Annotated in this window: 57 protein-coding genes (2 of these 57 running past the window's edge); 20 read left to right on the top strand and 37 right to left on the bottom strand. The window is 68.2% G+C overall.

The window, feature by feature from the left end:
• From ACTWJ5_RS02230 to ACTWJ5_RS02245, 4 genes are all read right to left on the bottom strand, one after another.
• Positions 1-1,731: the 5' portion of a tetratricopeptide repeat protein gene (locus ACTWJ5_RS02230; protein ID WP_444437385.1), read on the bottom strand. It extends 639 nt beyond the left edge of the window; only the first 1,731 of its 2,370 coding nucleotides appear in the window; it begins with the start codon at positions 1,729-1,731; the stop codon falls past the left edge of the window.
• 120 nt (positions 1,732-1,851) lie between these two features.
• On the bottom strand, positions 1,852-3,132 hold the full coding sequence (locus ACTWJ5_RS02235) for a c-type cytochrome (RefSeq protein ID WP_444437386.1): 1,281 nt from the start codon (positions 3,130-3,132) through the stop codon (positions 1,852-1,854).
• Between the two features lie 2 nt (positions 3,133-3,134).
• Positions 3,135-4,718 carry a GMC family oxidoreductase gene (locus ACTWJ5_RS02240; RefSeq protein ID WP_444437387.1) on the bottom strand — a complete coding sequence of 528 codons (1,584 nt, stop codon included), beginning with the start codon at positions 4,716-4,718 and terminating at the stop codon, positions 3,135-3,137.
• Positions 4,719-4,720: 2 nt separating this feature from the next.
• Complete coding sequence (locus tag ACTWJ5_RS02245) at positions 4,721-5,221, bottom strand: sugar dehydrogenase complex small subunit (protein WP_444437388.1); 501 nt, start codon at positions 5,219-5,221, stop codon at positions 4,721-4,723.
• 230 nt (positions 5,222-5,451) lie between these two features.
• On the opposite strand from ACTWJ5_RS02245, the gene ACTWJ5_RS02250 reads away from it, so the two are divergent.
• Positions 5,452-6,246, top strand: coding sequence for a thymidylate synthase (locus ACTWJ5_RS02250; protein WP_249918082.1), 795 nt, complete (start codon positions 5,452-5,454; stop codon positions 6,244-6,246).
• 63 nt (positions 6,247-6,309) lie between these two features.
• On the opposite strand, the gene ACTWJ5_RS02255 is transcribed toward ACTWJ5_RS02250, so the two are convergent.
• The gene (locus ACTWJ5_RS02255; protein ID WP_083426723.1) at positions 6,310-7,131 is read right to left on the bottom strand and encodes a class I SAM-dependent methyltransferase; all 822 of its coding nucleotides are present in this window, start codon (positions 7,129-7,131) and stop codon (positions 6,310-6,312) included.
• Between the two features lie 310 nt (positions 7,132-7,441).
• On the opposite strand from ACTWJ5_RS02255, the gene ACTWJ5_RS02260 reads away from it, so the two are divergent.
• Positions 7,442-8,605, top strand: coding sequence for an iron-containing alcohol dehydrogenase (locus tag ACTWJ5_RS02260; RefSeq protein WP_444437389.1), 1,164 nt, complete (start codon positions 7,442-7,444; stop codon positions 8,603-8,605).
• 7 nt (positions 8,606-8,612) lie between these two features.
• Positions 8,613-9,044, top strand: a complete 432-nt coding sequence (locus ACTWJ5_RS02265) for an acyl-CoA thioesterase (protein ID WP_074977929.1) — start codon at positions 8,613-8,615, stop codon at positions 9,042-9,044.
• 402 nt (positions 9,045-9,446) lie between these two features.
• Here the strand turns inward: ACTWJ5_RS02265 and ACTWJ5_RS02270 are convergent, their stop codons facing one another.
• From ACTWJ5_RS02270 to fdhD, 5 genes are all read right to left on the bottom strand, one after another.
• Complete coding sequence (locus ACTWJ5_RS02270) at positions 9,447-9,815, bottom strand: hypothetical protein (RefSeq protein WP_444437390.1); 369 nt, start codon at positions 9,813-9,815, stop codon at positions 9,447-9,449.
• Between the two features lie 208 nt (positions 9,816-10,023).
• Positions 10,024-10,443: a glycine zipper domain-containing protein gene (locus tag ACTWJ5_RS02275; protein ID WP_043314000.1), complete on the bottom strand. Its 420-nt coding sequence runs from the start codon at positions 10,441-10,443 to the stop codon at positions 10,024-10,026.
• 111 nt (positions 10,444-10,554) lie between these two features.
• Complete coding sequence (locus tag ACTWJ5_RS02280) at positions 10,555-11,043, bottom strand: hypothetical protein (RefSeq protein WP_074977927.1); 489 nt, start codon at positions 11,041-11,043, stop codon at positions 10,555-10,557.
• Between the two features lie 333 nt (positions 11,044-11,376).
• Entirely contained in the window at positions 11,377-13,698 is a 2,322-nt protein-coding gene (locus ACTWJ5_RS02285; RefSeq protein WP_444437391.1) for an FdhF/YdeP family oxidoreductase, read from the bottom strand.
• On the bottom strand, positions 13,695-14,537 hold the full coding sequence (fdhD, locus tag ACTWJ5_RS02290; RefSeq protein WP_261747125.1) for a formate dehydrogenase accessory sulfurtransferase FdhD: 843 nt from the start codon (positions 14,535-14,537) through the stop codon (positions 13,695-13,697). The genes ACTWJ5_RS02285 and fdhD overlap by 4 nt, the downstream gene beginning before the upstream one ends.
• A 242-nt stretch (positions 14,538-14,779) precedes the next feature.
• Here fdhD and lysM point away from each other — a divergent pair, with 242 nt between their 5' ends.
• Positions 14,780-15,217, top strand: coding sequence for a peptidoglycan-binding protein LysM (lysM, locus tag ACTWJ5_RS02295; RefSeq protein ID WP_043269560.1), 438 nt, complete (start codon positions 14,780-14,782; stop codon positions 15,215-15,217).
• Between the two features lie 187 nt (positions 15,218-15,404).
• Here lysM and yrfG read toward each other — a convergent pair whose 3' ends face one another.
• Positions 15,405-16,067: a GMP/IMP nucleotidase gene (gene yrfG / locus ACTWJ5_RS02300; RefSeq protein ID WP_444437392.1), complete on the bottom strand. Its 663-nt coding sequence runs from the start codon at positions 16,065-16,067 to the stop codon at positions 15,405-15,407.
• A 114-nt stretch (positions 16,068-16,181) separates the two neighbouring features.
• On the opposite strand from yrfG, the gene nudE reads away from it, so the two are divergent.
• From nudE to ACTWJ5_RS02330, 6 genes are all read left to right on the top strand, one after another.
• A complete protein-coding gene (gene nudE / locus ACTWJ5_RS02305; RefSeq protein WP_009615159.1) occupies positions 16,182-16,748 on the top strand; it encodes an ADP compounds hydrolase NudE in 567 nt (188 codons plus the stop codon).
• On the top strand, positions 16,748-17,566 hold the full coding sequence (gene cysQ / locus ACTWJ5_RS02310) for a 3'(2'),5'-bisphosphate nucleotidase CysQ (protein WP_116424734.1): 819 nt from the start codon (positions 16,748-16,750) through the stop codon (positions 17,564-17,566). The genes nudE and cysQ overlap by 1 nt, the downstream gene beginning before the upstream one ends.
• A 403-nt stretch (positions 17,567-17,969) precedes the next feature.
• A complete protein-coding gene (gene mutM / locus ACTWJ5_RS02315) occupies positions 17,970-18,782 on the top strand; it encodes a bifunctional DNA-formamidopyrimidine glycosylase/DNA-(apurinic or apyrimidinic site) lyase (protein ID WP_043313994.1) in 813 nt (270 codons plus the stop codon).
• A gap of 144 nt (positions 18,783-18,926) precedes the next feature.
• A complete protein-coding gene (locus tag ACTWJ5_RS02320) occupies positions 18,927-19,505 on the top strand; it encodes a lysophospholipid acyltransferase family protein (RefSeq protein ID WP_444437393.1) in 579 nt (192 codons plus the stop codon).
• 85 nt (positions 19,506-19,590) lie between these two features.
• Positions 19,591-19,932 (top strand): hypothetical protein, encoded by a 342-nt coding sequence (locus ACTWJ5_RS02325; protein ID WP_043269552.1) that lies wholly within the window; start codon positions 19,591-19,593, stop codon positions 19,930-19,932.
• A gap of 45 nt (positions 19,933-19,977) precedes the next feature.
• A complete protein-coding gene (locus ACTWJ5_RS02330) occupies positions 19,978-21,843 on the top strand; it encodes a Na/Pi cotransporter family protein (protein ID WP_074977913.1) in 1,866 nt (621 codons plus the stop codon).
• 1 nt (position 21,844) lies between these two features.
• Here the strand turns inward: ACTWJ5_RS02330 and ggt are convergent, their stop codons facing one another.
• The 6 genes from ggt to ACTWJ5_RS02360 all read right to left on the bottom strand — a co-directional run bounded on the left by ggt (position 21,845) and on the right by ACTWJ5_RS02360 (position 28,380).
• Positions 21,845-23,548 carry a gamma-glutamyltransferase gene (ggt, locus tag ACTWJ5_RS02335; protein WP_074977909.1) on the bottom strand — a complete coding sequence of 568 codons (1,704 nt, stop codon included), beginning with the start codon at positions 23,546-23,548 and terminating at the stop codon, positions 21,845-21,847.
• Positions 23,549-23,692: 144 nt separating this feature from the next.
• Positions 23,693-23,944, bottom strand: a complete 252-nt coding sequence (locus ACTWJ5_RS02340) for a YfhL family 4Fe-4S dicluster ferredoxin (RefSeq protein ID WP_043269546.1) — start codon at positions 23,942-23,944, stop codon at positions 23,693-23,695.
• A 123-nt stretch (positions 23,945-24,067) separates the two neighbouring features.
• Entirely contained in the window at positions 24,068-24,547 is a 480-nt protein-coding gene (coaD, locus tag ACTWJ5_RS02345) for a pantetheine-phosphate adenylyltransferase (protein ID WP_009615178.1), read from the bottom strand.
• 185 nt (positions 24,548-24,732) lie between these two features.
• A complete protein-coding gene (locus tag ACTWJ5_RS02350; RefSeq protein ID WP_444437394.1) occupies positions 24,733-26,328 on the bottom strand; it encodes a GMC family oxidoreductase N-terminal domain-containing protein in 1,596 nt (531 codons plus the stop codon).
• Positions 26,329-26,370: 42 nt separating this feature from the next.
• On the bottom strand, positions 26,371-26,916 hold the full coding sequence (locus ACTWJ5_RS02355) for a twin-arginine translocation pathway signal protein (RefSeq protein ID WP_043269542.1): 546 nt from the start codon (positions 26,914-26,916) through the stop codon (positions 26,371-26,373).
• A gap of 33 nt (positions 26,917-26,949) precedes the next feature.
• On the bottom strand, positions 26,950-28,380 hold the full coding sequence (locus ACTWJ5_RS02360; protein WP_444437395.1) for a coniferyl aldehyde dehydrogenase: 1,431 nt from the start codon (positions 28,378-28,380) through the stop codon (positions 26,950-26,952).
• A 242-nt stretch (positions 28,381-28,622) separates the two neighbouring features.
• On the opposite strand from ACTWJ5_RS02360, the gene ACTWJ5_RS02365 reads away from it, so the two are divergent.
• Positions 28,623-29,285, top strand: coding sequence for a TetR/AcrR family transcriptional regulator (locus ACTWJ5_RS02365; RefSeq protein ID WP_116424740.1), 663 nt, complete (start codon positions 28,623-28,625; stop codon positions 29,283-29,285).
• 109 nt (positions 29,286-29,394) lie between these two features.
• On the opposite strand, the gene ACTWJ5_RS02370 is transcribed toward ACTWJ5_RS02365, so the two are convergent.
• The 6 genes from ACTWJ5_RS02370 to ACTWJ5_RS02395 form a co-directional block, all read right to left on the bottom strand.
• On the bottom strand, positions 29,395-29,805 hold the full coding sequence (locus ACTWJ5_RS02370) for a GNAT family N-acetyltransferase (RefSeq protein WP_074977896.1): 411 nt from the start codon (positions 29,803-29,805) through the stop codon (positions 29,395-29,397).
• A gap of 79 nt (positions 29,806-29,884) precedes the next feature.
• Positions 29,885-30,880, bottom strand: coding sequence for a hydrolase (locus tag ACTWJ5_RS02375; protein ID WP_116424742.1), 996 nt, complete (start codon positions 30,878-30,880; stop codon positions 29,885-29,887).
• Between the two features lie 11 nt (positions 30,881-30,891).
• On the bottom strand, positions 30,892-31,896 hold the full coding sequence (rhuM, locus tag ACTWJ5_RS02380; RefSeq protein ID WP_074977890.1) for a virulence protein RhuM/Fic/DOC family protein: 1,005 nt from the start codon (positions 31,894-31,896) through the stop codon (positions 30,892-30,894).
• Between the two features lie 29 nt (positions 31,897-31,925).
• Positions 31,926-32,537 (bottom strand): 16S rRNA (guanine(966)-N(2))-methyltransferase RsmD, encoded by a 612-nt coding sequence (rsmD, locus tag ACTWJ5_RS02385; RefSeq protein WP_253391856.1) that lies wholly within the window; start codon positions 32,535-32,537, stop codon positions 31,926-31,928.
• Entirely contained in the window at positions 32,537-34,030 is a 1,494-nt protein-coding gene (locus ACTWJ5_RS02390) for a M16 family metallopeptidase (RefSeq protein WP_444437396.1), read from the bottom strand. The genes rsmD and ACTWJ5_RS02390 overlap by 1 nt, the downstream gene beginning before the upstream one ends.
• Positions 34,027-35,436 carry a M16 family metallopeptidase gene (locus tag ACTWJ5_RS02395; protein WP_253408001.1) on the bottom strand — a complete coding sequence of 470 codons (1,410 nt, stop codon included), beginning with the start codon at positions 35,434-35,436 and terminating at the stop codon, positions 34,027-34,029. Before ACTWJ5_RS02395 ends, ACTWJ5_RS02390 begins: the two co-directional genes overlap by 4 nt.
• Before the next feature lie 107 nt (positions 35,437-35,543).
• Between ACTWJ5_RS02395 and ftsY the strand changes: the two genes are divergently transcribed.
• From ftsY to ACTWJ5_RS02420, 5 genes are all read left to right on the top strand, one after another.
• A complete protein-coding gene (ftsY, locus tag ACTWJ5_RS02400; protein ID WP_444437397.1) occupies positions 35,544-36,992 on the top strand; it encodes a signal recognition particle-docking protein FtsY in 1,449 nt (482 codons plus the stop codon).
• Positions 36,989-37,660, top strand: coding sequence for a cell division ATP-binding protein FtsE (ftsE, locus tag ACTWJ5_RS02405; protein WP_009615202.1), 672 nt, complete (start codon positions 36,989-36,991; stop codon positions 37,658-37,660). The genes ftsY and ftsE overlap by 4 nt, the downstream gene beginning before the upstream one ends.
• The gene (gene ftsX, locus ACTWJ5_RS02410; protein ID WP_009615204.1) at positions 37,660-38,667 is read left to right on the top strand and encodes a permease-like cell division protein FtsX; all 1,008 of its coding nucleotides are present in this window, start codon (positions 37,660-37,662) and stop codon (positions 38,665-38,667) included. Before ftsE ends, ftsX begins: the two co-directional genes overlap by 1 nt.
• Before the next feature lie 113 nt (positions 38,668-38,780).
• Positions 38,781-39,635 carry an RNA polymerase sigma factor RpoH gene (rpoH, locus tag ACTWJ5_RS02415; RefSeq protein ID WP_074977877.1) on the top strand — a complete coding sequence of 285 codons (855 nt, stop codon included), beginning with the start codon at positions 38,781-38,783 and terminating at the stop codon, positions 39,633-39,635.
• 79 nt (positions 39,636-39,714) lie between these two features.
• On the top strand, positions 39,715-40,317 hold the full coding sequence (locus tag ACTWJ5_RS02420; protein ID WP_043313979.1) for a hypothetical protein: 603 nt from the start codon (positions 39,715-39,717) through the stop codon (positions 40,315-40,317).
• Between the two features lie 7 nt (positions 40,318-40,324).
• On the opposite strand, the gene mtgA is transcribed toward ACTWJ5_RS02420, so the two are convergent.
• Positions 40,325-41,050, bottom strand: coding sequence for a monofunctional biosynthetic peptidoglycan transglycosylase (mtgA, locus tag ACTWJ5_RS02425; RefSeq protein WP_074977874.1), 726 nt, complete (start codon positions 41,048-41,050; stop codon positions 40,325-40,327).
• Between the two features lie 32 nt (positions 41,051-41,082).
• Between mtgA and ACTWJ5_RS02430 the strand changes: the two genes are divergently transcribed.
• From ACTWJ5_RS02430 to trmB, 4 genes are all read left to right on the top strand, one after another.
• Positions 41,083-41,457, top strand: coding sequence for a DUF423 domain-containing protein (locus ACTWJ5_RS02430; RefSeq protein ID WP_074977872.1), 375 nt, complete (start codon positions 41,083-41,085; stop codon positions 41,455-41,457).
• A gap of 101 nt (positions 41,458-41,558) precedes the next feature.
• The gene (gene thiS, locus ACTWJ5_RS02435; RefSeq protein WP_074977870.1) at positions 41,559-41,759 is read left to right on the top strand and encodes a sulfur carrier protein ThiS; all 201 of its coding nucleotides are present in this window, start codon (positions 41,559-41,561) and stop codon (positions 41,757-41,759) included.
• 57 nt (positions 41,760-41,816) lie between these two features.
• Positions 41,817-42,623 carry a thiazole synthase gene (locus ACTWJ5_RS02440; RefSeq protein WP_009615215.1) on the top strand — a complete coding sequence of 269 codons (807 nt, stop codon included), beginning with the start codon at positions 41,817-41,819 and terminating at the stop codon, positions 42,621-42,623.
• A gap of 138 nt (positions 42,624-42,761) precedes the next feature.
• Positions 42,762-43,433 (top strand): tRNA (guanosine(46)-N7)-methyltransferase TrmB, encoded by a 672-nt coding sequence (trmB, locus tag ACTWJ5_RS02445; protein WP_301502876.1) that lies wholly within the window; start codon positions 42,762-42,764, stop codon positions 43,431-43,433.
• Between the two features lie 469 nt (positions 43,434-43,902).
• Here trmB and ACTWJ5_RS02450 read toward each other — a convergent pair whose 3' ends face one another.
• The 13 genes from ACTWJ5_RS02450 to ACTWJ5_RS02510 form a co-directional block, all read right to left on the bottom strand.
• The gene (locus ACTWJ5_RS02450) at positions 43,903-44,157 is read right to left on the bottom strand and encodes a hypothetical protein (protein ID WP_074977863.1); all 255 of its coding nucleotides are present in this window, start codon (positions 44,155-44,157) and stop codon (positions 43,903-43,905) included.
• A gap of 50 nt (positions 44,158-44,207) precedes the next feature.
• Positions 44,208-44,531, bottom strand: a complete 324-nt coding sequence (locus ACTWJ5_RS02455) for a DUF3392 domain-containing protein (protein ID WP_009615221.1) — start codon at positions 44,529-44,531, stop codon at positions 44,208-44,210.
• Between the two features lie 61 nt (positions 44,532-44,592).
• Positions 44,593-45,432, bottom strand: coding sequence for a glycosyltransferase (locus tag ACTWJ5_RS02460; RefSeq protein WP_444437398.1), 840 nt, complete (start codon positions 45,430-45,432; stop codon positions 44,593-44,595).
• Positions 45,433-45,446: 14 nt separating this feature from the next.
• On the bottom strand, positions 45,447-46,643 hold the full coding sequence (gene hemW / locus ACTWJ5_RS02465; RefSeq protein WP_444437399.1) for a radical SAM family heme chaperone HemW: 1,197 nt from the start codon (positions 46,641-46,643) through the stop codon (positions 45,447-45,449).
• Entirely contained in the window at positions 46,640-47,233 is a 594-nt protein-coding gene (rdgB, locus tag ACTWJ5_RS02470; protein WP_444437400.1) for an RdgB/HAM1 family non-canonical purine NTP pyrophosphatase, read from the bottom strand. Before rdgB ends, hemW begins: the two co-directional genes overlap by 4 nt.
• Complete coding sequence (locus tag ACTWJ5_RS02475) at positions 47,230-47,652, bottom strand: DUF4426 domain-containing protein (RefSeq protein WP_074977854.1); 423 nt, start codon at positions 47,650-47,652, stop codon at positions 47,230-47,232. The genes rdgB and ACTWJ5_RS02475 overlap by 4 nt, the downstream gene beginning before the upstream one ends.
• A gap of 35 nt (positions 47,653-47,687) precedes the next feature.
• Positions 47,688-48,308: a methionine biosynthesis protein MetW gene (gene metW, locus ACTWJ5_RS02480; protein WP_009615228.1), complete on the bottom strand. Its 621-nt coding sequence runs from the start codon at positions 48,306-48,308 to the stop codon at positions 47,688-47,690.
• 9 nt (positions 48,309-48,317) lie between these two features.
• On the bottom strand, positions 48,318-49,457 hold the full coding sequence (gene metX / locus ACTWJ5_RS02485) for a homoserine O-succinyltransferase MetX (protein ID WP_444437401.1): 1,140 nt from the start codon (positions 49,455-49,457) through the stop codon (positions 48,318-48,320).
• A gap of 81 nt (positions 49,458-49,538) precedes the next feature.
• Positions 49,539-51,506, bottom strand: a complete 1,968-nt coding sequence (locus ACTWJ5_RS02490; RefSeq protein ID WP_116424751.1) for a dynamin-like GTPase family protein — start codon at positions 51,504-51,506, stop codon at positions 49,539-49,541.
• 111 nt (positions 51,507-51,617) lie between these two features.
• Positions 51,618-51,914, bottom strand: coding sequence for a DUF167 domain-containing protein (locus ACTWJ5_RS02495; RefSeq protein ID WP_249918056.1), 297 nt, complete (start codon positions 51,912-51,914; stop codon positions 51,618-51,620).
• A complete protein-coding gene (locus ACTWJ5_RS02500; protein ID WP_009615234.1) occupies positions 51,914-52,507 on the bottom strand; it encodes a YggT family protein in 594 nt (197 codons plus the stop codon). Before ACTWJ5_RS02500 ends, ACTWJ5_RS02495 begins: the two co-directional genes overlap by 1 nt.
• 10 nt (positions 52,508-52,517) lie before the next feature.
• A complete protein-coding gene (proC, locus tag ACTWJ5_RS02505; RefSeq protein WP_256513974.1) occupies positions 52,518-53,336 on the bottom strand; it encodes a pyrroline-5-carboxylate reductase in 819 nt (272 codons plus the stop codon).
• A gap of 16 nt (positions 53,337-53,352) precedes the next feature.
• On the bottom strand, positions 53,353-53,730 hold the 3' portion of the coding sequence (locus ACTWJ5_RS02510; protein ID WP_444437402.1) for a YggS family pyridoxal phosphate-dependent enzyme. Its footprint extends 312 nt past the window's final position; only the last 378 of its 690 coding nucleotides appear in the window; its start codon lies beyond the right edge, outside the window — the gene reads right to left on this strand; its stop codon occupies positions 53,353-53,355.

Raw genomic sequence — 53,730 nt, forward strand, 5'->3', positions numbered from 1 at the left:
GGCGGAGAGGCGCACGGCGCGCAGCGGGTCGTCCAGCAGCGGGGCCAGCAGCAGCGCCTGGCGCGGCGGGCTGGCCAGGGCGGCGACCGCGCCTATGGCGGCGTTGCGCACCAGCGGGTCGTTGTCCTTCAGGCCCTGGGCGGCCAGTTCCAGGGAGCGCGGGCTGGGATAGGCGGGCAGTTCGGCGAGCAGGGTGGCGCGGCGGATCGCCGGCAGGTCGCTGCTGGCCAGCAGCAGGTGCAGCGCCCGCGAGGCGCCGGGCTGGCCGTTGCGGGCCTTCCACAGGGTGTCGTCGTAGCGCGGCACGGCGCCGGCCGGCTTGGCGTCGCTGGCGTACCATAGGCGGAACTGCTCGCTGACCTTGGAGGCGCTGTCGCGGTGGCAACCCATGCAGGCGTCCGGCGCGCCTATCTTCTGCGCGTGCTGCGGGTCGGGGATGCTGAAGCTGTGGTCATGCCGGTAGTGGTTGACCATGTAGTACTTGCCCGGCATGTGGCAGGACGTGCACTGCGCGCCAGGCGTGCCGCTCTGGTGGTGGTGATGTTCGGGCGAGTCGTAGTTCTTCGCCAGCAGGCCCTTGCCGTCGATGCCCGGGCGCACCGGCTTGCCGGCCGGGTTGTGGCACTGCAGGCAGAGGCCGTTGCCGGCGATCTTCACCTGGCCGCTGTGGGGGTTGTGGCAGTCGGTGCACTTCACGCCCTTCTCGAACATCTTGCTCTGGGTGAAGGAGCCCCACTCGAAGACCTCGTCCTTGATCTTGCCGTCGATCTGGTACAGCTCGCGGGTCAGCAGGCTGGGCAGGTAGTCGTCCATGAACCGGTGGCGGTGCTGGAAGCCGTCGCCCAGGGGCGCGCGGCGGGCGTGGCAGCGTGCGCAGTTCTCCACCAGCTCGCTGGCGGCGGTGCTGGCGCCCAGCGGCTTGTCGAAGCCGCGGCTGGCGTCGCCGTCGGGTTTCTGCGCCCATTCCAGGTGGCGCGAGGCCGGGCCGTGGCAGGCCTGGCAGCCGACGCCCAGGCTCTGCCAGTGGCTGGCGAAGGCGTTCTTGTCGGCGTCGAAGTTGCGCTTGAACTCGGTGGTGTGGCACTCGATGCACATGAAGTTGGCGTTCTGCGTCGGGCGCGTCCAGTGCAGCTCGTCCTTGAAGTCGATGCGTTGCCCGGGGTTGAGTTCGAACCAGCGCTGCTTCTGGGTATCCCAGGCGACACCGAGGGCCTGCAGGCGGCCGCCGGGGTATTCCAGCAGGTACTGCTGCAGCGGCGCCACGCCGAAGGTGTAGGCCACCTTGAAGTCCGCCGGCTTGCCGTCGGCGCCCGGGGTGTTCACCCAGAATTCCTCGCCCTTGCGGAAAAAGCGGGTGCTTTCGGCCTCGCCCTTGAACCTGGCGTCGGCGAAGTCGCCCAGCACGTTGGCTTCGTTGGCCACCTGCATCGCCTTGTGGTGATGCGAGCCCTGCCAGTCCTGGAACTGGCCCTGGTGGCAGCCCTGGCATTGCTGCTCGTCGACGAAGCCGGCCTTCGGCGCCTCGGCCACCACGGGTTTCGCCGGGGGCGCGGGCGGGCTCGCGACGGGCAGCGACGGGGCGCTGTGCTCGACGTACCACCAGGCGCCCGCGCTGGCCAGCAACAGCACGGCCACCAGCGCGGCAGCCAGGCGCCGCGCCAGGCGGGGAGGGGAAGTGGGTCGGGCCGGTGCGGCCCCTTTGCGGTCTTTCTTATGGGCAGGCTTCTGCATGCGACGTCCGTTGTTCGGGCAGCCATGTATCACGGTGGCAGCAGCTTCAGTGACTGCCGGGGGTATGTCAAACCCGGTTCCGCCGCAGTGGCGGCGGCCCCTCGAAAGGATGAGGCGCGTTCAGGGCTGGCGGATGGCGGCGACCCGGGCGCTGTCCACCTTCACCGCCGGGTTGCCGAACTGCGCCGTGAGGTAGTTGACCAGGGTGGCGATCTGCTGGTCGTCGAGCGCGCCGGCGAAGCCGGGCATGAACACTTTCTGCCCGGCGCTTTCGCGGTGCACGCCGGTGAGCACGACCTGCACCAGGTTGTCCGGCTGCCACGCGCCCACCGTGGTGTTGCGGCTGAGCATGGGGTAGTAGGCGTCCTGCGTGCCCTGGCCGTTCCAGCCGTGGCAACTGGCGCAGTTGCCGAGGAACAGCCGGGCGCCGTCGTCGCGGGTCTGGGCATCGAAGTCCTCGCCGCGCAGCGACACCACGTCGTCGGCGGGGCCGCCCCAGGCGAAGCGCGGCTTGCGCTCGCCGTCGCCGACCGCCCTGACGCTGCGCAGGTAGTTGGCGATGGCCTGCAGGTCGTCGGACCGCAGGTACTGGAAGCTGTGCTCCACGGCCTCGGCCATGGGCCCGGCGGCCTGGGCCTTGCCGGGCAGGCGGCCGCTGCGCAGGTACTGCGCCAGTTCGGCGTCGCTCCAGCCGCCGATGCCGGCGTGGGTGTCGCTGGTGATGTTGTAGGCGTACCAGCCGCCTAGGGCGGCGCCGGCGAGGTAGCCGCTGCCCTTCTCGTCCAGAGCCTTCTCCTGGAAGGCCAGGCCGCGCGGGGTATGGCAGGTGCCGCAGTGGGCCAGGCCCTGCACCAGGTAGGCGCCGCGGTTCCAGGCCGCGCTCTGTTTCGGGTTGGGCTGGAAGGGCCGGTCGTCGTGGAACAGCGCGTTCCAGACGGCCAGCGGCCAGCGCATGTTCAGCGGCCAGGGGATGTCGCTGTCGCGGTTGGCCTGGGCCACGGCCTCGACGCCGCCGCGCAGGAAATAGGCGTAGAGGGCCTGCATGTCCGCGTCGCCGATCTTGGCGTAGGCGGTGTAGGGCATCGCCGGGTAGAGGTGCAGGCCGCCCCTGGCCACGCCTTCGCGCAGGGCGCGGGCGAAGTCTTCATAGCTGTAGCTGCCGATGCCGGTGCGTGGATCGGGGGTGATATTGGTGGAGTAGACCGCGCCCAGCGGGGTGGTCAGCGCCAGGCCGCCGGCGAAGGGCTGGCCGCCGGGCGCGGTGTGGCAGGCGGCGCAGTCGCCGGCGCGGGCCAGGTATTCGCCGCGCTGCAGCAGCTCGGGCGGCGCTGGGTCCAGGGCCGGGGCGGCCTGGGCCAGGCAGGGCAGCAGGAGGAGGGTGGCCAGCAGGCGGGCGGGCATGCTCAGGCCTCCCCTTTCAGACGCTCGGCCAAGCGCAAGGCGAGGGCGGCGAGGCTCAGGGTGCAGTTCACCGAGCCCACCGTGGGCATCACCGCGCTGCCGGCGATGAACAGGTTGGGATGGTCGTGGCTGCGGCAGTCGTGGTCCACCACCGAGTCGCCGGGATCGTCGCCCATCAGCGTGGTGCCGGCGATGTGGTTGTTGTTGGCGAAGCTGTCCTCGAACTGCACCTCGCTGCCGCCGAGCAGCCTGGCGGCATGGGCGTAGACCTCGCGGGTATGCGCCGCGCTGCGGCGCACGTAGTCGTCCATGGCGTAGGTGAATTCCGGCTTGGGGATGCCCAGGGCGTCGCGCTCGCTGGCGCTGGGCACGATGCGGTTCTGCGGGCGCGGGAGGATTTCGTGGAAGCTGTCGAAACGCACGAAGCGCGCGGCGCGGTCGCGGATCTGCGCCTCCAGTTCGCGGCCGAGCAGCAGAGGGCCCTGGCGGATCAGTTCGGCAGCCACCTGGTCCACCCGCGAGAGGTTCGACAGGTGGATCTTCTTCGCCGCGTACTGGCTGCGGAAGGCGCCGTCGCGGAAGCCGACCATCGAGGTCATCTCCTGCGGCCCGCGCCCGGGCCAGAGCTTCTCGCTGGCGTAGAAGCGCACCGCGGTGCCGGGGTGGTCCATGAGGTTGCGGCCGACCATGCCGGAGGCGTTGCCGACCTCGGACATCAGCATCAGCTTGGGCGTTTCCACGCCATTGGCGGCGAGCACGAAGACCTTGCCCTCCACCCGCGTCTCCTCGCCCTGCGGGTCCTTGCAGAGGGCGGCGACTATGCGTCCGCCATCGCCCTTCTCCAGCTTGAACACCACGCTGTTGTCCAGCAGCCGGGCGCCGGCGGCCTCGGCCTTCTCGACGTGGACGATACCGTTGTACATGGCGCCCACCGGGCAGATCGGCATGCAGTTGTTGTTGCCGCAGCAGGTTGGCCGGCCGTCGAAGGGGCGGCTGTTGCGCGCCACCGGCTCGGTGACCACGCGGTAGCCGTTGGCGTTGAGCACGTCCTTCACCCGCTGCTCGTTCCACGACAGCGGCAGCGGCGCCATGGGGTAGGCCTGGCTGCGCGGCGAGCCCAGCTCCTCGTCGGCCGGGCCCCAGACGCCGAGGGCCTCTTCCGCGCGCTGGTACCAGGGCTCCAGCTCCGCGTACTCGAACGGCCAGTCGCGGCCGACGCCGTACAGGCTCTGGAGCTTGAAGTCGCTGGGCAGGAAGCGCCAGGCCGAGGCCGCCCAGTGCCAGGTGGTGCCGCCGACCACCCGCAGGTACTGCACGTCGTAGGGGTGTTCGCCCTTCTGCACCAGGTAGTGGTTGTCCGGGTGGTACTGCGGGTGCGGCGCGTGGGCCATGGACGGGTAGGGCGCCTGGTTGTCGGACTTGTCGGCCTGGTTGCGGAAGCGCTCGACGATCTCCCAACGTGACAGCCGCGGGCCGGCCTCGAGGATCAGCACGTCCTTGCCGGCCAGGGCCAACTGGTGGGCGACCAGGGCGCCGGCGACGCCGGAGCCGACCACCACGTAGTCGGCGCTTTGCGTGTCGGCCATGCTCAGGCCCCCCGCTCGACCGGTTGCGCGGCCCAGAAGCCCGGCTGGTTGCTGCAGTAGCTGCGCGGCAGCAGCGCGTCGTCCACCGCGCGGAACATCAGCGCGCTTTCGTAGGCGACCACGCTGGGGTGGTCGTCCTCGCCCACGTAGCCCAGGTACCAGGCGGCGAGTATCTGCCGCGCCAGCCACTGCTGGCGCTCGCTCCAGCGCTGCGGGCCGTCGCCCAGGCGCGCCTGCAGCTCGCCCAGGCTCTGGGCGAGGGCGGTGTCGCGCTGCGCCAGGGCCAGGTACAGGCGCTGGCCGATGCGTGGGTCGAGGTTGCTGCGCCCGGTCAGGCGCTGCGACAGCGTCATGAAGATCGCCAGTTCCGCCTCGGCCTGGGGCGTCAGCGCGGCCCAGGCCATGGCCGCCGGGCCCAGCAGCAGGCCACCGGCCACGGCGCCGCCGCAGGCCATGGCCAGCAGGCGCCGGCGGGACAGGAAAAAGCGTGGCTGGTCTGGCATGCGGACCTCTCGTTCAACAGGCAGCGGCGGCCCGGGGCCGCGGCGGGATCACGGTGTCGTGGGGCGGGTCATGCCCGGCCTTCTGGCTTATCGTCGGCCCGCTCCAACCAAGGGTGGCGGTACGCGGGCCTGCCCCTTAGTATTGCGGCATCTCGCGATTCTGCAGGGCGAATGCGCCCGCGCCGAACCTCCGGCGTGCCTCGCGGACCTCTCTACGACACGGGTTTTCCATGAAACAGTACCTCGACCTGATGCGCCACGTGCGCGAGCACGGCACCTTCAAGAGCGACCGTACCGGCACCGGCACCTACAGCGTATTCGGCCACCAGATGCGCTTCGACCTGGGCGAAGGCTTCCCCCTGGTGACCACCAAGAAGTGCCACCTGAAGTCGATCATCCACGAGCTGCTGTGGTTCCTCAAAGGTTCGACCAACATCGCCTACCTGAAGGAAAACGGCGTCTCCATCTGGGACGAATGGGCCGACGAGAACGGCGACCTGGGCCCGGTCTACGGCTACCAGTGGCGCTCCTGGCCGGCGCCGGACGGCCGCCACATCGACCAGATCGCCAATCTGATGGACATGCTCAAGCGCAATCCGGACTCGCGCCGCCTGATCGTCTCGGCCTGGAACCCCGCGCTGATCGACGAGATGGCCCTGCCGCCGTGCCACGCGCTGTTCCAGTTCTACGTCGCCGACGGCAAGCTCAGCTGCCAGCTGTACCAGCGCTCGGCGGACATCTTCCTCGGCGTGCCCTTCAACATCGCCAGCTACGCCCTGCTGACGCTGATGGTCGCCCAGGTCGCCGGCCTGCAGCCGGGCGACTTCATCTGGACCGGCGGCGACTGCCACCTGTACGCCAACCACCTGGAGCAGGCCGACCTGCAGCTGAGCCGCGAGCCGCTGGCGCTGCCGACCATGAAGCTCAACCCCGAAGTGAAGGACCTGTTCGACTTCCGCTTCGAGGACTTCGAGCTGGTCGGCTACGAATCCCATCCGCACATCAAGGCGCCCGTCGCCGTCTAGGAAATCGACCGCAGGCTATTTCATTCGTAGCCTGCGGAATTCCTGTCGGAACTCTTCGCGAAACTAGACCGTTCTGAGCCAGAACGCTGCTCCGTGCCTTTCCACGCCTTCCATTCGCTCGTCGGTCCAGAGGTCGTTCAGCAACTGCATGCTCTCAGTGCAGTAGTAGAGGTAAACCAGGGGCAGTTCGATTTCCAGTCCTTTCATCCCACCCAGTAAGTAGCAGCACAGTAGATACTGTTCGTTGTAGAAGCGGTCCGCCCATTCGTTGGGATAGTCGAAGGGTAGGTAGATGTCATGTATGCCAATAGTTATGCCAGCACGCAGGGTGGGAAGTATCTCTGTGAAGAAGACCGTCACATCGGAGTTCTGGAATGACCGATGACTATTGTCGATGAAGAAGACGTCACCCTCTTCGAGTATCGAAAAGAAGTCGGTCTCCAGGTCCTCCAGTGGGGCCCTGACGACCTCGTCGCAAATGGCATCTATCTCGGCTCGCGGGCATGGATCGATCGAAATTATCCTGGTTTGCAGGTCATGATCCTTGATGGCCTGGCGGACGAACTTCGTCGAGTTGCCTGAACCGATCTCGACATAGTGGCGAGGGTTCTTCATGGCTGTATAGCCATATAGCGAAAGGGCATCGGCGCCTGGTAGCCAACCATTTATCCAGTTGGGGGCTTGCGGTCGGTTGGGCATGCAATCCCTTCTTATCTGGCAGAGTTGTTCCTTGAATTCTAGGAAGCCCTGCAGAGTGCTCTCTATCTTCAGTTGGTTTTCAAGGTGGTAGTTGTCAAGCAACTCTCTGATCCGAGAGCTTGCGAGGCTTTCTCTTCTCTTGGGGGTGTAATTCGAGTAATCGTTTATTATGACTTTATGTTCCATGGTTCTTATATATTCCAAGTGACTGGGTTGTTTTAAAGTTTCTGATCTTACAAGTGGTCCATGTAGGAGATTTCTATTTTTCCCTGTTCATAAGTTGATTATCGATCTTGGATTCGATGGGGCTTCGCCTTGCTGATGCGGAGTCGAACCTCCCTAATCACTCTGCAACTCCATTCACTAGGTGAATAAGTGTTTCGCCTGGCGGTATAGTATTTCGTGTTGATGAGGAGCGTTGCTATGCTGCAACGGCTGGCCGTCGCTTGGTGGCCTACGGATTTTCCGCAGTACAACGACAAGATCGGGGACCGTCATGCAGCCTTTCAGCTTCGCCACCACCGCGCAGATTCTTTGCGAGAGCGGTTCCGCCGCCCGCCTCGGCGCGCTTTGCCGGGAGCGCGGCGCCACCCGCGTGCTCATCGTCACTGACCCCGGCATCACCCGCCTGGGCCTGCTCGACGGGGTGCTGCCGGGCTTCGCCGCCGCCGGGGTGGCGGTGCAGGTGTTCGACCAGGTGCTGGCCGACCCGCCGGAAGCGGTGGTTCTGCAGGCCGCCATGCAGGCGCTGGAGATGGGGGCGCAGCTGGTGGTCGGCTTTGGCGGCGGCAGCTCCATGGACGTGGCCAAGCTGGTCGCCCTGCTGGCCCACCCGCAGGCCAGCCAGGCGCTGCCGGAGCTGTTCGGCGTGGGCAATGCCCGCGGCCCGCGGCTGCCGCTGATCCAGGTGCCGACCACCACCGGCACCGGCTCGGAAGTCACCCCCATCGCCATCGTCACCACTGGCGCCACCACCAAGAGCGGCGTGGTCAGCCCGCACCTGCTGCCGGACCTGGCCTTGCTCGACGCCGACCTGACCCTCGGCCTGCCGCCGGCGGTGACCGCGGCCACCGGCATCGACGCCATGGTCCACGCCATCGAGGCCTACACCAGCAAGCTGAAGAAGAACCCGCTGTCCGACCTGCTGGCCCGTGAGGCCCTGCGCCTGCTGGCGCGGAACCTCGATGCGGTGGTGCACGACGGCGCCAACCGCGAGGCGCGCCAGGCCATGCTGCTGGGCGCCTGCCTGGCCGGCCAGGCCTTCGCCAACGCACCGGTGGCGGCGGTGCACGCCCTGGCCTACCCGCTGGGCGGGCATTTCCACATTCCCCACGGCCTGTCCAACGCGCTGGTGCTGCCGGAGGTGATGCGCTTCAATGCGCCGGCCGCCGCCGCGCTGTACGCGGAACTGGCGCCGCTGCTGCTCGGCGAGCGCCTGCGCCCCGGCGACCGCGACGGCCTGGCCGGGCAGTTCATCGACGAGCTGGCGGACCTCAGCCCGCGCTGCGGCCTGCCTTCGCGCCTGCGCGACGCCGGGGTGCCGGAGCACATGCTGGTGCTGCTGGCCAGCGACGCCATGCAGCAGCAGCGCCTGCTGGTCAACAACCCGCGCGAGGTCGGCGAGGCCGACGCCCTGGCGATCTACCGCGCCGCCTACTGAGGACGACATGAGCGAACACCCCAGCCGCGCCGACTACCGGCACTTCCAGCCGATCACCACGCGCTGGCACGACAACGACATCTATGGCCACGTGAACAACGTGACCTACTACGGCTTCTTCGACACAGCGGTGAACACCTACCTGATCGAGCAGGGCGGGCTGGACATCCACGACGGTGAGGTGGTCGGCTTCGTGGTCAGCTCCAGCTGCGACTACTTCGCCCCGGTGGCCTTCCCCGAGCGTATCGAGGTCGGCCTGCGCGTCGGCAAGCTGGGCAACAGCTCGGTGCAGTACGAGCTGGCGGTGTTCCGCCAGGGCGAGGACCTGGCCTGCGCCGCCGGGCGTTTCGTGCACGTCTTCGTCGAACGCGCGGGCAACCGCCCGGTGCCGATTCCTGACGGCCTGCGCGAGGCGATGCAGGCGTTGCTGGTCGGTTGAGCTCGGGCCCACCGGGAACATTGTAGGAGCGCGCCCTACGCGCGAAATCGCGGACGGAGTCCGCTCCTACGTTGTTTTCTGGGTTATTCCCCTTCGGGCCAGCGCAAGCGCTGTTCGCGATGGAGCCGCGTCCCGCATTCGCGGGAGTGACGGGGTAAGAATCGTATTTTCCGACGTCATTCCCGCGAACGCGGGAACCCAATAGACAGCTGCTCCTACCGCACCGGCAGGCACGGCTTTTCGTAGGAGCGAGCTTGCTCGCGAACAGATTCCGCAGCGGGGGCTCATTCGCGAGCAAGCTCGCTCCTACGAAGAGCATTCCGGCGCGGCCTGCAAGGAGCACCCCGTAGGATGGGTTGAGCGAAGCGATACCCATCACCACGATGCCGGTGGGCCGAGGCCCTACCAACCCAGCGGGTAGTGGCGGATGCGGCAGGGTTTGGGGTTGCCGTCGTTCTTGCACGTGCCGTCCAGGTACTGGTAGCGCATGCGGATGCGCTGCCCCGGCTTCGGCCATTGCTTGCGCGGCACCATGCTCTGGTAGTCGGGGCTCTCCGGTTCAAACTCGATCAACTGGCCTGGGGGCGGGCACTCGGCATTGGCCGGCTGCGCCCGGGTCTGCAGCACGCGGGCGCGCAGCCCGGGGTAGGGCTGTGTGCGTATGCCGCTGATTTCCACCTCCAGGCGGCAGACCTGCCAATTGGCCGCCTGGGCGGAGGGCAGGGCCAGCAGACAGAGGGCGGGGCAGAGCAGGGCGGCGATGGCTTTCACGGGATATTCCTTGGCGCCGGTGAGCCAGGAAGCCTATACCAGCCGGGCGCTGTGCAGGGGCTTGTTCGGCATCTCTTCCTGCGGGATGACGGGAGCGGGGCGGGTTCGCGAGCAAGCTCGCTCCTACGGGCGTGTTCGCCCTGTGCCATGAAAAACGCCGTTTCCTCTAGGGGGAAACGGCGTTTTGTCTTGCTGTGCGACCGAAGGCTCAGTCGCGATGTTTGTGCCGGCGCTTGTGTTTGTGCTTGTGGCCGCTGTCGTGATGATCCTTGTCATCGGCCAGCGAGCTGCCCACCGCGCCGCCGGCAGCGCCGCCCAGGCCGGCGCCGATGGCTGCGCCGGTGGAGCCGCCGACCTTGTTGCCCAGCACCGAGCCGCCGGCCGCGCCCAGGCCACCGCCGATGGCGGCCTCGGTCTTCTTGCCGTCCTTGGCGCCCATGGCGCCGCCGGCCGCACCGCCGACGCCGGCGCCGATGGCCGCGCCGGTGCTGCCGCCCAGAGCGCCGCCGACGACGTTGCCCAGGGCGCCGCCCAGGCCGCTACCGACCGCCGCGTTGGTGTTGTCGCCGGCCAGGGCGTACTGGCTGGCGACCAGGCCGAGGGCCAGGGCCGAGAGAGTCTTGCGCATGTTCGAACCTTTGAGAGGGGAGAGAGTTGGAAGCATTGTTCCGAACGCAAAACAGCCGGACAAGCGTGTCCGGCTGAGCTGCGGGGTTTATCGTGGGGCGCCTGCCCTGGGTCAATCCCAGTGCTTGTGGCGGCGATGGTGCTTGTACCAGCCGCGATGACGGCCATTGTCATGCCAGTGGCGACGGTCGTCGTAGCGGGCGCGGCGGTAGCCGCGGTAGTCGTCGTCATCGTCGTGGCGGTTGCTGTCGGCATAGTGGTTGCCCAGGGCGCCACCGCCGCCGCCGCCCAGGGCCGCGCCGATCAGGCCGCCGGTGCTGCCGCCGATCTTGTTGCCGATGACCTGGCCGCCGGCCGCGCCGAGGCCGCCGCCGATGGCCGCTTCGGTCTTGTTGCCGCGGCGGGCGCCGACCGCGCCGCCGGCCGCGCCACCGACACCGGCGCCAATGGCTGCGCCGGTGCTGCCGCCGACCGCCTGGCCGACGACGGTACCCAATACCCCGCCCAGGGCGCCACCGACGCCGGCACGGGTGTCGCCGTCCGCGAAGGCGGAACCACCGACCAGCGCAAGAGACAACAGGAGCATCGAGGAGTACTTCATAGAGAGGTTCTCTGTGTGGATGTTGGCGCCGATGCTGCTGTTGTACGAAGGCGCTTACAAGCCTCTGCCGACGAGTGACGCGACTTTCATCAAAAAACGCAAGTATATGATTTAAGAACAGAACTTTTTCTATTTCGGGCTGTCAGAATGACATTCCGAGGGTATGAAATTCGCGTGTTTTTCTCACAAAATGCTGTTGCAATGATGGCATTTCACACGATGAGGAAAAAGGCGAAAGCCGATTCCTTGGACCGGCCTCGGCCCTTTCCCGTTGAATTTTCCGGATGAATGACCCGAGCGTACAACCATTCGAGGTCGTACGCCCGAGCAGCCTCAGAAGATGCGGCCGTCGTCCCGGGCGTTTTCCAGGCGCACCGCGACGAACTTCGAGGTTGGGGTGAAGCTGCCTTCGCCGTGGCTTTCCAGCGGCACCAGCGGGTTGGTCTCCGGGTAGTAGGCGGCCGCCTGGCCCTCCGGGACGTCGAACGCCAGCAGGGTGAAGCCGCTGACCCGCCGTTCCACGCCATCGTCCCACAGGGAAACCATGTCCACCTTCTGCCCGGGCTCGAAGCCCAGCCGGCGGATGTCCGCCTCGTTGGCGAAGACCACCTCGCGCTGGCCGCGCACGCCGCGGTAGCGGTCGTCCAGGCCGTAGATGGTGGTGTTGTACTGGTCGTGGGAGCGCAGTGTCTGGAGGATCAGGTGCGGGCGCTCGCCGGTGCGCCGCACCTGCTCCGGCAGCAGGTCCTCGGGCAGCGGCGCGGCGCTGAAGTTGGCCAGGCCGCTGGCGGTGTTCCAGCGCCGCTCCCGGGCTGCGTTGCCCAGGTAGAAGCCGCCCGGGTGCTTGACCCGCTGGTTGAAGCCGGCGAAGCCGGGGATGGTGTCGGCGATCAGCTCGCGGATGCGGTCGTAGTCGGCGATCAGCGCGTCCCAGTCCACCGGGTGGTTGCCCAGGGTGGCCTTGGCCATGCCGGCGATGATCGCCGGTTCCGAGCGCATCTGCGCCGAAAGCGGCTCCAACTGGCCAAAGGAGGCGTGGAGCATGCTGAAGGAGTCTTCCACGGTCACCGCCTGCGGGCCGCCGGCCTGGCGGTCGATGTCGGTGCGGCCGAGGCAGGGCAGGATCAGAGCGTCTTCGCCGCAGGTCAGGTGGCTGCGGTTGAGCTTGGTGCTGATGTGCACGGTCAGCGCGCAGCTCGCCAGGGCGCGGTGGGTGCGCGGGCTGTCCGGGGTGGCCTGGGCGAAGTTGCCGCCCAGGCCGATGAACGCCCGCGCCTTGCCTTCGAGCATGGCGTTGATGGCTTCCACGGTGTTGTGGCCGTTGTGCCGCGGCACCTGGAAGGCGAAGCGTTTCTCCAGGGCATCGAGCAGCGCCGCCGGCGGCCGGTCGTTGATGCCCATGGTGCGGTCGCCCTGCACGTTGCTGTGGCCACGCACCGGGCACAGGCCGGCGCCGGGCCGGCCGATGTTGCCGCGCAGCAGCTGCAGGTTGACCACTTCCTGGAGGGTCGGCACCGAATGGCGGTGCTGCGTCAGGCCCATGGCCCAGCACATGATCACGCGCTCGGCGCGGCGGTACATGGTCGCCGCCGTCTCGATCTCGGCCAGGCTCAGGCCCGACTGGCGCTCGATGGCGTCCCAGGCGGTGGCGTCCAGCTCGGCCAGGTAGGCCTCGACGCCATGGGTGTGTTCGGCGATGAAGGCGTGGTCGAACACCGCCGGCTCGCCCTTGGCCTGGGCCTCGCGCTCCCACTGCAGGAGGAACTTGGCCATGCCGCGCACGGCGGCCATGTCGCCGCCCAGGGCGGGGCGGAAGAACGCGGTGTTCAGCGGCTCGGAGCCGTTGGTCAGCATCTCCAGGGCGTGCTGCGGGTGCTGGAAGCGCTCCAGGCCGCGCTCCTTGAGCGGGTTGAAGGCCACCACCTGGGCGCCGCGCTTCACCGCCTCGCGCAGTGGTTCGAGCATGCGCGGGTGGTTGGTGCCGGGGTTCTGGCCGAACACGAAGATGGCGTCGGCGTGCTCGAAGTCGTCGAAGGTGACGGTGCCCTTGCCGACCCCGACGCTTTGCCCCAGGGCCACGCCGCTGGCCTCGTGGCACATGTTCGAGCAGTCGGGGAAGTTGTTGGTGCCGAAGGCGCGGACGAACAGCTGGTAGAGGAAGGCCGCCTCGTTGCTGGCCCGGCCGGAGGTGTAGAACTCGGCCTGGTCGGGGCTTTCCAGGCTGTTCAGGTGCTTGGCCACCAGGGCGAAGGCCTCGTCCCAGCTCACCGGCACGTAGCGGTCGCTGGCGCGGTCGTAGCGCATCGGCTCGGTCAGCCGGCCCTGGTACTCCAGCCAGTAGTCGCTCTGCTCGCGCAGCGCGCTGACGCTGTGGCGGGCGAAGAAGGCGGCGTCCACGCGGCGCTTGGTGGCTTCCCAGTTCACCGCCTTGGCGCCGTTCTCGCAGAACTTCACCCGGCCGTCCTCGGGGGAGTCGCCCCAGGCGCAGCCGGGGCAGTCGAAGCCGCCGTTCTGGTTGGTCTTGAGCAGCGCGCGCAGGTTCTTGAACGGCTGCTTGCTGTCCAGCCAGAAGCGCGTGACGCTGATCAGAGCGCCCCAGCCGGCTGCCGGGCCCTTGTAGGGTTGGTAACGGGGGTTGATCGGTTGCAGGCTCATCGGGATGTCGGGTGTCGGTGGGAGGCCGGCGCCGGGCTGTAGACCCGCGGCGCGTTGTGGTGGGGGAGGTGGACCAGGTTCAGCCGGTGCCCGCGCGCCCACTCGACGGTGAGCGCGCTGGGCGCGGACAGGCTGACCAGGGTGGCGATGCCGGCGCGCACGGCCTTTTGGATCAGCTCCAGGCTGCAGCGGCTGGTGACCACCGCGAAGCCCTCGCGGCAGTCCAGGCGTTGCTGCTTGAGCGCGCCTATCAGTTTGTCCAGGGCGTTGTGCCGGCCGATGTCCTCGCGGCACAGGACGATGCTGCCGGTGCCGTCGACATAGAGCGCCGCGTGCAGCGCGCCGCTGCGCTGCGCCAGGCTCTGCGCCTGGTCGATACGCTGGCGCAGGCCCTGCAGGTGGGCCGCCGGCGGCAGCGGCGCCGGCTCCAGCGGGCGCAGTTCGGGCAGCGCCTGTTCCAGCGCCTCCACGCCGCACAGGCCGCAGCCGCTGGTGCCGGCCAGGCGCCGGCGCAGGCGCTTGAGCGCCCAGAAGGCGCGGTTGGTGATCTGCACGTCGACGCTGATGGCATCGGCGAGGCGCTTCAGGCGGATGTCATAGATGTCGTCGATGGACTCGACCAGGCCGGCGCTCAGGCTGAAGCCGCGGACGAAATCCTCGAGGTCGCCGGGCGAGGCCATCATTACGGCCTGGCTCAGGCCGTTGTAGGCGATGGCCAGGGCCACTTCCTCGGCCAGTACGGCGCTGCCGGAAGCGGGCCCGCTGCCCAGTTCGGCATAGGCGTAGGCGCCCTCGGCTGCGGCATCCGCGGGCGCCGGGCGATCTGGCTGGCAAGGCATGGGGTGGGCACTGTATTCGAATAATGGCCCCAGCCTAAGCCTGGGGGCCGAGGGTGTCTAATCGGCTGCGCCTATGCCTTGATCGATGGCGTCTATCACGAGGCTGGGCGGGGCGTTCCGTCGGTTGCCGCCGGCTTTCGGACAACTCCTATCGTTGTCTCCCCGGGTGGCGTCTAGACTTCCTGGCGGCGCGGGCGGCCTGGAGCCGGCCGCTGGAAACCGTAACCGCAAGGAGAAAGGACATGGGCATTCTGTCATTCGTTAAGGAAGCCGGTGAGAAACTGCTGGGCGGCCTGCTGGGCGACAAGGCGCAGGCCGCCGATTCGCTGAAGGAGCACGTGGCCAAGGTCGGCCTGGGCAACCCGAACATCCAGGTCAGCGTCGAGGGCGACAAGGTGATCGTCAGCGGCGAGGCGGCCAGCCAGGAAGAGAAGGAGAAGATTCTCCTGGCCCTGGGCAACGTCGAGGGCGTGGCCGGCGTCGAGGACAGCATCAGCGTGCCCCAGGCGGCGCCGGCGGCGCGCTTCGTGACGGTGAAGAAGGGCGACACCCTGAGCGCCATCGCCAAGGCCGAGTACGGCAACGCCAATGCCTACATGAAGATTTTCGAGGCCAACAAGCCGATGCTCAGCCACCCGGACAAGATCTACCCGGGGCAGGTGCTGCGGATTCCGGAGTAAGGCTACAGCACCCGTAGGAGCGGATTTATCCGCGATAGCCTCTGGGCTCCCGCGTTCGCGGGAGTGACGGGATCAAGATTCGTATTTTCCGACGTCGTCCCCGCGAACGCGGGGATCCAGAGACTCTGACACCAGGCCTCCCTTGTAGGAGCGCGCCTTGCGCGCGATTCGCGGGCAGGGCCCGCTCCTACAGGTCCTCGATCAGGCTGCGGTAGTCTTCCACCGCCGCGAATTCCGCCGTGTCCTTCGCCCCCTGGCGGCTGTCCGGCTGGCGTACTGCCAGCAGGTGGGCCACGCCGAAGGCGCAGGCGCTGCGCAGGATCGGCAGGCTGTCGTCGATGAACAGGCTGCGCGCCGGCTCGAAGCCGAAGTCGGCGCGCAGGGCCTGCCAGAACTGCTGGTCTTCCTTGGGGAAGCCGTAGTCGTGGGAGCTGATCAGGCGGTCGAACCAGGGCGCCAGCTCCACCCGCTCCAGCTTCAGCGACAGCGAATCGCGGTGCGCGTTGGTGATCAGCGCCACGCGCTTGCCGGCGCGGCGCAGGGCGGCGAGGAAGGTGTCGGCGTCCGGGCGCAGGGCGATCAGGTGCGCCACCTCGCGCTTGAGGTCGCGGACCGGCAGCTTCAGTTCGCGGCTCCAGAAGTCCAGGCAATACCAGTTGAGCTGCCCGGCGTTGTCGCGGAACAGCGGCAGCAGCTCGGCGTCGGCCTGCTCGCGGCTGATGCCGTGGTGCTCGGCATAGCGCTGCGGCAGGTGCTCGAGCCAGAAATGGTTGTCGAAGTGCAGGTCGAGAAGGGTGCCGTCCATGTCCAGCAAGACGCTGTCGATCCCGGCCCAGTCCAGGCGTGGCATGCTCTGCCCTGTCGCGAAGTGCCGCCCTGTCGCCGTCGGGGCGCAAGGTTCGGCACGGATTATCGGAAAAGGCGGGTATCATAGCCCACCCGGACCCGCCCCAGGAGTCGTCCCATGCGTCAGAAACCCGAGGTGCTCGCCCGCGAGATCGTCGCCAAGAGCCGCCTGTTCGCAGTCGAAGAGCTGCAGTTGCGCTTCGCCAACGGCGTCGAGCGGACCTATGAGCGCCTGGTGGGCAAAGGCCAGGGTTATGGCGCGGTGATGGTGGTGGCGCTGCTGGACGCCGAGCACGCCGTGCTGGTGGAGGAATACTGCGCCGGCGTCGACGAATACCAGCTGTCGCTGCCCAAGGGCCTGGTGGAACCGGGCGAGGACGTGCTGGCCGCGGCCAACCGCGAGCTGAAGGAAGAAGCCGGCTACGGCGCCGGGCAGCTGGAGTACATCACCGAGCTGTCGCTGTCGCCGGGCTACATGAGCCAGCGCATCCAGGTGGTGCTGGCCCGCGACCTCTACGCCGAAAGCCTGCCGGGCGACGAACCCGAGCCGCTGCGGGTGGACCGCATCAACCTGCGCGAGCTGTCCAGCCTGGCGCAGAACGCCGCCTTCAGCGAAGGCCGCGCCCTGGCCGCGCTGTACCTGGTGCGCGACATCCTGATCCAGCGTGGGGAGCTGCAGCTCTGATGCAAGACCTGATTCCATCCGTCGTGGCGCTGGCGCAGCGCGCCGGCGAAGTCATCCTGCCGTTCTGGCGCAGCGAACTGAAAGTGGACGAGAAGGCCGACGCCTCGCCGGTGACCGCCGCCGACCTGGCCGCCCACCGCGTGCTGGAAGAAGGCCTGCGGGCGCTGGCGCCGGAGGTGCCGGTGCTGTCCGAGGAGGATTGCGCCATCGCCCTGGCCGAGCGCAGCCAGTGGTCGCGCTGGTGGCTGGTCGACCCGCTGGACGGCACCAAGGAGTTCATCGCCGGCAGCGAGGAATTCACCGTCAACGTCGCCCTCATCGAGCACGGCAAGGTGCTGTTCGGCGTGGTCGGCATTCCGGCTACCGGCCGCTGCTACTACGGCGGCGCCGGCCTGGGCGCCTGGCGCCGGGACGCGAGCGGCGCGGTCGAACCGATCAGCGTGCGCAACGCGCCCGCCGAAGCCTTCACCGTGGTGGCCAGCAAGCGCCACTCCAGCCCGGCCCAGGAGCGCCTGCTGGCCGGTCTGGGCGAGCGCTTCGGCGACCTGGAGCTGGCCAATATCGGCAGCTCGCTGAAATTCTGCCTGCTGGCCGAAGGCTCGGCCGACTGCTACCCGCGCCTGGCGCCCACCTCGCAGTGGGACACCGCGGCGGCCCAGGGCGTGCTGGAGGGCGCCGGCGGCGAAGTGCTGGACCTGCGTGGCGAAGCCTTCACCTACGAGGCCCGCGAGGATTACCTGAACGGCTCCTTCCTGGCCCTGCCGAAGGCGGCGGCCTGGCGCGACGAACTGATCCAGCTGGCTCGCGCGCTGGATTGATTTCCCGCGCCTGCGCGCGAAATCGCTTCCCGTAGGAGCGGACCTTGTCCGCGATAGCCGGACACACCGGCGTGGTTCGCGGATAAGATCCGCTCCTACGCCACGCCTCCGCGCCATTCCCATGTAGGAGCGCGCCCTGCGCGCGAAATCGCGGGCAGGGCCCGTTCCTACAGTTCAACATGAGGCATGGTGCTTCCCGTAGGAGCGGACCTTGTCCGCGATAGCCGGACACACCGGCGCGATTCGCGGATAAGATCCGCTCCTACGCCACGCCTCCGCGCCATTCCCATGTAGGACGCGCCCTGCGCGCGAAATCGCGGGCAGGGCCCGCTCCTACTGGCAAGCGAAGCGGTTCGCGAGCAAGCTTGCGCCTACCGACAGATCATCATCGCCGTGACTTTCCATGCCTGAATTACCCGAAGTCGAAACCACCCGCCGGGGCATCGCGCCCTACCTCGAAGGCCAGCGCGTCAGCCGCGTGGTGGTCCGCGACCGGCGCCTGCGCTGGCCGGTGCCCGAGGACCTGGACGTGCGCCTGTCCGGGCAGCGCATCCTGCAGGTCACGCGGCGCGCCAAGTACCTGCTGCTGGAGGCCGAGGCGGGCACGCTGATCAGCCACCTGGGCATGTCCGGCAGCCTGCGCCTGGTGGAGTGCGGCCTGGCGCCGGCCAAGCACGAGCACGTGGACATCGAGCTGGAGTCGGGCCTGGCGCTGCGCTACACCGACCCGCGGCGCTTCGGCGCGCTGCTCTGGAGCCAGGCGCCGCTGGAGCACGAGCTGCTGCGCCACCTGGGCCCGGAACCGCTGACCGACGCCTTCGAGGGCGAGCGCCTGTACCAGCTGTCCCGCGGGCGCAGCATGGCGGTCAAGCCGTTCATCATGGACAACGCCGTGGTGGTCGGGGTGGGCAACATCTACGCCACCGAGGCGCTGTTCGCCGCCGGCATCGACCCGCGCCGCGAGGCCGGGAGCATTTCGCGGGCGCGCTACCTGAAGCTCGCCGAGGAGATCAAGCGCATCCTGGCCATCGCCATCGAGCGCGGCGGCACCACCCTGCGCGACTTCGTCGGCGGCGATGGCCAGCCCGGCTACTTCCAGCAGGAGCTGTTCGTCTACGGCCGCGGCGGGGAGTTCTGCAAGGTCTGCGGCAGTACCCTGCGCGAGGTGCGCCTGGGCCAGCGCGCCAGCGTCTACTGTCCGCGCTGCCAACGCTGAGCGGGCGCTTTTCCGCTATTGCTATTGGGCGGTTCGCGAGCAAGAACTAGGCGTCCCCCTCGCTCCTACGAAGAGCGGCCGCCTGTAGGAGCGAGCTTGCTCGCGAACCCTGCCCTGCCCCCATAACAACAAGAAGGTCCATCGATGTCCGGCAACTACCTGCCCCGCAATCCTTTCGCCGAATGGCTCGGCCACAGCATGCTCAAGGCCGCCGGCTGGCGCATCGAAGGCGCGCTGCCGCCCCTCGACAAGTTCGTGGTGATAGGCGCGCACCACACCTCCAACTGGGATTTCATGCTGTTCCTGGCGGCCAAGTTCGTGCTGCGCCTGAACGCCCGCTGGTTCGCCAAGCACACCCTGTTCCGCCGGCCGTTCGGCGGCCTGCTGCGGCGCTGGGGCGGCATCCCGATCCAGCGCCACCTCAAGCTGAACACCGTGGAGCAGGCGGTGCAGGCCTTCCGCGACAGCCGCGAGATGATCCTGATCATCTCCCCCGAGGGCACGCGCAAGAAGGTCGAGCGCTGGAAGATGGGCTTCTACCACATCGCCCGCGGCGCCGGCGTGCCGGTGGTGCTGGCGGCGCTGGACTACGGCAACCGCCGCATCGTCATCGGCGAGCCGTTCCGGCCGAGCGGCGACGAGGCCGCCGACCTGCAGCGGATGCTGGCCTTCTACCGCCCCTTCGTGCCGAGGAAGCCGGAGTACGCCTTCCTCGGCGGTTGATGGCCATCACGCTGACAAGCCCTGTCGCGCTGATATAGTTAATGGCAGTCTGCCTGCCAACCCAGCATAAAAAAGGATTTACGCCATGAACCTGTTCCGCGCCCTGGCCGTCGTTCTGGCCCTGACCTTCGGTCTGTCGGCCGTTACCGCCCAGGCCTCCGACGCGATCAGCAACACCTCCAGCGGGGACCCGATCTACAGCACCGATTCGCCGCCGTTCTACAAGATGCTCGGCGACCTGATCATCGCCCGCCCGCTGCTGCTGGGCGCCACCGTGATCGGCACCGCGGCCTTCATCGTCAGCCTGCCGTTCACCGCCCTGGGCGGCAACGTCAAGGAAGCCGGCCAGGCGCTGGTGGTGGACCCGGGCAAGGCCACCTTCGTGCGCTGCCTGGGCTGCACCGAAAGCGGCTACAAGCAGGACTGATCCTCTGTCGCGCCGGTACGCCGGCGCGCCCTTCCCGAGGGGGCCATGGCCCGTAGCGAACTGAAGAAGCACCTGCGCCCGCTGCTCCTGCTGCTGGCGGCGGGCGGGCTCGGCTACGCCTTCTGGTCCAGCGCCGGGCTGCTGCAGCTGGGCGCGGGCCTGGCGCTGTTCCTGTTCGGCATGCAGTGCCTGGAGGAGGGCCTGCGCGACCTGGCCGGCAGCCAGCTGGAGCTGTGGCTCGAACGCAGCACCTCGACGCCGTCCAAAAGCCTGCTGTTCGGCCTGTGCGGCACCTTCGTGCTGCAGTCCAGCACCCTGGTCTCGCTGCTCACCATCGCCTTCATCAGCACCGGGCTGATCCAGCTGGCCAGCGGCATCGCCATCCTCTTCGGCGCCAACCTCGGCGCCACCAGCGGCATCTGGCTGCTGGCCCTGGCCGGGCAGAACCTCAGCCTGAGCCCGCTGGCCCTGCCGCTGCTGGTGTTCGGCGTGCTGGCCAGCTTCAACGGGCCCAAGAGCAAGGCCGCCGGGCGCATCCTCATGGGCATCGCCTTCATCTTCCTCGGCATCGACCAGATCAAGGAAGGCTTCTCCAGCTTCGGCGACGCCATGGACATGACCGGCCTGCAGGCCGAAGGCGTGCTGGGCGCCCTGCTGTTCGTCGGCATCGGCACCCTGGTCACCGTGGTGCTGCAGTCCAGCCACGCCACCCTGATGCTGACCCTCGCCGCGCTGGCCGGCGGCCAGCTGGAGCTGGGCCAGAGCCTGGCCATCGCCATCGGTTCCAACGTTGGCAGCAGCGTGACCACCGCCTTCGTCGGCTCCCTGGGCGGCAACCGCAACGGCCAGCGCCTGGCCCTGGCCCATGTGCTGTTCAATCTGGTCAGCGGGGTGCTCGCCTTCGTCCTGCTGGCGCCGCTGACCTGGCTGGTGCGCTGGCTGACCGCCCAGGTCGGCCTGGGCGACAACCTGCTGATCCAGCTGGCGGCTTTCCACACCCTGTTCAACGGCATGGGCGTGCTGCTGTTCTGGCCGTTGCAGACGCGCCTGGCGCAGTGGCTGATCCGCTGGCTGCCGGACGTCGAGGAGCCTTCGGTGCTGATCACCGACCTGGCCCCGGCGACCGCGGTGCAACTGCCGGAGCGCACCCATGCGCGCTACCTCAGCGAGCGCGCCCTGGACTCGGCGGACGCCGCCGCCAGCGCGGTGACCCAGGAGCTGCAGCACCTCGGGCGCCTGAGCATCGAGGTGATCTGCCACGCGCTCTACCTGCCGGTGGACCTGCTCAACCAGCCGAAGGTGGACGAGGCCGCCCTGCATGCCGGGCCGGAGCGCTTCGCCATGGACGCCCAGGCGCTCTACCAGCAGCACATCAAGGGCGTGTACGGCGACCTGTTGAGCTTCATGGGGCGCCTGGAAACGCCGCTGGACGAGGCGCACCAGCATTTCTGGATGGCCTGCCAGGTGGCGGCGCTGCAACTGGTGGACGCGGTTAAGGACGCCAAGCACCTGCAGAAGAACCTGGGGAGGGCGCTGCAGGGCGAGCCTTCGGTGGCGCGGGAATGCTATCTGGAGCTGCGCCGCCACCTGCTGGGCGCGCTGCGCGAGGTGCGCGCCATCGGCGCCCTCGACCCCCGCCAGCTGCCGGAAGGCGCCTGGGCCGCGCGCCTGGCGCTGTTCGACGAACAGGCCGCGGAGTTCGACGGCGCCTTCCGCAACCGCCTGTTCGCCGCGGTGCGCCGCCACGAGCTGGACGGCGCCCAGACCAGCTCGCTGATGAATGACCTGGGTTACGCCAGCCGTATCGTGCAGAGCCTGCGCAACGTGCTGCAGCTGCGCGTCGAGCAGGGCCTGGACGGCGCCCTGCCCGAGCGCGATGCCGACGGGGCGCCTTCGCTGCTGGTGCCCTGACTCAGTAGTGCACCGTGGTCCCGGCGGCCAGGCCGATGCCGCGCGGGTCGCTGGCGGCATCCACGTTCCCGGTCTTCTTGCGCCACAGCAGCACCTGCTGGTTGCCGTAGGACGGGGCGACTTCCTTGAGGCTGTAGCCACGGCCGTTCAGCTCGGCTTTCTGCGCTTCGGTGAAGGTGCGCGGCTCGTGCTCCAGCACGTCGGGCAGGTACTGGTTGTGGTAGCGCGGCGCGCCCACCCAGCTCTGCACCGAGCGGCCGTCCAGGTACTGCAGCATGGCGAGCAGCACCATGCTGGGGATGCGGCTGCCGCCCGGGGTGCCGAAGGCCGCCAGCTCGTCGGGGCTTTCGATGAAGCTTGGGCTCATGCTCGACAGCGGACGCTTGCCGGGGGCGATGGCGTTGGCCGCGCTGCCGGCCAGGCCGTAGGCGTTGCTGCCCTGGATGTCGGCGGCGAAGTCGTCCATTTCGTCGTTGAGCAGCACGCCGGTGCCGGGCGGGGTGAAGGTGGAGCCGAACGGCAGGTTCACCGAGAGGGTGGCGGCCACCGCGTTGCCCTGTTCGTCGATCACCACGAAGTGCGTGGTGTGGTCGCCTTCGCGCCAGCTCGGCGCCGGCGGCAGGGACGCGCTGGGCGTGGCGCGGCGCGGGTCGATGCCGGCGGCCAGGCGCTTGAGGTAGTCGGGGGCGAGCAGTTGCTGCACCGGGTTGGCGATGCGGTCCGGGTCGCCGAGCATGCTGCGGTCGTGGTAGGCGCGGCGCAGGACCTCGGCCACGTAGTGCACGCGCTGGATGGGCTCGGCTTTCTGCCAGGGCAGCTGGGCCAGCATGCCCAGGCTCTGGGCGATGGCCACGCCGCCGGCCGAGGGTGGCGGCGCGCTGACCAGCTCGCGGCCGTCGCCCAGCGGGTAGCGCAGCGGCTGGCGTTCCACCACCTGGTAGCTGCGCAGGTCTTCCAGGCTCCAGACGCCGCCGGCGGCGCGCACGCCCTGCACCAGTTGCTCCGCCGTTTCGCCTTCATAGAAGCCGCTGCGACCGTAGCGCGCCAGGCGCGACAGGGTGTTGGCCAGGTCCGGCTGGCGCAGCAGGTCCCATTCCTCGGGCAGGTTGCCCTGCTGCAGGAAGATGCGCGAGGTCTCGCGGTCCTTGCGCATGGCTTCCAGGCGGCCGGCGGCGCGGGTGATGTAGATGCGGTCGACGGAAACGCCGTCGGTGGCCAGGCGGATCGCCGGCACCAGGTTGTCGGCCAGCGGCTTGCGGCCGAAGCGGCTGGTGAGTTCCACCAGGGCCGCGGGCAGGCCGGGGATGGCGGCGGCCAGCGGGCCGTTCAGCGACAGTTCCGGCTGCACCTTGCCGTTGCGCACGTACATCTGCGCGCTGGCGGCCAGAGGCGCGCGCTCGCGGGCGTCGATGAAACGGTAGCTGGGCGTCGGCCCGGCCTGGCGCAGCAGGAAGAAGCCGCCACCGCCCAGGCCCGAGCTGTAGGGTTCGGCCACCGCCAGGGCGGCGGCGATGGCCACCGCGGCGTCGAAGGCGTTGCCGCCGCCGGCGAGGGTTTCCAGGCCGGCCACGGTGGCCGCCGGGTGGGCGCTGGCCACGGTGGCCTGGGCGACCGGCTGGCTGGCGGCATGGACGCTGGCGGCGCCGAGCAGCAACAGGCCGCAGGCGAGGGCGAGGGAACGGAAACTGTGGTTCAGCAGGGACATGGCATCTCACGAATCGTCGGGTGGCCCCGGACTGGCATCCGGGAAAAACCACGGGAGCGAATTGGGAGGATAGACAATCCCGCCGCGTCGCGGTTGCCGAATGCCCCGCGGGATTTCGGCGATCCGCCTGTCAAGCCCGCGAGGTCAGGCCTTGCCGGTGATCTTGAGGTACTTGTGCATCAGCTCGTCCTTGCTCTCGACATGGGCATCGTCGAGGGGGATGCAGTCCACCGGGCAGACCTGCTGGCACTGCGGCTCGTCGTAGTGGCCGACGCACTCGGTGCACAGGTTCGGATCGATCACGTAGATCTCCTCGCCCTGGGAGATGGCGCCGTTCGGGCACTCGGGTTCGCAGACGTCGCAGTTGATGCAATCGTCGGTGATTTTCAGGGACATCGAAAAACTCCGGCCTTGGCCCATGGCCAGGCTGTCAGCAACAGGAATGCTGCAATTTTGCCGCATTGGCGTGCGCGTTGCACGCCGGCCGGATCAATTGCCGCCTTCCCTGGCGGCGCCTGGTCAGCGCTTGAAGCGCTCGGCCAGGGCGCTGGACACCGCGGGATGGACGAACTTGGTGATGTCGCCACCCAGGGCGGCGATCTCGCGCACCAGGGTCGAGGAGATGTACGAGTACTTCTCCGACGGGGTGAGGAACATGCTCTCCACGTCCGGGGCGAGCTGGCGGTTCATGTTGGCCAGCTGGAACTCGTACTCGAAGTCCGACACCGCGCGCAGGCCGCGCAGCAGGATATTGGCGTTCTGTTCCTTGACGAAGTGCGCGAGCAGGGTGGAGAAGCCGACGACTTCGACGTTGGGCAGGTGCGAGGTGACCTGGCGCGCCAGCTCGACCCGTTGCTCCAGGGGGAACAGGGGGTTCTTCTTGGGGCTGGCGGCGACGGCGATGATCACCTGGTCGAACAGGCGCGAGGCCCGCTCGACCAGGTCGGCATGGCCTTTGGTGATGGGGTCGAAGGTACCCGGGTACAGCACTCGGTTCATCGCAGCGTCCTGGTGGTTCAAGGGGCAGGCGTGGGCATTGGCGGGGCTGGATGGTAACGCAGCAGCCCGGATGGGCCAAGCGACCTTGGTAGTGCCCGCCGGCGCGGACTACCGGATTTTCCCCGGCGGAAACCGCCGGCCGGCGCGCAAGGCCCGTGGCAGAGCCTTCGCGCCGGGATCGGAGCTCAGGCCTTGGCCAGGCGCTCGGCGAGGCCGCTGGCCAGCTGCGCGGTCAGGCCGTAGACCGACAGCTGCGGGTTGGCGCCGATGCTGGTGGGGAACAGCGAGCCGTCGTGGATCGACAGGTTCTCCAGTTGGTGGTGGCGGCCGAGGCTGTCGCACACCGATTGCTGCGGGTCCTCGCCCATGGCGCAGCCGCCCATCACGTGGGCGCTGCCCAGGCGGGTGCGGTACAGCTCAAGGCTCAGGCCGTCGATCAGCGCGCGCGCCTCGGCCGGGGTCTTCACGTAGCTGGCGTCGGCGTGCAGCGGCAGCACGGCCTTGGCACCGGCGGCGAACTGCACCTCGGCCATGGTGTGGAAGGCGCGGCGGATGCCGTCCCAGGTGTAGTCGGTCATGCGGTAGTCGAGCACCGGGGTGTCGTCGCCGCGCAGGCTCACGCTGCCCACTGCGCTATCCGGGTGGAAGCCGTCGCGCATCAGGGCGAGGATCATGTTGGTGTGCGGCAGCTGTTCCATGCGCAGGGCGTTGTCGATGCCGAAGCGGCCGAGCAGGGTGGCCGCCAGGGCCGGCTGCAGCGGCGGCACTTCCAGCTTGTAGGACATGTGCCCGGCGGTGCCGTCGTCCCACTGGAAGTGGTCGGAGTAGATCGACTGCGGTGCGCCGTAGAAGGGGTTGACCACCTCGTCGAACTGCGCGGCGCTGAAGTTCACCACGTGCAGGAAGGTGCGTTGGCCGACGCGGCCGTTGGGGTCCGGCGCCTTGGAGCGCAGCAGCACCGCCGGGCTGTTGATGCCGCCGCCGGCGAGCACGTAGTGGCGCGCCTTGACGGTGATCTTGCGGCCGGTGGGCGCCACGCAGCGCGCGTCCATGGCCAGGCATTCCAGGCCGCTGACCTTGCCGCCGTCGTGCAACAGGCGGTTGGCGCGGGCCAGGAACAGCAGCTCGCCGCCCTTGTCCAGGCTGGCCGGGATGGTGGTGACCAGCATCGACTGCTTGGCGTTGGTCGGGCAGCCCATGCCGCAGTAGCCGAGGTTCCAGCAGCCGCGCACGTTGCGCGGGATGACCTTCCAGTGGTAGCCGAGCTTCTCGCAGCCGCGGCGGATCACGTCGTTGTTGAAGTTCGGCGGCATGATCCAGGGCGCCACGCCCAGGCGTTCTTCCATCTTCGCGAACCAGGGGGCCATTTCCGCCGGGCCGTGGCCCTTCACCCCGTGTTCCCTGGCCCAGTGCTCCAGGGTGGCGTCGGGGGTTCGGAAGCTGGAGGTCCAGTTGACCAGGGTGGTGCCGCCCACGGCGCGGCCCTGGAGGATGGTGATGGCGCCATCCTTGCTCATCCGCCCGATGCCTTCCTGGTACAGGCTGGAGTAGGCCTCCGGCTCCTGCATCTTGAAGTCGGAGCTGGTCTTGAGAGGGCCTTCCTCCACCAGCAGCACCTTGTAGCCGGCGCCGCTGAGGATTTCCGCGGTGGTGCCGCCACCGGCGCCGGAGCCGATGACGACCACGTCGGCTTCCAGGGTCAGGTCGTTGTCCAGGCGCGAGCCATCGTGGACTTTCCAGCCGCGGGCCAGGCCCTCGGCGAACAGATCGGGTACGGGCATCAGGGGTACTCTCGGGAATTCTTGTTATGGGAGTGGCGGGGCTCAGACCTTCGGCGGCCCGGGGTAGCCGCAGTGCGCCCAGGATTCCGGGCGCCCGTACCAGGCCATCATCACCAGCTGCAGCAGCGAGCTGTGGCCCATCTTCAGCAGGCCGATGGAGCTGTTCTGCCAGCGTTCCAGGAAATGCTTCACGTCGTCCGCGCTGGCCTTCTCCCAGCTGCCCCAGATGCCGGTGAGCGGGCCGCGGGTGACCGGCAGGGCCAGCACGTCGAACAACTGCACGGTGAGCTTGAGCATTTCCGGCGAGAGGTGGTCGAGGGTGTGGTCGAGGCCGGCGAGGCTGGCCTGCACCGCCTCGGCCATGCGCTCGGCCGGCACGGCGCCGGCCAGCATCACCGGGATCAGGGCGCGAAGGAAGGGCAGGTCGGACTCGCGGATGACCTTCATGCCGCTGGCCGGGGTGCTGGCCGAGCAGCCGCTGAGGGTGGCGGTGACGCCGGCGGTGGCCAGGAAGGCGCCGCCGAGCAGGCCGATCTTGAGCACGCCGCGCCGGGAAAGTCCCGGCGCGCTCAGGGAGGTGTCTGTCATTGTTGTTGTTTCACCTGGGTGGAATACGCGGTTTCAGCGGACGAACAGCTTATAGACCAGTTTCTGCAGCGCCTTGCCGTAGGGCGGGTAGATCACCCGGGCGGCGTTGAAGCGCGGCTTGCTGAACACCGCCTTGGCCTTGCTGAAGGTGAGGAAGCCTTCGTGGCCGTGGTAGTGGCCCATGCCGGAGGGGCCGACGCCGCCGAAGGGCATGTCGTCCTGGGCGACGTGCAGCAGGGTGTCGTTCAGGCACACGCCGCCGGAGTGGGTCTGCGCCAGCACGTGCTCCTGCTCGCGCTTGTCGTAGCCGAAGTAGTACAGCGCCAGTGGTCGCGGCCGGTCGTTGATGTAGGCCAGGGCCTCGTCCAGGCGCTGGTAGGGGATGACCGGCAGCAGCGGGCCGAAGATCTCGTCCTGCATCACCTTCATGTCGTCGTCGACGTTCAGCAGCAGCGCCTGGGGCAGGCGCCGCCCGCTGGCTTCCGGCAGCAGGCGGATGACCTGCGCGCCCTTGGCCTCGGCATCGCTCAGGTAGCCGTTGAGGCGGGCCAGCTGGCGTTCGTTGACGATGGCGGTGTAGTCGGGGTTGTTCTCCACCGTCGGGAAGAAGCCCTGCACCACGTCGCGGTAGGCGCTGACGAACTCCTCGACGCGCTGCTGCGGCACCAGCACGTAGTCCGGCGCCACGCAGGTCTGCCCGGCGTTGAGCGACTTGCCGAAGGCGATGCGCTCGGCGGCGTCCTTCATCGGCACGTTCTCGGAGATCAGCGCCGGCGACTTGCCACCCAGTTCCAGGGTGACCGGGGTGAGGTTCTCCGCCGCGGCGCGCATCACGTGCTTGCCGACGCTGGTGGCGCCAGTGAACAGCAGGTGGTCGAAGGGCAGCTTGGAGAAGGCCACGCCGACGTCCACCTCGCCCTGGACCACGGCCACCAGGTCCTCGGGGAAGACCTTGGCCAGCAGTTCCTTGAGCACCTGGGCGGTGGCCGGGGTGGATTCGCTCATCTTGATCATCACCCGGTTGCCGGCGGCCAGCGCGGCGGTCAGCGGGCCGATGGCAAGGAACAGCGGGTAGTTCCACGGCACTATCACCCCGGCCACGCCCAGCGGCTGGTACACCACCTTCGCCGAGGCCGGCATGAACTGCATGCTGACGCTGCGCCGCGAGGGCTTCATCCAGCGCGCCACGCGTTTGCGCGCGTAGTGCACGCCGTGCAGGCTGGGCATGATCTCGGCGAGCAGGGTCTCGTCGGCGGAACGGTTGCTGAAGTCGCGGGAAATGGCCTCGATGATCGGCTGCTGCTCGCGCACCAGCAGGTCGGCCAGGCTCTTGAGCCATTGCTGGCGCTGGCCGGCGCTGGGCTGCGGGTTGGCGCGGTAGGCCTGGCGCTGGCGCTCGAACAGGCTCTGAAGCTGGTTGATGTCCTGCTGCGTCTGCTGCAGGTAGGCGATGTCGGCGACCATGGCGGGCTCCTCGGCGGACCGGCTGGGGGGAAGCGCTCCGGGTGGGGGCGCTTCGCGTTGTGCTTGTCGCTGGATTTTTAGAGCAATTACTCTAAAGTGTCAAATAGCATGCCGCGTCATCGTCGCGCGGCCCACCCAACGAAAAGCTGGGCGGCCGCCCGGAGTGTTACGCCGGCTGCATCGCACGTAGCAATCCGTGTACCTTTGCCCCTTGCCGTAGAAGAGTGATTCCGAGTCCGCGCATGGCCCCACGCATCAAGACCCGCGACCGCATCGTCCAGGAGAGCCTGGCGCTGTTCAACGCCCAGGGCGAGCGCAGCGTCACCACCAACCACATCGCCGCGCACCTGGGCATGTCCCCGGGCAACCTGTACTACCACTTCCGCAACAAGCAGGCGATCATCGCCGAGCTGTTCGCCGAGTACGAGGCGCGCGTCGATGACTTCCTGCGCCTGCCCGAAGGCCGCGGGCTGACCATCGAGGACAAGACCTTCTACCTGGAGGCGCTGCTGGCAGCCATGTGGCGCTACCGCTTCCTGCACCGCGACCTGGAGCACCTGCTGGAAAGCGACGCGGAGCTGGCCGCGGCCTACCGCGCCTTCGCCCGCCGCGCGCTGGTGAACGCCAAGGCCATCTACCGCGGCTTCGTCGAGGCCGGGATATTGCGGATGGACGAAATCCAGCTGGAAGCCCTGACCCTCAACGCCTGGATCATCCTCACCTCCTGGGTGCGCTTCCTCTGCACCACCCACGAAGTCACCGGCGACCTCAGCGAGGAACTGCTGCGGCGCGGCATCTACCAGGTGCTGGCGCTGGAGAGCGGGCACATCGCCGAGGATTCGCAGGCGGCGGTGGAGCGGATCGCCGAAAGGCTGTATGTGCCGTTGACGGAAAGTTCTTCGTAGGGGGCGTGAGTTATCCACAGGGATGATCACGGATGGCGTCCAACGTTCGGCTTTTCGTAGGAGCGAGCAAGCTCGCTCCTACGAAAAGCCGAATCGGCCTCCGCCGGTATCAATCTTTGCGCGGCCCCGGCACCAGCGGCTGGCGCAGTTCCAGACCATGCCGGAGGAAGAACCCTTCCACCCCATCGGTAGCGTCGGTGTACAGACGCGCGCCGGGGTGGTCGGCGATGAGGCGCTGCATCAGCGAAGTGCCGATGCCGCGGCCCTGGTGGCCGGGCAGCACGGCCAGCTCCGCCAGCCAGGTGGTCTGGGCGTTCTCCGGCTCGGCGCGGAGCAGGCCGACCACCTGCTCGCCCTCGCTGGCCAGTAGCACGTAGCCGGAAGATTCGCAGAGATCGCGCAATTCGTCCGCGTCGTTCGGGTGGCCCCAGCCGACGGTGCGGTAGAGTGCCGCTATGCCAACGCACTGGGCGTCGTTCAGTGAGGTGACGCGGTGGATCCGGATGGTCGCTTCGCTCATGGCTTCCCCTCCTTGCCCTTTGGCGCTTCCAGCCTGGACCATCGCTGGCCGGCCGATGCTGATCCCGGTCAAGCCGGCTTCAGCCGGCGCTGCCGTGCAGGGCCAGCAGCCAGTCGGGTATGCGTCTCTCCAGATAGTAGTCCGGCCGCCCCGGCGTGCCGCCGATGAAGCCCACATGGCCGCCGTGCTCGTGCAGCTCCAGTTCGGTGCTGGCCGAGAGCTCGTCCGCCGGCGGGATGCTGCCGGCGTCGATGAAGGGATCGTCGCTGGAATGGATGATCAGCGTCGGGGTGCGGATGCCGCCCAGGTAGAAGCGGCTGGAGGCGCGCTTGTAGTAGTCGTGGGCGTCGGCGAAGCCGTGCAGCGGGGCAGTGACGCGGCCGTCGAAATCCCAGAAGGTGCGCATGCCGTCCAGCGGTCCCAGGCGTTCCAGCGCCGCCAGGTGCTCCTGGGCGCCGCGCTGGGCGAAGCTCTGCTGCTTGTTGCGCACGTAGGCCACCAGTTCGCGCATGAAGTGCGCCTGGTAGATGCGCGAGAAGCCGATGCCGATGCGGTCGGCGCAGCGGTCCAGGCGGAACGGCACCGACACCGCTGCGGCGCCGCGCAAGGGGCAGTCCTGGCCCTGCTCGCCGAGGTACTTGAGCAGCACGTTGCCGCCCAGCGAATAACCCACCGCATACAGCGGCGCCAGCGGGCGCATGCGCCGCAGGTGCTCGACGACCGCCGCGAGGTCCTCGCTGATGCCCGAGTGGTAGCCGCGCGGCAGCAGGTTGGGCTCGCCCGAGCAGCCGCGCCAGTTCAGCGCCACGCTGGTCCAGCCGCGGGCCTGCACGGCGAACTGCAGGCCTCGGATGTAGTGCGAGTCGGAAGATCCGGTCAGCCCATGGATGGCCAGCACCAGCGGCGTGCGCGCGCTGTGCGGGCCGTGCCAGTCGAGGTCGAGGAAATCGCCGTCCTCCAGCCACAGCCGCTCGCGCTCGCGCTGCAACACCGGCGCCTTGCGCAGCAGCGAGCCGTAGAGCGTCTGCAGATGCGGGCCGGGGAGCCACCAGGCGGGTTGGAAGGGCGGAGTCATGCGGGCACGGCTCAGTTGCGGATGAGGTTCATGATCAGGTGGATCATCAGTTCTTTCTGTCGTGGATCGCTTTGCGCCACCAGCAGGGCGATGGCGGCCAGGGCGTTGTCGTTGATCTTCAGTTCGCCGTCGTGCTTGAGGTGATGCTGGTTGCGCTGCAGGAACCAGATGAACAGGAAGGCGCCAATACGCTTGTTGCCGTCGGTGAACGGATGGTTCTTGATGATGAAGTAAAGCAGGTGCGCAGCCTGCTCCTCGATGCTGGGGTAGAGGAATTGTCCGGCGAAGGACTGCGTGACGTTGCCGAGGATGCCGAGGAAGCTGTCGTCCTTGGGGCGGCCGAACAACTCGCTTGCCTCGCCCTTGGCTAGCAGGTCGGTCTTCAGGGCCGTGATCGCGGCGTGGGCATCGGCGGGTTCGATGGCGTAGCGGATGCTTTCATCGAAGCCTTCCGCGGGCAGGCGCTCGCTGTCGAACTGGTTGAGCAGCACGAAGGTGCGCGCATAGCCGGCGATGACACTCACCAGGCCCCGCGCCTCGGGCAGGCTGGCCTGGTCGATGAGGTTCTGCTGGAACAGCGTCAGCGTCCGCTCCAGTTCGCGAATGCGGGCTTGCTGGGTTTGAAGGCGGCGTTCGTTGAGTGCGTAACCCTGAACCAGGTAGTCCTTGAGTACCTGGCTCGCCCAGATGCGGAAGCGTGTGCCTTGCCGGGAGTTGACGCGGTAGCCGACGGAGATGATGGCGTCGAGGTGGTAATGCTTGAGCCGGCGCTGCACCTTTCGCCGGCCTTCCTCGCGAACTACTAAGAAATCCTTAGTAGTTGTCTCTTCCTGCAACTCGCCTTCCCGGTAGATGTTCCTCAGGTGCATCAGCACGTTTTCCGGCGTCGTGGCGAACAGCTCTGCCATCTGCCTCTGAGTCAGCCAGGCGCTTTCGCCTTCCAGACGAACTTCGGTGGTCTGGCCGCCGTCATCCGCCTGATAAATGGCGATGGGGCTCTGCGTCGGTTCGTCCATTGGCTGCTCCTTGCGCCAGGTGGTTTGGCTTATTGGCCGCTGCGCCGCCACAGCGCGTAATGCACATTCCCCGCCTGCTTCTCCCGGTGCAGCCGCCAGTTGGCCGGCAGGCCGAGGCTGGAGGGGGCGCTTTCGCTCTCGGTGTAGATCCAGGCGTCGGCCGCCAGCCAGCCGTTTTCCTCCAGCAGGCGGCAGCTGTTCTGCAGCAGGTCCTGGTGGAAGGGCGGGTCGAGGAATACCAGGTCGACCGGCGCCGGCGCCTGCTTGGCCAGGTAGGCGAGGGCGTCCTGCAGCTGCACTTCGCCGTTCTCGCACTTGAGGGTGGCCAGGTGGCCGTGCAGGGCGGCCACGGCTTCGCGGTTCAGGTCCAGGGCCAGGCCGCTGCTGGCGCCGCGGGACAGGGCTTCGAGAAACAGCGCGCCGCTGCCGGCGAAGGGGTCGAGCACGCGGGCGCCGGGGACGTAGGCGGCCAGCCAGTTGAACAGCGTCTCGCGCACCCGGTCCGGGGTCGGGCGTAGGCCCGGGCCGTCGGGGAAGGCGAAGCGGCGGCTGCGCCACTCCCCGCCGATGATGCGCAGCTGGCCCTGGCCGCCGTGCTGGCGGGCGTTGGCAGGGGCAGGGGCCTTGGGTCTTCTGTTCATCAGTGCTCCGGAACGCCGAGGGGCTGTTCGGCCGGTTTGTCGGTGGGCGGCGGCAGCGGTTTCTGCGGCACCGTGGGGCCGGCGGTGACGATGACGAAGGCGTCCGGGTCGACGTGGCGCTGCATGGCCGCCTTGACCTTGTCCACGTCCAGCGCCTGGACCTGGGCCAGGAAGGTTTCCAAGTAGTCCGAGGGCAGGCCGTAGAAGCCGATGGCGCCGAGCTGGCCGACGATGTCGGCGTTGCTCGCGGTGGACAGCGGGAAACTGCCGGCCAGTTCGCGCTTGGCGTCGTCCAGTTCCTTCTGCGTCGGGCCGTTCTTCACGTAGTCGCGGACGATGTCCTGGACCAGCTTGAGGGTGCCTTCGCTGAGTTCGGCGCGGGTCTGCAGGCCGATGGTGAAAGGCCCGCGCGCCTGCATGCCGGTGAAGCCGGAGGACACGCCGTAGGTCAGCCCGCGCTTCTCGCGCACCTGGTCCATCAGGCGGGTGCCGAAGCCGCCGCCGCCGAGGATCTGGTTGCCCAGGTACAGCGCCGGGTAGTCCGGGTCGTTGCGGGTGATGCCCAACTGGGCCAGCAGCAGGTGGGTCTGCTTGGACGGGAACTCGATGTGGCTGGGGCCCGGCTTGGGCACGGTCGGCTGGGCCACCGGCGGCAGCGCCGCGCCCTTGGGCAGCGAGGCGGAGACCTTGGCGGCGATGGCCTCGGCCTCGGCGCGGCTGAGGTCGCCGACCAGGGCGATCACCGTGTTGCCGGCGGCGTAGCCCTTCTGGTGGAAGGCGCGCAGCTGGGCGCTGCCGATCTTCGGCACCGACTGTTCGTTGCCGTCGCTGGAATGGGCGTAGGGGTGGTCGCCGTAGAGGCGCTTGAACAGTTCCAGGCCGGCCAGTTTGCCGGGGTTCTGCTTCTGGTACTCGAAGCCGGCCAGCACCTGGTTCTTGATGCGCGCCAGGGCTTCTTCGGGGAAGGTCGGCTGGCCGACCACCTGGTCGAACAGGGCGACGGCGGCTTCGCGCTTGTCCTTCTCGCTCAGGCTGCGCAGGCCGGCCACCGCCATGTCGCGGTAGGAGCCGTTCATGAAGTCGGCGCCCAGGTCCTCGAAGCCGGCGGCGATGGCGCTGGTGTCCTTGCCCGGCACGCCTTCGTTGAGCATGGCGTTGGTCAGCATGGCCAGGCCCGGGGCGTCGCCGTCCTGGCTGCTGCCGGCGGCGAAGGTCAGGCGCAGGTCGAACATCGGCAGCTCGTGGGCCTCGACGAAGAGCACGCGGGCGCCTTCGGCGGTGGTCCAGCGCTGGATGTCCAGCTGGCGGTGGCCGGGCTTCTTGCCGGCGGCCTCGGCCAGCGACTGCAGGCCGCTGGGCGCTGCGGCGGCCGGCGCCTGCGGGGCGGGGTCGCTGCCGCCGGCGGGGCGGCTGACGCAGAACGCCAGGCCGGCGATCAGCAGGAGGACGACCAGGCCGAGCAGGCCGTAGCGCAGGCCATTTCGTTCACTCATTTGCTCGGCTCCTTGTCGGTATCGGCTTGCGGCAGCACCTGGGCGAGGGTCAGGCGCGAACGGACGAAATAGGTGCGGGCGGCTTTCTGGATGTCTTCGGCCGTGACCTGGCGGATGGCCTCCAGATCCTGGTCGGCGAGGCGCCAGGACAGGCCGACGCTCTCCAGTTGGCCGATGCTGCTGGCCTGGGCGGCGATGGAGTCACGCTCGAAGACCAGCCCAGCGATCAGCTGGGCGCGCACGCGCTCCAGTTCTTCCTGGCTGGGCGGGGTGGTCTTGAGTTCGTCGAGCTGCTGCCAGAGGGCCTTCTCCACCTGCTCCAGGGTCTTGCCCTTCTGCACGTTGGGGGTGGCGCTCAGGGTGAACAGGGTGTCGCCGCGGGCGAAGGCGTCGTAGGAGGCGGAGGCGCCGGCCACCAGCTCCTGGCCGCGCTCCAGGCGCGAGGACAGGCGGGCGCTGTAGCCGCCGTCGAGCAGCGCGGAGATCAGCCGCAGGGCATGCGCCTCGCGGGGGTTCTCGCTGCTGCCCAGGCTGGGCACGTTGAAGCCCATGATCAGGCTGGGCAGCTGGGTGCGAACTTCAAGGGTGAGGCGGCGTTCGCCCGGGTCGGGCACTTCCAGCGGCTTGCGCGCCGGCGGCAGTTCGCGCCGCGGGATGTCGCCGAACCAGCGCTGGGCCAGGGCCTTGACCTCCTCGGGCTGGACGTCGCCGACCACCACCAGGGTGGCGTTGTTCGGCGCATACCAGGCCTTGTACCAGGCGCGCAGGTCGTCGATGGTCATGCGCTGCAGGTCGGCCATCCAGCCGATGGTCGGCGAGTGGTAGCCGCTGGACAGGTAGGCCGCGGCCTTGAAGCGCTCGTAGGCGAGGGCGTAGGGCTTGTCCTCGGTGCGCAGGCGGCGTTCTTCCTTGATCACCTCGATCTCGCTCTTGAACTGGTCGGCCGGCAGTGTCAGGTGCGCCATGCGGTCGGCTTCCAGTTCGAAGGCCACCGGCAGGCGGTCCTTGGCCAGCACCTGGTAGTAGGCGGTGTAGTCGTCGGTGGTGAAGGCGTTCTCCTCGGCGCCGAGGTCTCGCAGCACGCGCGAGGCTTCGCCCGGGCCCATCTTGCTGCTGCCCTTGAACATCATGTGTTCCAGGGCGTGGGACAGGCCGGTGAGGCCGGGCGTCTCGTAGCTGGAGCCGATCCTGTACCAGAGCTGGGAGACCACCACGGGGGCGCGGTGGTCTTCGCGAACTACCAGCTTGAGCCCGTTGTCCAGTACGTATTCGTGGGTCGGCTGGGGTTCGGCGGCGAGGGCGAACAGCGGCAGGCAGAGTACGCCGCAGAGCAGGCCGAGCGCGCGGCGGGGAGGTTTCTTCATGGTCGAACAGGTCCTTGCTGGTGGCCCGAAGGGCGGTGGCATGGCTGTCGGGCAGCCGCCTAACCCCGGCAGGCGAGGAGATGCTAGGATACCCATCCGTTTTCCGGGCGGCCACGTCCCGTGCCGCTCCCTTGAGATGCAAGCCATTCATGTTTGGTTCCAACGACGACAAGAAGGCCCCGCAGGGCGGGGAGAAGAAAGGCCTGTTCAGCTGGTTCCGCAAGAAACCCCAGGCCGAAGAAACCGTAGCGCCAGCCTCCGAAGCCGAGGCGGCCCCTGCGCAGGCGGCGCAAGCCCCGGCAGCGCAGCCTGAGCAAGCCGCAGCGGTCCCGGTGGCCGAAGCGCCCCGGCCGGCGCCCGTCGACGAACTGCGCACGCCGCTGCCCGTGGCCCCTGCCGAACCTCTGGCGCCGGCCCCGCAGGCTGAAAGCCAGCCGGCCGAGCCGCTGGAGCCGGTCCGCCCGGTCGAACCGCAGATTCCCGCCGAGCCGCAGCCCCCTGTCGAGGCAGTCGCGCCCGTTGCCCCCGCCGCGCCCGTGGTCGAGCCTGTCCCGGCTCCGGCTCCGGCTCCGGCTCCGGCTCCGGCTCCGGTCGCGGAGCAGCCGGAGGTCGCCGAGCCCGCGCCCGCCGCCATCGAGAAGCCCGCCGTTCCATCCGAAGCGGCCAAGCTCGGTTTCTTCGCCCGCCTCAAGCAGGGCCTGTCGAAGACCAGCGCCAGCCTCGGCGAGGGCATGGCCAGCCTGTTCCTGGGCAAGAAGGCCATCGACGACGACCTGCTCGACGAGATCGAGACGCGCCTGCTGACCGCCGACGTCGGCGTCGAGGCCACCACCGCCATCGTGCAGAACCTGACCAGGCGCGTGGCGCGCAAGGAGCTGGCCGACAGCGAGGCGCTGTACAAGGCCCTGCAGGAAGAACTGGCCGGCCTGCTGCGCCCGGTGGAGCAGCCGCTGGCCATCGCGGCCGGCAAGCAGCCCTACGTGATCCTCGTGGTCGGGGTGAACGGCGTGGGCAAGACCACCACCATCGGCAAGCTGGCGAAGAAGCTGCAGATGGACGGCAAGAAGGTCATGCTGGCCGCCGGCGACACCTTCCGCGCCGCTGCCGTGGAACAGCTGCAGGTGTGGGGCGAGCGCAACAGCATCGCGGTGATCGCCCAGCACACCGGCGCCGATTCGGCCTCGGTGATCTTCGACGCGGTGCAGGCCGCCAAGGCCCGTGGCGTCGACGTGCTGATCGCCGACACCGCCGGGCGCCTGCACACCAAGGACAACCTGATGGAAGAGCTGAAGAAGGTGCGCCGGGTCATCGGCAAGCTGGACGACACGGCTCCCCACGAGGTCCTGCTGGTGCTCGACGCCGGCACCGGGCAGAACGCCATCAACCAGGCCAAGCAGTTCAACAACGCCGTGGAACTCACCGGCCTGGCCCTGACCAAACTGGACGGCACCGCCAAGGGCGGGGTGATCTTCGCCCTGGCCAAGCAGTTCGGCCTGCCGATCCGCTACATCGGTGTCGGCGAAGGGATCGACGATCTGCGCACCTTCGAGGCCGACGCTTTCGTCCGTGCATTGTTCGAGACCCGGGAGATCGCATGATCCGCTTCGAGCAGGTCGGCAAACGCTATCCCAACGGCCACGTCGGCCTGCATGACGCCTCGTTCCGCATCCACCGCGGCGAGATTCTCTTCGTCACCGGCCACTCCGGCGCCGGCAAGAGCACGCTGCTGCGGCTGATCCTGGCGATGGAGCGGCCGACCTCCGGCAAGCTGCTGCTCGGCGGCCAGGACCTGGCGCGCATCACCACCGCGCAGATTCCCTTCCTGCGCCGGCAGATCGGCGTGGTGTTCCAGAACCACCAGTTGCTCAACGACCGCACGGTGTTCGACAACGTCGCCCTGCCGCTGCAGATCCTCGGCCTGCCCAAGGCGGAGATCGCCCAGCGGGTGGAGGCGGCGCTCGACCGCGTGAGCCTCAAGGAGAAGGCCGAGGACCTGCCGTCCGACCTCTCCACCGGCCAGCAGCAGCGCGTCGGCATCGCCCGCGCGGTGGTGCACCGCCCGGCCCTGCTGCTCGCCGACGAACCCACCGGCAACCTCGACCCGCGCCTGGCCTCGGAGATCATGGGCGTGTTCGAGGACATCAACCGCCTCGGCACCACCGTGCTGATCGCCAGCCACGACCTGGCGCTGATCGCGCGCATGCGCCATCGGATGATCACCCTGCAGCGCGGGCGGATCATCGCGGACCGCGAGGAGGAGGCCTGATGAACGATCAGCAACTGCCGCACGCCCCGGAGGAGGGCACGCAGCCGAAGAAGAGCCGCGAGCGCGTGGAGAAGGAATCCACCGACTGGGGCCAGCTGTTCAGCGCCTACGGCGAAAGCCATCGCGCCAGCCTGGTGGACAGCCTCAAGCGGATGTTCGGCCACCCCTTCGGCAGCTTCTTCACCTGCCTGGTGATGGGCATCACCCTGAGCCTGCCGATGGGCCTGTCGCTGCTGCTGGGCAACGTCGAGCGCCTGGGCGGCTCCTGGCAGCGCGCGGCGCAGATTTCCCTGTACCTGGACCTGAAGACCAGCGAGAGCCAGGGCCAGGACCTGCGTGAACAGATCGAGCGCATGCCCGACGTGATCGAGGCGCAGCTGATCAGCCGCGAGGACGCGTTGAAAGAGCTGCAGGAACAGTCCGGCCTGGGCGAGGCGCTCAAGGAGCTGCCGGAGAACCCGCTGCCGGCGGTGATCTCGGTGACGCCCAAGCAGGTCGACCGCAACCAGCTCGATGCCTTGCGTCAACGCCTGGCCGAACTGCCCGGGGTACAACAGGCGCAGCTGGACCTGGTGTGGGTCGAACGGCTGTCGGCGATCCTCAAGCTGGGTGACCGTTTCGTCTTCGGCCTGACCGTGGTGCTGGTGCTGACCCTGCTGCTGGTGATCGGCAATACCATTCGTCTGCACATCGAAAACCGCCGTAACGAAATCGAAGTGATCAAGCTGGTCGGCGGGACCGACGGCTACGTGCGTCGGCCCTTCCTTTATATGGGCGCGCTCTACGGCCTGGGCGCCGGCATCCTGTCCTGGGCCCTGCTGGAGTTCGGGCTGAACTGGCTGAACGCCTCGGTGGTCAACCTGGCCGGCCTCTACGGCAGCGATTTCACCCTGGCCGGCGTGCCCTTGAACGACGGCCTGTCGCTGACCATAGGCGCGGTGCTGCTGGGCTGGATCGGCGCCTGGCTGGCCGTGGCGCGGCACCTGCGGGAGCTGGCGCCGCGCTGACAAACGACTGATTTACCCGGTTTTCTTCAAGGCTGTAAAGGAACTTTTACACCCGCTTGCAGTCAGATCGCTCAGTGCTACACTGCGCGAGTTTCGTGAATCGGAGGATTCGCATGACCACTTCTTTGCAACCTGTCTATGCCCTGGCTCCCGGCGCGAACCTGGAAGCCTACGTGCACTCGGTGAACAGCATCCCGCTGTTGACGCCGGAGCAGGAGCGCGAACTGGCCGAACGCCTCTTCTATCAGCAAGATCTGGAAGCGGCACGGCAAATGGTGCTGGCGCACCTGCGCTTCGTCGTGCACATCGCCCGGAGTTATTCCGGGTACGGCCTGGCCCAGGCCGATTTGATCCAGGAGGGCAACGTCGGCCTGATGAAGGCCGTGAAACGCTTCAACCCGGAAATGGGTGTACGTCTGGTGTCCTTCGCCGTGCATTGGATCAAGGCGGAAATCCACGAGTTCATCCTGCGCAACTGGCGGATCGTCAAGGTCGCCACCACCAAGGCGCAGCGCAAGCTGTTCTTCAACCTGCGCAGCCAGAAGAAGCGTCTGGCCTGGCTGAGCAACGACGAAGTCGAACGCGTCGCCGAGAGTCTGGGCGTGGAAGCCCGGGAAGTACGCGAGATGGAAAGCCGCTTGAGCGGCCAGGACATGGCCTTCGACCCGGCGGCCGACGCCGACGACGAAAGCGCCTACCAGTCGCCGGCGCACTACCTGGAAGACCATCGCTACGACCCGGCGCGCCAACTGGAGGAAGCGGACTGGAGCGACAGCTCCACCGCCAGCCTGCACGAGGCGCTGGAAGGCCTGGACGAGCGCAGCCGCGACATCCTCCAGCAGCGCTGGCTGGCCGAGGAGAAGGCGACGCTGCACGACCTGGCGGCCAAGTACAACGTGTCCGCCGAGCGCATCCGTCAGCTGGAAAAGAACGCGATGAACAAGCTCAAGGGGCGCATCGAGGCGTAAGCGCCCGCTGCACCGCTAGACTGAAGACCGCACCCCTCGGGGTGCGGTTTTTTTCTGCCCGCGAATGCCCGGAGACCCGATGCCCCGACTACGCCCGGCCCATGGCCTGCTGATCCTCGCCTTCGCCCTGCTGGCCTTCGCCGCCGGCCTGTGGGTGGCGCGCTCCACGGCGCCGCTGCCGCCGCCGGCCTGGCTGGAGGACTGGCAGCGCGAGGTGTTCGGCCCCCTGGCCGACGGCACCCTGGACCTCGGCCAGTTGCACAGCTGGCAGGAGGGCGCGCTGTGGCTGACCCGCGACCAGCAGGGTGCCCAGCTGAGCTACCGTGGCACCCTGGGCACGCCCGACGGACCCTGGCGCATGGAGGCCGAACTGGTGCTGAGCGACGAGGAGCGCAGCAGCCTGCAGAAGGCCACGGGCATAGCGCCGGGGGCACCCGATCAACCGCTCAGCGACGCCATGTTGGAACAGCTGCGCCGGCAGACGGTGGCCTCGGTGCTGCTGGCGCCCAGCCAGACGCTGAGCGTCGGCCGCCTGGTGGCCAGCTTCGGCCCGCCGCGCCTGCGTTTGCAGACCGACGGCGGCGAGGCCTGGATCTATCCCGAGCGCGGCCTGACGCTGCTGCACCGCAATGGCGAGCTGGTCTGGCTGCAGGTGGTGCCGCGGGAGAGCCTGGCGCACTGAGCGAGGCTCAGCGCAGGCGTTCCAGGTAGTCGGGGCCGCCGAGCTGCCACATCTGCTGGCGGATCCAGGCGGCGCGCTGGCGCACGTAGCCGCTGGGGCGCGCAGCGCTCCACTGGCGCGGGTTGGGCAGCACCGCGGCGAGTTGCGCGGCCTGCTGCGCCGACAGGCGGCTGGCGTCGACGCCGAAGTGGTGGCGCGCGGCGGCCTGGGCGCCGAACACGCCATCGTCCCACTCGGCGCTGTTCAGGTAGACCTCGAGGATGCGCTGCTTCGGCCAGAGAGTTTCCAGCAGCACCGTGAACCAGGCTTCCAGGCCTTTGCGCAGCCAACTGCGGCCGGACCAGAGGAACAGGTTCTTGGCGGTCTGCTGGCTGATGGTGCTGGCGCCGCGGAGGCTCTTGCCACGGCCGTTGTGGGCCAGGGCCTGCTCGATGGCCGGCAGGTCGAAGCCATGGTGCTCGGCGAACTTCTGGTCTTCGCCGGCGATGACCGCCACCTTGAGGTTGTCGGAAATCGAGTCCCAGCTGCGCCAGTCGCGCTGCAGGTCGATGGGCTGGCCGTTGAACCAGGACTGCACTTTGCGCTCGACCATCAGCATGCTGCCCGGCGGCGGCACCCAGCGCAGGACGACGACCACGGCCACGCTGCCCAGGGCGAACCAGAGGAGGAACTTGATCAGGCGGCGGAACAATGTGCGCATGCGAGGGTTTGCCCGGGCGATAGTGCGCGTCATTATAACGGCCCTGACCTATCGGGGAGTTTCCCATGTTGCGTACCTTCCTGCTGTTCGCTGCCTTCTTCGGCTTCACCGGCGTGGCCCTCGGCGCCTTCGCCGCCCACGGCCTGAAGAGCCGCCTGAGCTCCGACTACCTGGCGATCTTCCAGACCGGCGTGCACTACCAGATGCTCCATGCCCTGGCCCTGTTCGGCGTGGCGCTGCTCTCGGCGCACCTGGGCGGCCGCCTGGTGGGCATCGCCGGCGGGTTCTTCGTCGCCGGCATCCTGATCTTCTCCGGCAGCCTCTACCTGCTGACCCTGACTTCCACTCCAGTGCTCGGCGCCATCACCCCTATCGGCGGCGTCTGCTTCCTCGCCGGCTGGCTGTGCCTGGGCCTGGCGGCCTGGAAGCTGACGGGCTGACCCGGACGTCAGAATCGCCGGCCGATGCCCCGCTTGCGCCTTGGTCATCGCCGGCTCTCGGGCTAGAATGCCCACCCCCTCCAATCGCGACGGTGCTGCCCATGCGTATCCAGTTGAACGGCGAACCCTACGAGCTGCCCGACGGCCAGAGCGTGGCCCACCTGCTCGAATGCCTGGAACTGGGCGGGCGCCGCGTCGCGGTCGAACTGAACCTGGACATAGTGCCGCGCAGCCAGCACGCCGCCACCGCCCTCAAGGAGGGTGACCAGGTGGAGGTGGTGCACGCCATCGGCGGCGGCTAGGCCGTCGCTTCCCCGATTCAGGCCCCGCCCCACCCGCTTTTGCTGAGGAAAGATCCGATGAGCCAAGCCTCTTCCACCCTGCCGGTCGACAAGCCTTTCACCCTCGCCGGGCGTACCTATGAATCGCGCCTGCTGGTCGGCACCGGCAAGTACCAGGATCTCGACGAGACGCGCCGCGCCATCGAGGCCTCCGGCGCGCAGATCGTCACCGTGGCGGTGCGCCGCACCAACATCGGCCAGAACCCCGACGAGCCCAACCTGCTCGACGTGATCCCGCCGGACCGCTATACCATCCTGCCGAACACCGCCGGCTGCTACGACGCCGTGGAAGCGGTGCGCACCTGCCGCCTGGCCCGCGAGCTGCTGGACGGCCACAACCTGGTCAAGCTGGAAGTGCTGGCGGACCAGAAGACGCTGTTCCCCAACGTCGTGGAAACCCTCAAGGCCGCCGAAGTGCTGGTCAAGGACGGCTTCGACGTGATGGTGTACACCAGCGACGACCCGATCATCGCCCGCCAGCTGGCCGAGATGGGCTGCATCGCGGTGATGCCGCTGGCCGGCCTGATCGGCTCCGGCCTGGGCATCTGCAACCCCTACAACCTGCGCATCATCCTCGAGGAAGCCACCGTTCCCGTGCTGGTCGACGCTGGCGTGGGCACCGCCTCCGACGCCACCATCGCCATGGAGCTGGGCTGCGAGGCGGTGCTGATGAACACCGCCATCGCCCACGCGCAGAACCCGGTGATGATGGCCGAGGCCATGAAGCACGCCATCGTCGCCGGTCGCCTGGCCTACCTGGCCGGGCGCATGCCGCGCAAACTGTACGCCAGCGCCTCCTCGCCGATGAGCGGCCTGATCGGCTGACCCCGGCGCGGCGCCCCGAGCGGGCCGGTTCGCCAAGCGCGGGCCGGCCCGTCGTCACTTTCACTGCCCCGTTTTTTCCAAGGTCCGAACATGAGCGATACCCAGCAGCCCCAGGCCGAGCAGGCCACCGACCGGCCGATGCGCACCATCAAGAGCTTCGTGATGCGCGCCGGGCGCATGACCGAAGGCCAGCAGCGCGGCCTCGACCAGGGCTGGCCGCGCTTCGGCCTGGAACTGGCCGACGGCCCGCGCGACTTCGACCAGGTGTTCGGGCGCAAGGCCCCGCGCACCTTCGAGATCGGCTTCGGCATGGGCCACGCCACCCTGGAAATGGCCGCCGCGGCGCCGGACCAGGACTTCATCGGCGTCGAAGTGCACCGCCCGGGCGTGGGCGCGCTGCTCAACGGCATGCTGACGCAGAACCTGACCAACATCCGCGTCTACAGCTGCGATGCCCTGGAAGTGCTGCGCGACTGCGTGGCCGACGCCAGCCTGGACCGCGTGCTGCTGTTCTTCCCCGACCCCTGGCACAAGGCGCGCCACCACAAGCGCCGCATCGTCCAGCCGGCCTGGGCGGAGCTGGTGCGCAGCAAGCTGAAGGTCGGCGGCGTCCTGCACATGGCCACCGACTGGGAACAGTACGCCGAGCACATGCTGGAAGTGATGAACGCCGCGTCCGGCTACCGCAACCTGTCCCCGGACAACACCTACGTGCCGCGCCCGGAAGAGCGCCCGGTGACCAAGTTCGAACGCCGCGGCGAGCGCCTGGGCCATGGCGTCTGGGACCTGAAGTTCCAGCGCGTCGACTGAGCCACCGAACGTCCTGCACGCTGTCTTATAGGTCGCGCCGTAGTGCTCTTCGTAGGAGCGAGCTTGCTCGCGAACACACTCCGCTGTGGGACTCATTCGCGAGCAAGCTCGCTCCTACGAAAAGCCATGCTCGCCTGCAACGTAGAAGCAGGCCCTGCCCGCGATATCGCGCGCAGGGCGCGCTCCTACATGGGAATGGCGTAGGTGGCGCGGCGTAGGAGCGGATCTCATCCGCGAATCGCGCCGGAACCTCCGGCATCGCGGACAAGGTCCGCTCCTACGGGCGGGGCGGCGGCGTGTCGACTGCGCCGAGGTGCTCTTCGTAGGATGGGTTGAGCCTGCGAAACCCATGCGGCCGCGGTGATGGGTATCGCTTCGTGTCAACCCATCCTACGTCAGTGTTTCCCCTGCCCCTGTAGGAGTGGGCCCTGCCCGCGAATCGCGCGCAGGGCGCGCTCCTACCGCGGAATCAGTCGATCAGCTCCGCGCCGACCACGGTGATGTCCGGCAGGCTCAGCGGCGCCGGGGTGATCTGCAGGTACTTGATGCTGTTGCGCGGGATCAGCAGCAGGTCGCCGTCCACCTCGATGCTCAGGCAGGGCGACTCCAGTTGCTTGCGGATACCCTGCGCCACCTCCACCGGGTCCTCGCTCTGTTGCGGGAAGCGCAGCGCCAGGCGCTGGCCGTCGATGAAGTGCAGGTACAGGTGCTTGATCGGTTTCATGGCGTTTCCCCAGCTGCGCGTTGGCTACTGGGGAAACACTAGCAGGCCCGTCAGCTGCGGTCGGCGATCATGCCGATGATGAAGAACAGCAACAGCAGCACCGGCGCCAGGGTGTAGTTGTTGAAGTAGTTCAGGCCGTGGGCCACCCAGGGGGTGACGAAGACCATCGCCAGGCCGTAGCCCACGGCGCAGATGAGCACGAACAGCAGGGTGCGGAAGACGAAGTTGAGGCTGCCGATGCGCTGCTGCACCCAGGCATTGATCGCCGGGCCGAACAGCACCAGCAGGGTGGCCATGATCGCCAGGGCGATATCGGACAGATGGCTGCGGCTCCAGCGGGAGGCGCTGGCGATCAGGTCGAGGGCGAAGTCCATGCAGGCTCCTTGGTCGGGGGCGGTCGACGGGGGGAGTTTACCCGAGCGACGGGTGGGTGGTTCAGCCGCCAGGCGTTTTTCGCAGCAGCAGCTGCAACGTCTTCCAGGCCAGTTTCTTGTCGCGGAACAGCAGAAGCTGCTTGATCAGGCGCAGCGGCAGGTGGCGCCGGTAGCTGGCGAAGAGTTCGGGGCGGTACTGGCTGTAGTAGCGGTACTCCGACTCGTAGATGCTTTCGTAGCGGGCCCGGGAGACCTGGTTGCGGTTGCTGATCGAGAGGTTCTGGCGGATCCCGGCGGCCATGACGTAGACCTGCTTGCCGTCGGACAGCGCGCGGTGGAAGGCCCAGTGGTCCAGGTAATCCAGCGGGAAGGCGGGATTGAAGCCGCCGATCCGGGCCAGCCAGGCGGTGCGCCAGCAGGCGCCGGAGTTGATCGCGGTCATCTGCTGCCTGCGATAGCCGGTCTCGATGCCTTCCGCGCTGGCGCGGACACGGCTGTTGTCCATGGGCGAGACCTGGCGCTGGCCATCGCTGACACGCGGCACCAGGCAGACGCAATCGGCGGCCAGGTCATCCGCCCGCTCTGCCAGCTCGTGGAAATACGCCTCGGGCAGCCGGGTGTCCTGGTCGAGCAGCAGCAGCCAGTCGTGGCCTTGCTCGCAGGCATCGCGCAGCGCCAGGTTGTAGGCGGCGGCGAGGCCCGGGTTGCTCGGGTCGTGCCTGTAGTTCACGGCGATGGGGTATTCGCCGGGCGGCAGCGCTTGGGGCGTCGGGCTGTTGTCGTGGATGACCAGGCTGACGTCATGGGTGGCCAGCAGGGCCTGGTTCTGCATGAGGCTGCGGAAGCTCTCCGAGTCGCTGAGCTTCTCCTTGTAGATCACCAGGACGATGGTCGCTCGCATGCCGCGCGCAGGCCTCAGGGCAGGAACTGCTGCAGCAGGTCGTTGAGGAACAGCTGGCCGCGTTCGGTCGGCCGCAGGCGCTCGTCGTCCTCGGCCAGCAGGCCCTGGGCGCGGGCTTCGCGACAGGCTTCGGCGATGGCTTGCAGGGGCAGGCCGGTGCGTTGCTCGAACAGCTCTGCCGGGACGCCGTCCACCAGGCGCAGGGCGTTCATCATGAACTCGAAGGGCAGGTCGGCCGCTTCCAGCACCCGTTCGCCGGCCTGGAAGGCCTTGGCCGGGTTCAGGTAGTCCTTCGGCAGGCGCGTCTTCCAGGTGCGCAGGATGCGGCCTTCGGGGCTGCTGAGCTTGGCGTGGGCGCCGGCGCCGATGCCGAGGAAGTCGCCGAAGGTCCAGTAGTTGAGGTTGTGCCGGGCGCGCAGGCCGTCGCGGGCGTAGGCCGAGGTCTCGTACTGGACGTAGCCGGCTTGCGCCAGGCGGGCCTGGCCGGCTTCCTGGATTTCCCAGAGGGCGTCGTCTTCCGGCAGTTCCGGCGGCTGGCTCCAGAACACCGTGTTCGGCTCCATGGTCAGTTGGTACCAGGACAGGTGCGTCGGGGCCAGGGCGATGGCCTGCTCCAGATCGGCCAGGGCGTCGGCCACGCTCTGGTCGGGCAGGCCGTGCATCAGGTCGAGGTTGAAGTTGTCGAAGCCGGCGCGGCGCGCCATGTCCGCCGCGCGCACCGCCTCGTCGCCATCGTGGATACGCCCCAGGGCCTTGAGCTTGTCGGCCTGGAAGCTCTGCACGCCGATGGACAGACGGTTGATGCCCAGGGCCCGGTAGTCGGCGAACTTGGCCTGTTCGAAGGTGCCGGGGTTGGCTTCCAGGGTGATTTCGATGTCGTTTTTGAAGCCGACTTCGCGCTCCAGGCCTTCGAGGATGCGCCCCAGGGCACTGGCGGAGAACAGGCTGGGCGTGCCGCCGCCGAAGAAGATCGACGTCAGCCTGCGGCCGTGGACGTGCTGCCGGTCAGCTGCCAGGTCGGCCAGCAGCGCCTGGACATAGGCGTCCTCGGGCAGCTCCGGGCCGGCGGCGTGGGAATTGAAGTCGCAGTACGGGCATTTGCGCACGCACCAGGGGATATGGATGTAGGCCGACAGGGGCGGGAGCTGAAAGCCGGAAGCTGGAAGCTGGTGGCTTTCAGCTTCGAGCTTCGAGCTTTCAGCTGCTTTCATAACCCCAACCGCTGTTTCAGCAGGGCCATGGCGCGGGCGCGGTGGCTCAGGCGGTTCTTCTGCTCGGGGGGCAGTTCGGCGCTGGAGCAGCCGCTTTGCGGCACCCAGAACAGCGGGTCGTAGCCGAAGCCGTGCTCGCCGCGGGCCTCGTGGAGGATGCTGCCTTCCCAGATGCCTTCGCAGAGGATCGGCAGCGGGTCGTCGGCATGCCGCACCAGGGCCAGGACGCTGACGAACTGCGCGCCGCGCTGGTCGTCCGGCACTTCGCGCAGGGCGTCCAGCAGCTTGGCGTTGTTCGCCGCGTCGCCCTTGCCGTCGGCGTAGCGCGCGGAATAGATGCCCGGCGCGCCGCCGAGGTAGTCCACCGCCAGGCCCGAGTCGTCGGCCAGCGCCGGCAACCCGGAGATGCGCGCGGCGTTGCGCGCCTTGAGGATGGCGTTCTCGACGAAGGACAGGCCGGTTTCCTCCGGCTCCACGTCGCTGAACTCGCCGATGGAGCGCACTTTCACGTGGGCGCCCAGCATGGCCTGGAGTTCCTTGAGTTTGCCGGCGTTGTGACTGGCCAGCACCAGTTGTTCGAGCTTGATCATTCGTCTGGGTAGATTTCCTGGAGGAACTCGAAGCTTTGCGGGGCTTCGGAGCCTTTCTGTACCTGGATGTCGAAGGTCAGGGTGTCACGGCCTTCGATGGGGAACTGGGCGATGTGGTAGACCGCGCCTTCTTCCACCACGCGCTTGAAGGTCAGCGGAATCGGCTGGCCCATGAGGTTCTTGGCGGTGCCGGAGACGGTGACCTGGGCCGGCTTGCCGCTGGCGTCCAGCGGCACGATGTTGATCACGCCCTGGGCCTTGCTGCGCACCACGCCGACGGCCGCGGCGACCTTGGGCTGGAGGAAGCTGGAGTTGTAGACGCTGTAGTGGACCTTGAGGTCCCCCAGCGTGGTGGCCTGCTCGGCGAAGGCCGGCAGTGCCAGGAACAGGCAGAACAGCAGGGAGGCTAGGCGGCGCATGGTTTTCTTCTCCTGGGTTCGGGGCCCCGGGCGGTTCAGACGGCGATGCGGTGGTCCGGCAGGCTTGGACCGCTGACCCGGTAGATGCCGATTTCACCCAACAGATTAGGCCAAACTCGGCAGGACCAGCGATGACGGTGGTCACGATCCACCGCCAGGCGGTCGAGCACCCGCAGGCGCTTCTCGCGGCACAGCGCCTCGAAGTCCTTGAAGGTGCAGAAGTGGATGTTCGGCGTGTTGTACCAGGTGTAGGGAAGGAATTCCGACACCGGCATGCGGCCGTTGCGCGCCAGGTACCAGCGGCAGCGCCAGTGGCCGAAGTTGGGGAAGGTGATAATGCAGGTGCGGCCGACGCGGAGCATTTCCTCGAGGATCCTGTCCGGATAGTGCACGGCCTGCAGGGCCTGGGTCATGACCACCACGTCGAAGCTGTTGCTGGCGAAGCTGCCGAGGCCCTTGTCCAGGTCCTGCTCGATGACGTTAACGCCGCGTTCGACGCATTTGGCGATATTTTCGCTGTCGATTTCCAGGCCGTAGCCGGTGACCTGCTTGTGTTCGGCCAGCCAGGCGAGCAGTTCGCCGTCGCCGCAGCCGAGGTCGAGCACCCGGCTGCCGGCGGGGATCCAGTCTTGGATGATGTCCAGGTCGGCGCGCATGGGGCTTCCTTATACGCTGATGCGGTTCATGTAGGCGCTGAAGGCCTGGAGGTAGCGGGGGATCGGCATGAGGAAGGCGTCGTGGCCCTGGGGTGCGTCGATCTCCAGGTAGCAGACGTTCTTCTTCGCCGCGATCAGGGCGTCGACGATCTCCCGCGAGCGCGCCGGGGAGAAGCGCCAGTCGGTGGTGAAGGACATCAGGCAGAAGTCCGCCTTCACGCCGGCCAGGGTGCGCACCAGGTCGCCGTCGTGGGCGGAGGCCGGGTCGAAGTAGTCCAGCGCCTTGGTCATCAGCAGGTAGGTGTTGGCGTCGAAGCGGTTGGAGAATTCCTCGCCCTGGTAGCGCAGGTAGCTCTCGACCTGGAATTCGACGTTGTAGAGGTCGTAGTTGAGCTTCTCGGTCTTGCGGTCGCGGCCGAATTTCTCGCCCATGGCGTCATCGGACAGGTAGGTGATGTGCCCGACCATGCGCGCCAGGCGCAGGCCGTGGCGCGGGATCACGCCCTGTTCCTGGAAGTGGCCGCCGAGGAACTCCGGGTCCGAGAGAATGGCCTGGCGCGCCACTTCGTTGAAGGCGATGTTCTGCGCCGAAAGCTTGGGCGCGCTGGCGATGCACAGGCAGTGGCGCACGCGCTCGGGGTAGCTGATGGTCCACTGCAGCGCCTGCATGCCGCCGAGGCTGCCGCCGACTACCGCGGCCCACTGATTGATGCCCAGGCGGTCAGCCAGGCGCGCCTGGCTGTTGACCCAGTCTTCCACGGTGACCACCGGGAAATCGGAGCCGTAGATGCGCCCGGTCGACGGGTCGAGGCTGGTGGGGCCGGTGGAGCCGTTGCAGCCGCCGAGGTTGTTCAGCGCGACCACGAAGAACTTGCGGGTGTCGATGGCCTTGCCCGGGCCGATGCAGCTGTCCCACCAGCCCGGCTTGCGCTCGTCGGGGCTGTTGTAGCCGGCGGCGTGGTGGTGGCCGGAAAGCGCATGGCAGATCAGCACGGCGTTGCTCGCCGTGGCGTTCAGCTCGCCGTAGGTCTCGATCACCAGCTGGTATTCGGGCAGCGTCCTGCCGCTGACCAGGGCCAGGGGTTCGCTGAAGTGCAGCGTCTGGGGAGAGACCAGACCGACGGAATCTTCGGGGAAGACTGTTGGCATCGACCCAGCTCATGAATAAAAGGAGGGCGCCAGTCTAAAGAGCACCGCCCCCTGCGGCAAGGCCGGGCCTGCCGCGGGCGTTCAGGCGCGCTGCGAGCCGGGCAGGGCGACCACGCGGGCCTGGCGTTGCAGCGGCGAGGGGCGGCGCAGCAGGCGGAGGATTTCCGAGGCCTCGGCCAGCTGTTTTTCCAGTTCTTCCTGGTAGCGCGCCATGAGCAGGGCGCGCTGGCGCACCTGCTGGGTTTCCTGGGCCAGGGCCTTCAGGCGCAGCATGTGGGTTTCCAGCAGCTGCTTGTTCTCCAGGGTGTACTGCATCAGCGGCATCAGGGCGTCGGTGGCCCAGCGCTCGACTTCTTCGCGCACGCGCTGGTGCAGGAGGATGACTTCCTGGGCCAGGGTGGCGATGAAGCGCCGCGTCAGCAGGCGCTGTTCGGTGAGCAGGGTCTTGAGCTGCAGGCGGAAGCGGTCGGCCTGCTCGCGCAGCCGGGCCAGTTCGCGCTGGTAGCCGGCGACGTCGAAGCGCGGGGCGTCCAGGGCGTTCAGCGGGTTTTCCTGGTTGTGCCGCTGGTAGATGGCCTCGACCATGCGGTTACCCAGCTCGGCCTCGTGCTGCAGGCTGTGCAGGTCGCCCTCCACGGCCTGGAAGAAGTTCAGGATGGCCTGGTTGATGCCCAGAGTGGTCCAGCTGCCGCGCAGCTTCTCGTGGACCTTGGCCAGGTGCCGCTCCAGGCGTTCGGCGCGCACGGTCTGGCCGAGCAGCTCGCCCTGGCGGCGCAGCAGGCGCTGGTTGGTCTTCAGGTTGAGCAGGCGGCGGTGGTGCAGGCCGTGGTCTTCCTTGGTCCGCGCGGTCAGCTCGAACAGCAGCTGGCCGCTGTCCTGCTGCTGGCCTTCGAGTTGAGCCTGCTGTTCGCGCAGGCGCTCCAGGCGGGCGCGCAGGCTGTGCTGGCTGTTGTTCAGCAGGGCCAGCACCTGGCTGAGCACCGCGCCTTCCAGCAGGCGTTCCTTGTCCGCCACTATGCGCTCGCAGAGCAGGGTTTCCAGGCTTTCCAGCTGGCTGCGGGCGAGCAGTTCGGCGTCGTTGCGCACCTTGGCCAGCAGCGCCTGCTTGGCCGACAGCGGCAGCACGCTGTCGCGGGGGATGCCCAGCTGCCGCGCGGTGGCGTCGCGGATGCGCTGGATGGCGTTGTGCACGAAGGCGTCGCCGGCCAGGTCGTCCCAGAGCACGTCGACCTTGTTCAGTACCGCGTACAGCGTGCACTGGCCGTCTTCCACCAGGTGCCGCACGTGGTCCTGCCAGACCGCCAGGTCCGAGGCGGTGACGCCGGTGTCGGCGGCCAGCAGGAAGACCACCGCCTGGGCGCTGGGCAGCATCGACAGGGTCAGTTCCGGCTCGCTGCCCAGGGCGTTCAGGCCGGGGGTGTCGAGGATGCGCAGGCCCTGGCGCAGCAGCGGGTGGTCGAAGTTGACCAGGGCGTGGCGCCAGGCCGGCACGCGCACGTGGCCGGGGCGTTCGGCGGCTTCCAGCATGTCCGGGAGGAAGCCCAGCTGGATCGCCTGTTCCACCGGCAGGCTCTTGGTCCGGGCGGTCTGCGCGAAGGCCTGGGCCATGTTGGCCGGGTCGGAGGTGTCCAGGGGGATGTTCACCCAGTGCCGCGGCACCTGCTTGAAGCGGGCGATGCTGGCGTCGGCCACCCGTGTCTCGATGGGCAGCAGGCGGATGTAGGGGCGTTCGGAGCGCGGGTCGAAGAAGATCTCGGTGGGGCACATGGTGGTGCGCCCGGCCTGGGAGGGCAGCATGCGCTGGCCGTACTCGGAGAAGAACAGGCTGTTGATCAGCTCGGTCTTGCCGCGGGAGAACTCGCCGACGAAGGCCAGGGTGATGTGGTCCAGGCGCAGCAGGCGCAGGGCGCGCTCCAGGCGAGCGTCTATGTCCGCGCTGTTCAGCCGGCTCTGCTCCAGCCAACTGCGATAGCGGATGATGTCCCGGACCAGTTCCCGCTTCCAGGTGACGTAGGCGTCGATCTGCTGACTGAGTCGCTCCATGCTCATCCAGGCGGTCCTATGGCTTGCGCTTCCTGCGCGAGAGATGAATGCCTGGATTATGAAGCGCGGCGAGGTGGCGTCAATTGGCCTTCATCACATTCCTATATGTAAGGTCGGTCAAGGCGACCGAGCGGTTATCCCCAGCTCGGCCGGCAGCCGTGTCGGCCGGGGGATGCGCACGCGTTTCTGGCGGTTCAGCTCGCCGCTCTCGAGTATTACCGCACTTTTCGGCACGCCGAAGGCCTTGCCGAGGAACGCCAGCAGGTGGGCGTTGGCCTTGCCTTCCACCGGCGGGGCGGTGAGGCGGATCTTCAGGCGCTCGCCGTGCAGCCCGGCGAACTCGTCGCGGCTCGCCTTGGGCTGCAGGTGGCAATCGAGGATCAGGTCCTCGCCGTCCCAGCGGTAGAAGCTCATTACATGAACGGGCTCAGGATCTGCGGCATGCCGGTCATGGCCGCCAGGTTGCCGATCACCAGCATGTCGAGCAGCTTCAGCGCGATGAAGGCGAAGATTGGCGAGATGTCCAGCCCGCCGAGGTTCGGCAGCAGCTTGCGGAAGGGCGCCAGCAGCGGCTCGCAAATCTGATTCACCAGCTGCGCGCCGGGGTTGTAGCTGCCCGGGGCGACCCAGGAAAGGATCACGCTGATGATCAGGGCGAAGAAGAACACCTTGAGGAACAGCGAGGTCACGGCGATCACCGACCACACCAGCAGTTGCAGGACGTAGCCGCCGACGCCGTAGCCCATCAGCGTCAGGGTGACGATCATCAGCACCAGCTGGACCAGGATGGCCAGCACCAGGGACGCCAGGTCGATGCCGCCGAAGCCGGGGATCACCCGGCGCAGCGGGTTCAGCAGCGGCTTGGTGGCGCGCACGATGAACTGGCTCAGCGGGTTGTAGAAGTCGGCGCGCACCAGCTGCAGGATGAAGCGCAGCAGGACGATCAGCAGGTAGAGGCTGCCGAGGGTCTGGATGACATAGATGGCAGCGGTGGAAAGTCCGGTCATGTAAGGCTCCTCATTGCCCCAGTTGTTCGGCCAGTTCGGCGGAACGGTGGTCGGCGGCGGCCAGGGCGCGCTCGACCAGTGCTTCGAATCCATTCGCCTGGAAGGAGGTGATGGCGGCTTCGGTGGTGCCCTTGGGCGAGGTCACGCGGCGGCGCAGCTCGGCCGGGCCGACGTCGCTGGCCACCGCCATACGCGCGGCGCCCAGGGCGGTCTGGAGGGTCAGGCGGGCGGCGACCTCGGGGCTCAGGCCGAGCTTCTCGCCGGCGGCGGTCATGGCTTCCATCAGCAGGAAGAAGTAGGCCGGGCCGCTGCCGGAGACGGCGGTGACGGCGTCGATCTGCTTCTCTTCGTCCAGCCACAGGGCGATGCCCACGGCGCCCAGCAGCTGTTCGGCCTGCTGGCGCTGGGCCGGGCTGACCTGGGCGGTGGCGTATAGGCCGCTGGCGCCTTCGCCCAGCAGCGCCGGGGTGTTGGGCATGCAGCGTACCAGCAGCTCGGTGCCCAGCCAGCGCGACAGGCTGGCGCAGGGAATGCCGGCGGCGATGGAGACGATCAGCTGGCCCGGTTCGAGCAGCGCGGCCAGGGGCTCGCAGACCTGCTTCATGACCTGCGGCTTGACCGCCAGGACCACCACGTCGGCGCCGGCGATGGCGCTGGCGTTGTCCTCGAACACCTCGATGCCGTGCTCGGCGGCGATCTTCGCGCGCTGTTCGGCGCCCGGGTCGCTGGCGCGGATGTGGCTGGCGGGCACGCCCTGGGCGCGCAGGCCACCGATCAGGCTGGCGGCCATGTTGCCGGCGCCGATGAAAGCGATGCGGGTGCTGCTCATGGGTTGTGTTCCTTGATCAAGAATGGGGACCGTAGTCGCGCGCGCCGAACAGCGCGGTGCCGATGCGCACCCAGGTGGCGCCTTCGGCGATGGCGGCTTCGAGGTCGTGGCTCATGCCCATGGACAGGGTGTCCAGGCCGAGGTTCAGGGCAGTCAGGAGTTCGCGCAGGCGGGCGAAGGCGGCGCGCTGGGCGGCGACGTCCTCGGTGGGTTCGGGGATGGCCATCAGCCCGCGCAGCTTCAGGTTGGGCAGGGCGGCCACGGCGCGGGCCAGGGCCGGCAGCTCCTCGGGCGCACAGCCGGACTTGCTGTCCTCGCCGCTGACGTTCACCTGCAGGCAGACGTTGAGTGGCGGCAGGTCGGCAGGACGCTGCGCGGACAGGCGCTCGGCGAC

Origin of the sequence: Pseudomonas sp. A6, from assembly GCF_052367875.1 — a bacterium.
GTDB classification, from domain to species: domain Bacteria; phylum Pseudomonadota; class Gammaproteobacteria; order Pseudomonadales; family Pseudomonadaceae; genus Pseudomonas; species Pseudomonas citronellolis.

Bases quoted from the DNA above. Each gene is read 5' to 3' on its own strand.
- ACTWJ5_RS02235 (WP_444437386.1), bottom strand. From the start codon at position 3,132: ATGCCCGCCCGCCTGCTGGCCACCCTCCTCCTGCTGCCCTGCCTGGCC.
- ACTWJ5_RS02240 (WP_444437387.1), bottom strand. From the start codon at position 4,718: ATGGCCGACACGCAAAGCGCCGACTACGTGGTGGTCGGCTCCGGCGTC.
- ACTWJ5_RS02245 (WP_444437388.1), bottom strand. From the start codon at position 5,221: ATGCCAGACCAGCCACGCTTTTTCCTGTCCCGCCGGCGCCTGCTGGCC.
- ACTWJ5_RS02250 (WP_249918082.1), top strand. From the start codon at position 5,452: ATGAAACAGTACCTCGACCTGATGCGCCACGTGCGCGAGCACGGCACC.
- ACTWJ5_RS02255 (WP_083426723.1), bottom strand. From the start codon at position 7,131: ATGGAACATAAAGTCATAATAAACGATTACTCGAATTACACCCCCAAG.
- ACTWJ5_RS02260 (WP_444437389.1), top strand. From the start codon at position 7,442: ATGCAGCCTTTCAGCTTCGCCACCACCGCGCAGATTCTTTGCGAGAGC.
- ACTWJ5_RS02265 (WP_074977929.1), top strand. From the start codon at position 8,613: ATGAGCGAACACCCCAGCCGCGCCGACTACCGGCACTTCCAGCCGATC.
- ACTWJ5_RS02275 (WP_043314000.1), bottom strand. From the start codon at position 10,443: ATGCGCAAGACTCTCTCGGCCCTGGCCCTCGGCCTGGTCGCCAGCCAG.
- ACTWJ5_RS02280 (WP_074977927.1), bottom strand. From the start codon at position 11,043: ATGAAGTACTCCTCGATGCTCCTGTTGTCTCTTGCGCTGGTCGGTGGT.
- ACTWJ5_RS02285 (WP_444437391.1), bottom strand. From the start codon at position 13,698: ATGAGCCTGCAACCGATCAACCCCCGTTACCAACCCTACAAGGGCCCG.
- fdhD (WP_261747125.1), bottom strand. From the start codon at position 14,537: ATGCCTTGCCAGCCAGATCGCCCGGCGCCCGCGGATGCCGCAGCCGAG.
- lysM (WP_043269560.1), top strand. From the start codon at position 14,780: ATGGGCATTCTGTCATTCGTTAAGGAAGCCGGTGAGAAACTGCTGGGC.
- yrfG (WP_444437392.1), bottom strand. From the start codon at position 16,067: ATGCCACGCCTGGACTGGGCCGGGATCGACAGCGTCTTGCTGGACATG.
- nudE (WP_009615159.1), top strand. From the start codon at position 16,182: ATGCGTCAGAAACCCGAGGTGCTCGCCCGCGAGATCGTCGCCAAGAGC.
- cysQ (WP_116424734.1), top strand. From the start codon at position 16,748: ATGCAAGACCTGATTCCATCCGTCGTGGCGCTGGCGCAGCGCGCCGGC.
- mutM (WP_043313994.1), top strand. From the start codon at position 17,970: ATGCCTGAATTACCCGAAGTCGAAACCACCCGCCGGGGCATCGCGCCC.
- ACTWJ5_RS02320 (WP_444437393.1), top strand. From the start codon at position 18,927: ATGTCCGGCAACTACCTGCCCCGCAATCCTTTCGCCGAATGGCTCGGC.
- ACTWJ5_RS02325 (WP_043269552.1), top strand. From the start codon at position 19,591: ATGAACCTGTTCCGCGCCCTGGCCGTCGTTCTGGCCCTGACCTTCGGT.
- ACTWJ5_RS02330 (WP_074977913.1), top strand. From the start codon at position 19,978: ATGGCCCGTAGCGAACTGAAGAAGCACCTGCGCCCGCTGCTCCTGCTG.
- ggt (WP_074977909.1), bottom strand. From the start codon at position 23,548: ATGTCCCTGCTGAACCACAGTTTCCGTTCCCTCGCCCTCGCCTGCGGC.
- ACTWJ5_RS02340 (WP_043269546.1), bottom strand. From the start codon at position 23,944: ATGTCCCTGAAAATCACCGACGATTGCATCAACTGCGACGTCTGCGAA.
- coaD (WP_009615178.1), bottom strand. From the start codon at position 24,547: ATGAACCGAGTGCTGTACCCGGGTACCTTCGACCCCATCACCAAAGGC.
- ACTWJ5_RS02350 (WP_444437394.1), bottom strand. From the start codon at position 26,328: ATGCCCGTACCCGATCTGTTCGCCGAGGGCCTGGCCCGCGGCTGGAAA.
- ACTWJ5_RS02355 (WP_043269542.1), bottom strand. From the start codon at position 26,916: ATGACAGACACCTCCCTGAGCGCGCCGGGACTTTCCCGGCGCGGCGTG.
- ACTWJ5_RS02360 (WP_444437395.1), bottom strand. From the start codon at position 28,380: ATGGTCGCCGACATCGCCTACCTGCAGCAGACGCAGCAGGACATCAAC.
- ACTWJ5_RS02365 (WP_116424740.1), top strand. From the start codon at position 28,623: ATGGCCCCACGCATCAAGACCCGCGACCGCATCGTCCAGGAGAGCCTG.
- ACTWJ5_RS02370 (WP_074977896.1), bottom strand. From the start codon at position 29,805: ATGAGCGAAGCGACCATCCGGATCCACCGCGTCACCTCACTGAACGAC.
- ACTWJ5_RS02375 (WP_116424742.1), bottom strand. From the start codon at position 30,880: ATGACTCCGCCCTTCCAACCCGCCTGGTGGCTCCCCGGCCCGCATCTG.
- rhuM (WP_074977890.1), bottom strand. From the start codon at position 31,896: ATGGACGAACCGACGCAGAGCCCCATCGCCATTTATCAGGCGGATGAC.
- rsmD (WP_253391856.1), bottom strand. From the start codon at position 32,537: ATGAACAGAAGACCCAAGGCCCCTGCCCCTGCCAACGCCCGCCAGCAC.
- ACTWJ5_RS02390 (WP_444437396.1), bottom strand. From the start codon at position 34,030: ATGAGTGAACGAAATGGCCTGCGCTACGGCCTGCTCGGCCTGGTCGTC.
- ACTWJ5_RS02395 (WP_253408001.1), bottom strand. From the start codon at position 35,436: ATGCCACCGCCCTTCGGGCCACCAGCAAGGACCTGTTCGACCATGAAG.
- ftsY (WP_444437397.1), top strand. From the start codon at position 35,544: ATGTTTGGTTCCAACGACGACAAGAAGGCCCCGCAGGGCGGGGAGAAG.
- ftsE (WP_009615202.1), top strand. From the start codon at position 36,989: ATGATCCGCTTCGAGCAGGTCGGCAAACGCTATCCCAACGGCCACGTC.
- ftsX (WP_009615204.1), top strand. From the start codon at position 37,660: ATGAACGATCAGCAACTGCCGCACGCCCCGGAGGAGGGCACGCAGCCG.
- rpoH (WP_074977877.1), top strand. From the start codon at position 38,781: ATGACCACTTCTTTGCAACCTGTCTATGCCCTGGCTCCCGGCGCGAAC.
- ACTWJ5_RS02420 (WP_043313979.1), top strand. From the start codon at position 39,715: ATGCCCCGACTACGCCCGGCCCATGGCCTGCTGATCCTCGCCTTCGCC.
- mtgA (WP_074977874.1), bottom strand. From the start codon at position 41,050: ATGACGCGCACTATCGCCCGGGCAAACCCTCGCATGCGCACATTGTTC.
- ACTWJ5_RS02430 (WP_074977872.1), top strand. From the start codon at position 41,083: ATGTTGCGTACCTTCCTGCTGTTCGCTGCCTTCTTCGGCTTCACCGGC.
- thiS (WP_074977870.1), top strand. From the start codon at position 41,559: ATGCGTATCCAGTTGAACGGCGAACCCTACGAGCTGCCCGACGGCCAG.
- ACTWJ5_RS02440 (WP_009615215.1), top strand. From the start codon at position 41,817: ATGAGCCAAGCCTCTTCCACCCTGCCGGTCGACAAGCCTTTCACCCTC.
- trmB (WP_301502876.1), top strand. From the start codon at position 42,762: ATGCGCACCATCAAGAGCTTCGTGATGCGCGCCGGGCGCATGACCGAA.
- ACTWJ5_RS02450 (WP_074977863.1), bottom strand. From the start codon at position 44,157: ATGAAACCGATCAAGCACCTGTACCTGCACTTCATCGACGGCCAGCGC.
- ACTWJ5_RS02455 (WP_009615221.1), bottom strand. From the start codon at position 44,531: ATGGACTTCGCCCTCGACCTGATCGCCAGCGCCTCCCGCTGGAGCCGC.
- ACTWJ5_RS02460 (WP_444437398.1), bottom strand. From the start codon at position 45,432: ATGCGAGCGACCATCGTCCTGGTGATCTACAAGGAGAAGCTCAGCGAC.
- hemW (WP_444437399.1), bottom strand. From the start codon at position 46,643: ATGAAAGCAGCTGAAAGCTCGAAGCTCGAAGCTGAAAGCCACCAGCTT.
- rdgB (WP_444437400.1), bottom strand. From the start codon at position 47,233: ATGATCAAGCTCGAACAACTGGTGCTGGCCAGTCACAACGCCGGCAAA.
- ACTWJ5_RS02475 (WP_074977854.1), bottom strand. From the start codon at position 47,652: ATGCGCCGCCTAGCCTCCCTGCTGTTCTGCCTGTTCCTGGCACTGCCG.
- metW (WP_009615228.1), bottom strand. From the start codon at position 48,308: ATGCGCGCCGACCTGGACATCATCCAAGACTGGATCCCCGCCGGCAGC.
- metX (WP_444437401.1), bottom strand. From the start codon at position 49,457: ATGCCAACAGTCTTCCCCGAAGATTCCGTCGGTCTGGTCTCTCCCCAG.
- ACTWJ5_RS02490 (WP_116424751.1), bottom strand. From the start codon at position 51,506: ATGAGCATGGAGCGACTCAGTCAGCAGATCGACGCCTACGTCACCTGG.
- ACTWJ5_RS02495 (WP_249918056.1), bottom strand. From the start codon at position 51,914: ATGAGCTTCTACCGCTGGGACGGCGAGGACCTGATCCTCGATTGCCAC.
- ACTWJ5_RS02500 (WP_009615234.1), bottom strand. From the start codon at position 52,507: ATGACCGGACTTTCCACCGCTGCCATCTATGTCATCCAGACCCTCGGC.
- proC (WP_256513974.1), bottom strand. From the start codon at position 53,336: ATGAGCAGCACCCGCATCGCTTTCATCGGCGCCGGCAACATGGCCGCC.